General features: G+C 68.2%; 51 protein-coding genes and 1 riboswitch (2 of these 52 cut by a window edge). Of the genes, 29 read left to right on the forward strand and 22 right to left on the reverse strand.

Annotation, left to right across the window (positions count from 1 at the left end; translation table 11 throughout):
• The 5 genes in view from ABZ824_RS10965 to ABZ824_RS10985 are tightly spaced (at most 59 nt apart) and all read right to left on the reverse strand, a layout consistent with a single transcriptional unit that may run on beyond the window.
• Positions 1-655, reverse strand: the 5' portion of a protein-coding gene (locus ABZ824_RS10965; RefSeq protein WP_067808418.1) for an HAD family hydrolase. Its footprint begins 134 nt before the window's first position; only the first 655 of its 789 coding nucleotides appear in the window; it begins with the start codon at positions 653-655; its stop codon lies beyond the left edge, outside the window.
• A 59-nt stretch (positions 656-714) separates the two neighbouring features.
• A complete protein-coding gene (locus ABZ824_RS10970) occupies positions 715-1,854 on the reverse strand; it encodes a cysteine protease StiP family protein (protein ID WP_355071157.1) in 1,140 nt (379 codons plus the stop codon).
• Positions 1,851-3,311: a phosphoribosyltransferase family protein gene (locus ABZ824_RS10975; protein WP_356963113.1), complete on the reverse strand. Its 1,461-nt coding sequence runs from the start codon at positions 3,309-3,311 to the stop codon at positions 1,851-1,853. The genes ABZ824_RS10970 and ABZ824_RS10975 overlap by 4 nt, the downstream gene beginning before the upstream one ends.
• A complete protein-coding gene (locus ABZ824_RS10980) occupies positions 3,308-4,522 on the reverse strand; it encodes an HpcH/HpaI aldolase/citrate lyase family protein (RefSeq protein ID WP_355071153.1) in 1,215 nt (404 codons plus the stop codon). Before ABZ824_RS10980 ends, ABZ824_RS10975 begins: the two co-directional genes overlap by 4 nt.
• Before the next feature lie 13 nt (positions 4,523-4,535).
• Positions 4,536-5,753, reverse strand: a complete 1,218-nt coding sequence (locus ABZ824_RS10985) for a hypothetical protein (RefSeq protein WP_356963115.1) — start codon at positions 5,751-5,753, stop codon at positions 4,536-4,538.
• A gap of 144 nt (positions 5,754-5,897) precedes the next feature.
• Between ABZ824_RS10985 and ABZ824_RS10990 the strand changes: the two genes are divergently transcribed.
• The 3 genes from ABZ824_RS10990 to ABZ824_RS11000 all read left to right on the forward strand — a co-directional run bounded on the left by ABZ824_RS10990 (position 5,898) and on the right by ABZ824_RS11000 (position 8,449).
• A complete protein-coding gene (locus tag ABZ824_RS10990) occupies positions 5,898-6,473 on the forward strand; it encodes a TerD family protein (RefSeq protein ID WP_355071149.1) in 576 nt (191 codons plus the stop codon).
• A gap of 159 nt (positions 6,474-6,632) precedes the next feature.
• Positions 6,633-7,730 carry a DUF475 domain-containing protein gene (locus ABZ824_RS10995; RefSeq protein ID WP_355071148.1) on the forward strand — a complete coding sequence of 366 codons (1,098 nt, stop codon included), beginning with the start codon at positions 6,633-6,635 and terminating at the stop codon, positions 7,728-7,730.
• Between the two features lie 95 nt (positions 7,731-7,825).
• On the forward strand, positions 7,826-8,449 hold the full coding sequence (locus tag ABZ824_RS11000; protein ID WP_356963117.1) for a Tellurium resistance: 624 nt from the start codon (positions 7,826-7,828) through the stop codon (positions 8,447-8,449).
• Between the two features lies 1 nt (position 8,450).
• On the opposite strand, the gene ABZ824_RS11005 is transcribed toward ABZ824_RS11000, so the two are convergent.
• On the reverse strand, positions 8,451-9,347 hold the full coding sequence (locus ABZ824_RS11005; protein ID WP_355071144.1) for a DMT family transporter: 897 nt from the start codon (positions 9,345-9,347) through the stop codon (positions 8,451-8,453).
• A gap of 83 nt (positions 9,348-9,430) precedes the next feature.
• On the opposite strand from ABZ824_RS11005, the gene ABZ824_RS11010 reads away from it, so the two are divergent.
• Positions 9,431-9,964, forward strand: coding sequence for a CGNR zinc finger domain-containing protein (locus ABZ824_RS11010; RefSeq protein ID WP_356963119.1), 534 nt, complete (start codon positions 9,431-9,433; stop codon positions 9,962-9,964).
• On the opposite strand, the gene ABZ824_RS11015 is transcribed toward ABZ824_RS11010, so the two are convergent.
• Complete coding sequence (locus ABZ824_RS11015; protein ID WP_356963121.1) at positions 9,961-11,352, reverse strand: hypothetical protein; 1,392 nt, start codon at positions 11,350-11,352, stop codon at positions 9,961-9,963. The two genes, ABZ824_RS11010 and ABZ824_RS11015, sit on opposite strands and share 4 nt — an antisense overlap.
• Positions 11,353-11,566: 214 nt before the next feature.
• Here ABZ824_RS11015 and rpsF point away from each other — a divergent pair, with 214 nt between their 5' ends.
• The 5 genes from rpsF (at position 11,567) to dnaB (ending at position 16,483) form a co-directional block, all read left to right on the forward strand.
• On the forward strand, positions 11,567-11,854 hold the full coding sequence (rpsF, locus tag ABZ824_RS11020; protein WP_039803204.1) for a 30S ribosomal protein S6: 288 nt from the start codon (positions 11,567-11,569) through the stop codon (positions 11,852-11,854).
• Between the two features lie 88 nt (positions 11,855-11,942).
• Positions 11,943-12,479: a single-stranded DNA-binding protein gene (locus ABZ824_RS11025; protein WP_039803206.1), complete on the forward strand. Its 537-nt coding sequence runs from the start codon at positions 11,943-11,945 to the stop codon at positions 12,477-12,479.
• Between the two features lie 58 nt (positions 12,480-12,537).
• Complete coding sequence (gene rpsR / locus ABZ824_RS11030) at positions 12,538-12,789, forward strand: 30S ribosomal protein S18 (protein ID WP_043700357.1); 252 nt, start codon at positions 12,538-12,540, stop codon at positions 12,787-12,789.
• A gap of 17 nt (positions 12,790-12,806) precedes the next feature.
• On the forward strand, positions 12,807-13,259 hold the full coding sequence (rplI, locus tag ABZ824_RS11035) for a 50S ribosomal protein L9 (protein WP_355071139.1): 453 nt from the start codon (positions 12,807-12,809) through the stop codon (positions 13,257-13,259).
• 629 nt (positions 13,260-13,888) lie between these two features.
• Positions 13,889-16,483 (forward strand): replicative DNA helicase, encoded by a 2,595-nt coding sequence (dnaB, locus tag ABZ824_RS11040; protein WP_356963123.1) that lies wholly within the window; start codon positions 13,889-13,891, stop codon positions 16,481-16,483.
• Positions 16,484-16,501: 18 nt separating this feature from the next.
• Here dnaB and ABZ824_RS11045 read toward each other — a convergent pair whose 3' ends face one another.
• Together ABZ824_RS11045 and ABZ824_RS11050 are read right to left on the reverse strand one after the other, a co-directional pair.
• Positions 16,502-16,915, reverse strand: coding sequence for a MerR family transcriptional regulator (locus ABZ824_RS11045; RefSeq protein WP_355071136.1), 414 nt, complete (start codon positions 16,913-16,915; stop codon positions 16,502-16,504).
• Positions 16,916-16,941: 26 nt separating this feature from the next.
• Positions 16,942-17,958, reverse strand: a complete 1,017-nt coding sequence (locus ABZ824_RS11050) for an NADP-dependent oxidoreductase (protein WP_356963125.1) — start codon at positions 17,956-17,958, stop codon at positions 16,942-16,944.
• Between the two features lie 194 nt (positions 17,959-18,152).
• Here ABZ824_RS11050 and ABZ824_RS11055 point away from each other — a divergent pair, with 194 nt between their 5' ends.
• Positions 18,153-19,826 carry a cutinase family protein gene (locus ABZ824_RS11055; RefSeq protein WP_356963127.1) on the forward strand — a complete coding sequence of 558 codons (1,674 nt, stop codon included), beginning with the start codon at positions 18,153-18,155 and terminating at the stop codon, positions 19,824-19,826.
• Positions 19,827-19,939: 113 nt separating this feature from the next.
• Here the strand turns inward: ABZ824_RS11055 and ABZ824_RS11060 are convergent, their stop codons facing one another.
• Entirely contained in the window at positions 19,940-21,160 is a 1,221-nt protein-coding gene (locus ABZ824_RS11060; RefSeq protein WP_356963128.1) for a hypothetical protein, read from the reverse strand.
• 249 nt (positions 21,161-21,409) lie between these two features.
• On the opposite strand from ABZ824_RS11060, the gene ABZ824_RS11065 reads away from it, so the two are divergent.
• The 4 genes from ABZ824_RS11065 to ABZ824_RS11080 all read left to right on the forward strand — a co-directional run bounded on the left by ABZ824_RS11065 (position 21,410) and on the right by ABZ824_RS11080 (position 25,910).
• Positions 21,410-22,321, forward strand: coding sequence for a DMT family transporter (locus ABZ824_RS11065; protein WP_355071129.1), 912 nt, complete (start codon positions 21,410-21,412; stop codon positions 22,319-22,321).
• Between the two features lie 102 nt (positions 22,322-22,423).
• The gene (locus ABZ824_RS11070) at positions 22,424-23,089 is read left to right on the forward strand and encodes a class I SAM-dependent methyltransferase (protein WP_356963130.1); all 666 of its coding nucleotides are present in this window, start codon (positions 22,424-22,426) and stop codon (positions 23,087-23,089) included.
• A 134-nt stretch (positions 23,090-23,223) separates the two neighbouring features.
• Positions 23,224-24,567, forward strand: coding sequence for a wax ester/triacylglycerol synthase family O-acyltransferase (locus ABZ824_RS11075; protein WP_356963132.1), 1,344 nt, complete (start codon positions 23,224-23,226; stop codon positions 24,565-24,567).
• Between the two features lie 218 nt (positions 24,568-24,785).
• Positions 24,786-25,910 carry a nitronate monooxygenase family protein gene (locus ABZ824_RS11080; RefSeq protein ID WP_356963134.1) on the forward strand — a complete coding sequence of 375 codons (1,125 nt, stop codon included), beginning with the start codon at positions 24,786-24,788 and terminating at the stop codon, positions 25,908-25,910.
• A gap of 113 nt (positions 25,911-26,023) precedes the next feature.
• On the opposite strand, the gene ABZ824_RS11085 is transcribed toward ABZ824_RS11080, so the two are convergent.
• Entirely contained in the window at positions 26,024-26,158 is a 135-nt protein-coding gene (locus ABZ824_RS11085) for a hypothetical protein (protein WP_356963136.1), read from the reverse strand.
• A gap of 127 nt (positions 26,159-26,285) precedes the next feature.
• Positions 26,286-27,062, reverse strand: coding sequence for a GntR family transcriptional regulator (locus ABZ824_RS11090; protein ID WP_356963137.1), 777 nt, complete (start codon positions 27,060-27,062; stop codon positions 26,286-26,288).
• Between the two features lie 105 nt (positions 27,063-27,167).
• Between ABZ824_RS11090 and ABZ824_RS11095 the strand changes: the two genes are divergently transcribed.
• Positions 27,168-28,658, forward strand: coding sequence for an AarF/ABC1/UbiB kinase family protein (locus ABZ824_RS11095; RefSeq protein ID WP_356963139.1), 1,491 nt, complete (start codon positions 27,168-27,170; stop codon positions 28,656-28,658).
• A 119-nt stretch (positions 28,659-28,777) separates the two neighbouring features.
• Here the strand turns inward: ABZ824_RS11095 and ABZ824_RS11100 are convergent, their stop codons facing one another.
• On the reverse strand, positions 28,778-29,377 hold the full coding sequence (locus tag ABZ824_RS11100; protein ID WP_356963141.1) for a GDSL-type esterase/lipase family protein: 600 nt from the start codon (positions 29,375-29,377) through the stop codon (positions 28,778-28,780).
• Positions 29,378-29,462: 85 nt separating this feature from the next.
• Between ABZ824_RS11100 and ABZ824_RS11105 the strand changes: the two genes are divergently transcribed.
• Both ABZ824_RS11105 and ABZ824_RS11110 read left to right on the forward strand, forming a co-directional pair.
• A complete protein-coding gene (locus ABZ824_RS11105) occupies positions 29,463-30,257 on the forward strand; it encodes a 2OG-Fe(II) oxygenase family protein (RefSeq protein ID WP_356963143.1) in 795 nt (264 codons plus the stop codon).
• Positions 30,244-31,008 (forward strand): SDR family oxidoreductase, encoded by a 765-nt coding sequence (locus tag ABZ824_RS11110; RefSeq protein ID WP_356963145.1) that lies wholly within the window; start codon positions 30,244-30,246, stop codon positions 31,006-31,008. Before ABZ824_RS11105 ends, ABZ824_RS11110 begins: the two co-directional genes overlap by 14 nt.
• 8 nt (positions 31,009-31,016) lie before the next feature.
• Here the strand turns inward: ABZ824_RS11110 and ABZ824_RS11115 are convergent, their stop codons facing one another.
• Both ABZ824_RS11115 and ABZ824_RS11120 read right to left on the reverse strand, forming a co-directional pair.
• A complete protein-coding gene (locus tag ABZ824_RS11115; protein ID WP_355071113.1) occupies positions 31,017-31,886 on the reverse strand; it encodes an SDR family NAD(P)-dependent oxidoreductase in 870 nt (289 codons plus the stop codon).
• A gap of 21 nt (positions 31,887-31,907) precedes the next feature.
• The gene (locus ABZ824_RS11120; protein WP_356963146.1) at positions 31,908-32,807 is read right to left on the reverse strand and encodes a polysaccharide deacetylase family protein; all 900 of its coding nucleotides are present in this window, start codon (positions 32,805-32,807) and stop codon (positions 31,908-31,910) included.
• A 279-nt stretch (positions 32,808-33,086) separates the two neighbouring features.
• On the opposite strand from ABZ824_RS11120, the gene ABZ824_RS11125 reads away from it, so the two are divergent.
• Entirely contained in the window at positions 33,087-35,459 is a 2,373-nt protein-coding gene (locus tag ABZ824_RS11125) for a lysylphosphatidylglycerol synthase transmembrane domain-containing protein (protein ID WP_356963148.1), read from the forward strand.
• Here the strand turns inward: ABZ824_RS11125 and ABZ824_RS11130 are convergent.
• Positions 35,456-36,154, reverse strand: coding sequence for a class I SAM-dependent methyltransferase (locus ABZ824_RS11130; RefSeq protein ID WP_356963150.1), 699 nt, complete (start codon positions 36,152-36,154; stop codon positions 35,456-35,458). The genes ABZ824_RS11125 and ABZ824_RS11130 overlap by 4 nt on opposite strands.
• Positions 36,155-36,252: 98 nt before the next feature.
• Between ABZ824_RS11130 and ABZ824_RS11135 the strand changes: the two genes are divergently transcribed.
• Positions 36,253-36,825, forward strand: a complete 573-nt coding sequence (locus ABZ824_RS11135) for a TetR/AcrR family transcriptional regulator (protein ID WP_356963152.1) — start codon at positions 36,253-36,255, stop codon at positions 36,823-36,825.
• Positions 36,826-36,968: 143 nt separating this feature from the next.
• Here ABZ824_RS11135 and ABZ824_RS11140 read toward each other — a convergent pair whose 3' ends face one another.
• Positions 36,969-37,571 carry a cysteine hydrolase gene (locus ABZ824_RS11140; protein WP_355071104.1) on the reverse strand — a complete coding sequence of 201 codons (603 nt, stop codon included), beginning with the start codon at positions 37,569-37,571 and terminating at the stop codon, positions 36,969-36,971.
• A gap of 68 nt (positions 37,572-37,639) precedes the next feature.
• On the reverse strand, positions 37,640-39,211 hold the full coding sequence (gene fadD5, locus ABZ824_RS11145; RefSeq protein WP_356963154.1) for a fatty-acid--CoA ligase FadD5: 1,572 nt from the start codon (positions 39,209-39,211) through the stop codon (positions 37,640-37,642).
• A gap of 342 nt (positions 39,212-39,553) precedes the next feature.
• Between fadD5 and ABZ824_RS11150 the strand changes: the two genes are divergently transcribed.
• Positions 39,554-40,531 carry a nitronate monooxygenase family protein gene (locus tag ABZ824_RS11150; RefSeq protein WP_356963156.1) on the forward strand — a complete coding sequence of 326 codons (978 nt, stop codon included), beginning with the start codon at positions 39,554-39,556 and terminating at the stop codon, positions 40,529-40,531.
• A 6-nt stretch (positions 40,532-40,537) separates the two neighbouring features.
• Here the strand turns inward: ABZ824_RS11150 and ABZ824_RS11155 are convergent, their stop codons facing one another.
• Positions 40,538-41,509 (reverse strand): MBL fold metallo-hydrolase, encoded by a 972-nt coding sequence (locus ABZ824_RS11155; RefSeq protein WP_355071100.1) that lies wholly within the window; start codon positions 41,507-41,509, stop codon positions 40,538-40,540.
• Between the two features lie 114 nt (positions 41,510-41,623).
• On the opposite strand from ABZ824_RS11155, the gene ABZ824_RS11160 reads away from it, so the two are divergent.
• Genes ABZ824_RS11160 through ABZ824_RS11170 form a run of 3 tightly spaced genes read left to right on the forward strand, consistent with a single transcriptional unit; the run spans position 41,624 to position 48,881 of the window.
• Complete coding sequence (locus ABZ824_RS11160; RefSeq protein WP_356963158.1) at positions 41,624-41,956, forward strand: acyl carrier protein; 333 nt, start codon at positions 41,624-41,626, stop codon at positions 41,954-41,956.
• Positions 41,953-47,022: an SDR family NAD(P)-dependent oxidoreductase gene (locus tag ABZ824_RS11165; RefSeq protein WP_356963160.1), complete on the forward strand. Its 5,070-nt coding sequence runs from the start codon at positions 41,953-41,955 to the stop codon at positions 47,020-47,022. The genes ABZ824_RS11160 and ABZ824_RS11165 overlap by 4 nt, the downstream gene beginning before the upstream one ends.
• Positions 47,019-48,881, forward strand: a complete 1,863-nt coding sequence (locus tag ABZ824_RS11170) for a fatty acyl-AMP ligase (RefSeq protein WP_356963162.1) — start codon at positions 47,019-47,021, stop codon at positions 48,879-48,881. Before ABZ824_RS11165 ends, ABZ824_RS11170 begins: the two co-directional genes overlap by 4 nt.
• A 21-nt stretch (positions 48,882-48,902) precedes the next feature.
• On the opposite strand, the gene ABZ824_RS11175 is transcribed toward ABZ824_RS11170, so the two are convergent.
• From ABZ824_RS11175 to ABZ824_RS11185, 3 genes are all read right to left on the reverse strand, one after another.
• On the reverse strand, positions 48,903-49,307 hold the full coding sequence (locus ABZ824_RS11175) for an RNA-binding S4 domain-containing protein (protein ID WP_356963164.1): 405 nt from the start codon (positions 49,305-49,307) through the stop codon (positions 48,903-48,905).
• Between the two features lie 3 nt (positions 49,308-49,310).
• Positions 49,311-49,907, reverse strand: a complete 597-nt coding sequence (locus ABZ824_RS11180; protein WP_355071092.1) for an NlpC/P60 family protein — start codon at positions 49,905-49,907, stop codon at positions 49,311-49,313.
• A gap of 82 nt (positions 49,908-49,989) precedes the next feature.
• Positions 49,990-50,156, reverse strand: a riboswitch (cyclic di-AMP (ydaO/yuaA leader).
• 220 nt (positions 50,157-50,376) lie between these two features.
• A complete protein-coding gene (locus tag ABZ824_RS11185) occupies positions 50,377-50,634 on the reverse strand; it encodes a hypothetical protein (RefSeq protein ID WP_355071090.1) in 258 nt (85 codons plus the stop codon).
• Between the two features lie 168 nt (positions 50,635-50,802).
• On the opposite strand from ABZ824_RS11185, the gene ABZ824_RS11190 reads away from it, so the two are divergent.
• The 6 genes from ABZ824_RS11190 to ABZ824_RS11215 all read left to right on the forward strand — a co-directional run.
• Positions 50,803-51,984: an ATP-binding protein gene (locus ABZ824_RS11190; protein ID WP_356963166.1), complete on the forward strand. Its 1,182-nt coding sequence runs from the start codon at positions 50,803-50,805 to the stop codon at positions 51,982-51,984.
• 161 nt (positions 51,985-52,145) lie between these two features.
• Entirely contained in the window at positions 52,146-54,101 is a 1,956-nt protein-coding gene (locus ABZ824_RS11195) for an acyl-CoA dehydrogenase family protein (protein ID WP_356963168.1), read from the forward strand.
• A gap of 330 nt (positions 54,102-54,431) precedes the next feature.
• Entirely contained in the window at positions 54,432-55,394 is a 963-nt protein-coding gene (locus ABZ824_RS11200; protein ID WP_356963170.1) for an alpha/beta hydrolase, read from the forward strand.
• A 191-nt stretch (positions 55,395-55,585) separates the two neighbouring features.
• Positions 55,586-55,873 (forward strand): hypothetical protein, encoded by a 288-nt coding sequence (locus tag ABZ824_RS11205; RefSeq protein ID WP_355071084.1) that lies wholly within the window; start codon positions 55,586-55,588, stop codon positions 55,871-55,873.
• Between the two features lie 772 nt (positions 55,874-56,645).
• The gene (locus ABZ824_RS11210) at positions 56,646-57,476 is read left to right on the forward strand and encodes a hypothetical protein (protein WP_356963171.1); all 831 of its coding nucleotides are present in this window, start codon (positions 56,646-56,648) and stop codon (positions 57,474-57,476) included.
• A 25-nt stretch (positions 57,477-57,501) separates the two neighbouring features.
• Positions 57,502-57,671, forward strand: partial view of a fumarate reductase/succinate dehydrogenase flavoprotein subunit gene (locus ABZ824_RS11215; RefSeq protein ID WP_356963173.1) — the beginning only. The gene runs 1,771 nt beyond the window's last position; the window shows 170 of its 1,941 coding nt (coding positions 1-170); its start codon is at positions 57,502-57,504; the stop codon falls past the right edge of the window.

Consider the following 57,671-nt stretch of genomic DNA (forward strand, 5'->3'; position numbering starts at 1 on the left):
GGATGGCGGAGTCGGCGGCGCGCAGCATTTCGGCGTCGAGGGCGCCGTCGCCCGCCGCGAGGGTGCGGGCGTCGTCGGCGAGTTCGCCGCTTTCCCAGAGGCGCTTGCGCACCTCGTCCACCGCGCGGCTCTTGCAGACGGCCTGCGGCATGGTGTAAATCTTGCGGCCCTGCTGGGACGCGGACCAGCCGCGCGGACGGCACCAGTCGTCCCACTCCGCCAAGAACCCCTCGGGAACCTCCTTGGGCTTCACCACCAGGTAGCAGAACAGATGATCGGCCACGCGGAACTTGGTGACCCACGAGTCATCGATGCGGGTGTGCAGTTCCTTGCTCACCTCGGACAGGGTGGCGCCCCCCGCGCGAACCTGGGCGTCGATGCCGATGCGCCAGCTCAGGTCGGGCACGCCGTCGACCAGGATGTTCCCGCCGTTGCTGGTGATCGCGTAGCGCCACGGCGCTCCGGGCAGCCGGATGCGGTCGAACTGTTTGATGGTGCGGGTGGTGGTGGGAACGACGGCGGCGGGTTCGGTCAGGGTCTGCATCCGCAGCGCCGCGGTGGTGGTCATGAACGACAGCGGCGCCCCTTCCAGATGCTCCACGCAGACCGTCGGCACGTCGGCGGTGGTGCTGAAGGCGTTACGCGAGTAGATCATCGTCCGGTCCAGGTCGGTCGCGATCAGCGCCCGTCTTCGATGGGTTGCCGGGGATAGGTTCACTGCTGCACGTCCTTGATCAATCCCATACACGAATATGCCAGGTCGGCGACGATTTCGACCGGGACACCCCGGGCCGAGGCGAGCATCCGGATGTGCGCGTGCTCCGGCGCGTCCGCCTCGCGCACCAGCACCCGCCACGGCACCCGCCGCAGCAGCACCCGCGTGGTCTCGCCGACACCGGGCTTCACGAAATTCACGCTGGTGATGCCGTACCGCTCCCGCACCTGCTCCACCGATGCCCAGCCGGTCCAGGTGGGCGTCCGGTCGCTCGCGCGGATCGCGGCCACCTCGGCGGGCACCCGATCGCGGATCGCGTCGAAGGCGCCGCTCACGGTGTCCAGCAGGCGGCCGGACACGTCGTCACCGGCCAGTTCGCGGTAGAACTTGGCGCCGTGGAAATCGCCGGGCCCGATCAGCGTGTCGTTCAGAACCGTGCGCGAAACCAGGCCGGAGACAGTCGAATTCAGGCAGGCCGAGGCGATCAGGAAGTCGTCGCGGGTGCCGTAGGTGCGCACGCAGTGCCCTGGATCGGCCAGCACCGCCAATTCGTCGTCGAACCGCGGGCCACCGGCGGCGTGGTAGGCGTCCAGCGCTTCGGTCAGTTCGCGGGTGATCGCGCCTTTGCCGGTCCATCCGTCCACGAACACGACCGAGGACGGATCGTGCTGCTCGGCCAGATAGTCCAGCGCCACCGCGTCGATGCCGCGATCCCGCACGATCGACACCGCGTAGTGCGGCACCTCCAGGCTCGGACGCCGCGAACGCAGCCACCGGCGCATGAGAATGCCGACCGGCGTGCCCGCGCGGGCCAGCGACACCAGGACGACGTCCTCGCCACGTTCGGCGACGACCAGCTCCGACACGGTCGCCACGGCCAGCGCGAGCCGTTCGGCGCTGGCCGCGAGCACCTCGTCGAAGAGCGCGCGGTACGACGCGTCGGGCTGATATTCGATCGGCAGCGACTCCGCGTAGTGCGCCTTCCCGGCCTGGATCCGCCGTTCCCGCTCGGCGATGTCGGCCTCCAGGTCGACTTCCGACAGATCCTTCAGCAGCCAGGAAACTTCCTCGGCCGCGTAGGAGCCGAATTCCGGTCCGTGCAGCGGGATGGGTAGCGCGCCCACCCTGGTACCGGTCATCTCCGGCTCCCGTTCGACTCCACGCGTTCGGCGTACAGCCGCCGCGGATCCGCCTCCGGCAGCACCGCGAGCAGCACGTCGGCCCCGGAAGCGGTCAGTACATCGATCAGCCCGTGTTCGGCCGTCAGCTCCGCGGTGTCGGCAGGCGAGTCGACCACGACGACGAGCACCGGATCGGCGGCCGGGCCGTCGCCCTCCGCGCCGCTGTCCACACCGTCGTCGGTGATCGTCACGGCGGCATCGCGGTCCGACCGGGCGGCGACCAGCCCCGCCAGATCGGCCTCGAACAGGTCGAGCGAGGTCGCGGGCCACTGCGCGTTGTAGAGATAGCGCGGCGCGGCATCGCCCGGCTCGGGTGCGGTGAAGCGAAACCCTCGCCGCAACGGATATCCCGGCTCATCCAGCACGTACGCGGGCGATCGCGTGGTGGTCTGGAAGCGGGTGGGCGTGCCCGACTCGGCGAGCAGCGCCGCCAATCGCAGGGGCAGGTACATCAGCTCCTCGTGTCCGAGCACGATGACGGGCCTGCCCGCGAAGTCCGCGTCGAGCCGGGCGGTCAAAGCCTGGCCTGCTTCCAGCAACGCCGCCTCGAACGCGCCGATGTCGGAAGCGAGTACGCCGTGCCTGCCACCCTCTGGAACCGCGGTCGGCCAGGGGAGTTCGACGCGTCCGAACGAACCGAGATGCGCGGCGGTCGGGTTGAGCCGCGGTTCGGGAAGGGCGCCGACCGCGTCGACCAGCCCCTCGGGCAGCGACGCGCGACCGATGGCGAGACAGACCGTGTCGATCCGGGCACCGAGTTCGGCCGCGGCCGCGTCGAATTGGGCGCGATCGGCCTCGGTGCGTAGATCGACCAGCGACGCGAGCACGTAGTGCGCACGGGGCGCGAAGGCGTGCAGCGCGCGCACCGCATCGATCGCCGTCGCGCCGGTGGATATCTCGTCATCGACGAGTACCAGCGGCAGATCGTTGACGAAGATGTCGGCAGGCGCCGGTTGCAGCAGGTGGGAAGTGGCGTGCGAGTGCCCTTCCTCGAAACCGGCGAGCGTCGACGCGTGCGGCACCGCGCGCCGGGTCGAATGCAGGTAGCAGCTCGCGCCGATTCGCGCGGCCACACAATGACCGAGACCCGTTGCGGTCTCGGCGAATCCGAGCACGACGGCATCGCGCTCACCGAGCACCGCGCGGACCAGATCGCCCAGCTGATCGCCCGCACCGAGCACCACCCGCGGATCGGTCGGGAGATGCTTGCCCAGCACGGTGGAAACCAGCAGGTGCGCCCGGCGCCGATTGTTGTGGCGCACACCCGGCTGCACCAGGGCCGTGATCGGCAAACGCGCCGTGCGCAGCCGGTCAGAGCCGAGTTCGCGCACCGGATCGTGATGCAGGTCTATACCGAGTACTTTTGTCGCCCAGAATGTTTCGTTGTCGCCGAAATCGGTCGCGGTTCGGCTCATACGGTGACCAACGCCGTCAGCAGATCCACGAACGACACTCCCTTGTTCGCCACGCCGAACACCCGCGCGCGCAACAAGGTCTGTCGCGCCCAACTGCGATGCGGCCGCATCTCGTTCATCTTGTTCCGGTAGCCGGAGGCCGCCACGCCGCCGACGTCGTCGCGCAGGATGTCCAGCGCGTCCGAGTACTCCTCGTGCGTCACCACCGACAACGCGTGCACGGCCGCCACGTGGGACGGGTGGATCACCGTCTTGCCCTGGATGCCGTTGGCCCGGTCCAACGTGATCTCCCGCAGCAAACCGTCCAGATCCCGGCTGACCAGGTACTGCCGGAACGGCACCGCGTCGGACTCCTCGAACGGCGCCGTCCGCAGCAGCGGCCGGAACATCCGTTCGTGATCGGCGAAGTACTCCCACACCGGCCCCGTGATGACGAAACCGGTTCCGTCCGCGCGCCCCAGGTAGTTCACGATGTCGGCGATGACGTCGGCGACCACGCGCACGTCGTAGATGGTCAGGTCGCGGTCGCGCCGGATGCCGAAGGTCGAGCACATGTCGGTCGCGCCGACCCGCACCGCGAGCACCCGGTCCCGGTGCGCGGCCAGCAGCGCCGCGATCTGGGTGAGTTCGTAATCGCGGGTCTCCCGATGCACCAGCCCCGCCGACTCCAGCACCGGCATCCCGTACAGCGGCCGGCCCAGCCGCTGGGCCGCCACGTTCAGCGCGTTGAGGTACTTCGGCCCGGTGACGCTGTCGAACTTCGGGAACACGAACCCGGTCAGCACCTTGGCGCCCGGTCCGAGTTGCTCGATGAGCTCGGTGATCGTGTCCGCGTCGCGCACCCGAACGAACAACAGCGGGTTGGCGTCGTGGCTGCCCGCGAGCAGATCCAGCGCGTCGACGGTCTGCCGCTTGGCGTACTCCACCTCGTGATCGGCCACCGCGTCCTCGAGGTCGATCACCATCGAACACACGCCGTGCCCGGCCCGCCTGCCGATCGTCAGCGCGAGATCGGGCCTGGTCGCGGGCGCGTACAGCGTCGCACCGAGACCGATCGCGAGCAGCTCGCGGTCGGTGTTGTCGTCGCCGAACGGTTCGGGCTGCCGGTGGAAAAGACGCCTCGCCTCCGGTCCGGGCAACTGCCGGAAGTGGCGCAGCGGCATTCGCTTCCGCAGGGAAACCTCCTGCTGGACGGCGATGCCTGCGGTCATCGTTGCCCCATTCTCATTCTCGTCGTGGTCCTGCTTGTCTTCTCATTCGATCCACTACCCCGGCTATGAATTCGGTGACGGCATCCAGTTCCGCCACATAGGCCCAGTAGTCGGGGTGACGCCCCGACAGTGTTTCGCTGATTCGGTCGATTCGTGCCGCTTGCGCGTCGAGGACCGAGCCCCATTCGGCGACCAGCCCGCGGCTCACCGCGAGCATCTGCGCGTCCCGCAGCCGGAATCGTACGGCCTTGGCCTGTTCGTGCGGGTCGGACCGAATCGCACGCAGCAGGCCGAGCCGCTTGGTGACGGCGTCGACTCGCTGCTCGGCCTCGGCGAGGAACCCGCGCGCGGATGTGGTCAGATCAAGTGCAAACTCCGGATTGTTCTCTACCGCCGCCGCACGCGCCCTGCCGAGGGCCGCGTCCGCGGCCTCGATGGCTCGCTGACTTTCCCGCTCATTGTTAGCCAGATCGGCCGAACTCGCAGCATTGAACTCGCGCAGCAGCGCCGAGAACGCCTGCGGAACGCCTTCGGCCCTGGTCCGGACCGCGGCAAGCCGGGTTGTCACGGACGATATCGCGTTGTTCGCGGCCGCCGCCCGAGATGGTGCTTGCGCCAACGCATCCGCCAGCTCGTTGGTGACCGCCTGCAGATGGTTCGCGGCCTCCCGCACGGTGCCCGCGGACCCGCCGGAACCCGCCGCCTCCAGTGTGACCAGCGCCTCATCGACCGCGGCGGCGTGCCTGCGCACCGACGGATAGTCCGCGAACTCCGATTCGGCGGCCCGCCCGCGCACACCGGCCGCGGCGACCTTGACCTGCTGGGCCAACTGCGGCACCGCGCCGAGCACCGCCACCGCCTCCTCCAGCTTGCCCTGGTCGCCGCGATAGAACTCGTCGACCGCGCGCGCCGCGTCGGCCAGTTGCCGTGCCGCCGCGTCGACGCGCTGCCGACCCTGCGGCACCAGCGGGCCGCCCTGCTGCGCGGCCTCCAGCTCGGCGCTCAGCGTCAGATACACCTCCGCGGCGCCATAGCATCTGTGCCGCAACGGTTCCCAGCGCGCGCCCGTGCGCCGCTCGGGGAAGATCTGATCGGCGGCGTGCACCGCCGCCTCGGCCGCGCTCTGGCGCCGATCCATGTCGAGAAAAGCCGTCGCCAGCGTCGTGCGGGCATGCTCGATCCACTCGTCGTTCCCCGACGAACGAAACCATCCACGCCTCCGGCCTGCCACGCCCCGATGGTAGGAGATCTTCCTGTTCGCCGGGGGTTACGCGGGTTCCTACGAAAGTTCGCGGAAACCTACTACTGTCGATGGCGTCCCCGGCGATCCGGACATGCTGGGAACCAATGACGGACTATTGAAAGGGAATCCCGCATGGGTGTCAGTTTGTCCAAGGGCGGCAATGTCTCGCTGACCAAGGCGGCGCCTAACCTCACTGCTGTCTCGGTCGGCCTGGGGTGGGATGTGCGGACCACCACCGGCACCGACTTCGACCTCGACGCCAGCGCCATCGCGACCGGCGGGGACAAGAAGGTCCTGTCCGACCAGCACTTCGTCTTCTTCAACAACCTGCGTTCTCCCGAGGGCTCGATCGAGCACGCGGGCGACAACCGGACCGGCGAAGGCGAGGGCGACGACGAGGTCATCAACGTCGACCTGGCGAACACCCCGCCCACGATCGAGAGCATCTTCTTCCCGGTCTCGATCTACGACGCCGACTCCCGGTCGCAGTCCTTCGGCCAGGTCCGCAACGCCTACATCCGTGTCGTGGACCGCAGCAACGGCGAGGAGCTCGCCCGCTACGACCTCACCGAGGACGCCTCGACCGAGACCGCCATGGTCTTCGGCGAGCTGTACCGCAACGGCGCGGAGTGGAAGTTCCGCGCGATCGGTCAGGGCTACGCCTCCGGTCTGGCGGGCATCGCCCGTGATTACGGCGTGAACGTCTGAGCACCACTTAGCTGTTCACAGGGGGCCCGGCGACGGGCCCCCTCGTCGTGCCACCCAGGCATGCCGGCGCCCTGGGAGCAACGTTGGACAACCGGCGATCCAGCAGCCACGCTGGTAGCAAACGTCGCCGCCTCGTTTTCACTCACGAAAGGTCCCAGCGTGGTCCTGCGCATTTTCGGCATGTCCCTCGTCGTCACGGTGCTCTCGCTCGTCGTCGCGGTCGTGTACGGCGGACCGACCGCCCTCGCGCTCGCCGCGATCCTCGGCATCCTCGAGGTGTCGCTCTCGTTCGACAACGCCGTGATCAACGCCACCGTCCTGGAACGGATGAGCGCGTTCTGGCAGCGGATCTTCCTCACCGTCGGCGTGCTGATCGCCGTGTTCGGCATGCGGCTGGTCTTCCCGCTGGCGATCGTGTGGATCACCGCGGGGCTGGATCCGGTGCGGGCCTTCGACCTGGCCCTCAACCCGCCCCCGGACGGTGCCCTTACCTTCCCGGACGGCAGCCCGAGCTACGAGAAACTGCTCACCGACGCGCATCCGCAGATCGCGGCGTTCGGCGGTATGTTCCTGGCCCTGCTGTTCCTCAACTTCATTTTCGAGGAACGCGAGATCACCTGGCTGAGCTGGCTGGAGCGGCCGCTGGCCAAGGCGGGCAAGCTGGACATGCTCTCCGTGGTGGTCGCGGGTGCGGGCCTGATCCTCACCGCGGAGTTCATCGCCGACGAGGCGCACCGCTCGACCGTGCTGGTCGCGGGCCTGCTCGGCATGATCACCTACATCGCGGTGGACGGGCTCGGCTCCATGTTCCACACCGAGGAGCAGAGCGGAGGGCCGTCGGAGCTGGTCAAGGCCACCGGTAAGGCGGGCTTCTTCCTGTTCCTCTACCTGGAGGTGCTCGACGCGTCGTTCTCCTTCGACGGCGTGATCGGCGCGTTCGCCATCACCTCCGACCCGATCATCATCGCGCTCGGCCTCGGCCTGATCGGCGCCATGTTCGTCCGGTCGATCACGGTGTACCTGGTTCGCAAGGGCACGCTGTCGGAGTACGTCTACCTGGAGCACGGCGCGCACTGGGCGATCGGCGCGCTCGCGGCGATCCTGCTGGTCTCGATCGGAGTGCACATCAACGAGGTCGTCACCGGCCTGGTCGGCGTCGCGTTCATCGGTGCGGCGTTCATCACCAGCATCGTCCGCAACGGCCGAGCGGACGAAGAGGAACTGGACAGCGAACGGGAACCGACGCCGGTAGGCTGATTCCCGGCAAGCAGCCCGAAGACCCGTTGCGGCAGCGGCCCCATCCCGAGGGATGGCCGCTGCCGCTCTCGTTTCCACAGAGGGGGGATCGCGCCATGGCGATCGACGACAACCCCGGCGGCGTCAACCTGTCCAAGGTGACCCTGTCGAAGGCGACACCGAGCATCAACCTGACCAAGCCGGGTGAGCAGCAGGGCACCATGCGGGTCAATCTGAACTGGTCGAGCGGACCGAAGGGATTCTTCCGCCGCGCCAAGCCGATCGATCTCGACCTCGGCTGTCTCTACGAACTGTCCAACGGCGCCAAGGGCGTCGTCCAGGCGATCGGCGGCAATTTCGGCACGCTGGAGGCCGAGCCCTACATCCGGCTCGACGGCGACGATCGCAGCGGCGCGGCCGCGTCGGGCGAGAACCTGCACATCGACCTCGCGCGGCCCGAGCTGTTCCGGCGCATCCTGATCTTCGCCTTCATCTACGAGGGCGTGCCGAACTGGGCCGCCGCCGACGGTGTGGTGACGCTCTACCCCACATCCGGTCCGCAGGTCGAGGTCCGCCTCGATTCTCCGGTGGACGGCGCTCGCTCGTGCGCCATCGCCCTGCTGCAGAACCAGGGGGCCGGGATCACCGTGCACCGGGAAGTGCACTACATCAACGGCGCCCAGCGCGAACTCGACCAGGCATACCGGTGGGGTATGCAGTGGCAGGCCGGGCGCAAGTAGGTCACCGCGGCACGGGCACCGGCTGCCGCGCGACGACCGCCGACGCCGGCTTGCGAGCCGCGAACACCAAGCCCACCAGGCCGATGGCGAGTCCGGCGACGGTCAACGGTCGCAGCGGCTGATCGATCAGCAACCAGGCCAGGATCGCGGTCACGGCGGGCGTCGCGAAGAACAGCTTGCCCACCCTGGTCGCGTCCCACCGGCGCAACATGGCGTTGAGCAGCAGGAACGCGGCCATGGAGTTGACCAGCACCATCCAGATGAGCGACCCGGCGAACCGGCCCACGTCCGACACGTGCACTTGGCCGGACAGCCAGGTCAGCACCCCGGCGATCGGCGCGCTGATCGCCACGTGCAGCGCCGTGGCCGCCCTGGGATCGACGGTGGGCGTGAATCGCTTCTGGTACACGGTGCCGATGCTCAACCCGAGCAGCCCTGCCACGCACAGCAGCAGTCCGGCCAGGGAGAAGTGGGACTGGTCGAACACGGCGAGTGCGACTCCGATGCCGCCGATGCCGAAGCCGAACCACTGCCGCATCGTGACGACTTCGCCGATCAGTCCGGCGCACAGAGCGATGACCACCGGATTCAAGCCCTGCACCAGCGCGATCACCGCCGCCGAAACATGTTCGGCCATCGCCGTGTAGAACGCGCCGAACTGGACCATCTGCATCAGCAGCCCGGCGACGAGCACGTGACGCAATTGGCCTCCCTGCGGCCACGTGACCCGCGCGAGGAGGGCGTAGGCCGTGAGCAGCACTCCCGCGACGGCGAAGCGCACGAACAGCACCAGTAGCGGCGGCGCCGCGCCGACCCCGATCACCCCCGCGATGAACGCACTGCTCCACAACAAGACGAACAGCGGCTGCGCGGCCACCATCGCGAATCGGCTCTGCACGGACCCTCCTCGAGTAACCACCTTGGGTGGTTATCACAGTGGCATCCGGTTCAATAACCTGTCAAGGCGGTTACTATGAGGAGGTGTTCACCTTCGTGAGCGGCAACCTCGCCCTGGACTTCGCCGGTACCGTCATGGGGCGCTCGACCAGGTTCGAGGACGTCCTCTCCACACCCGCGGCGCTGGCCGACTGGATCGTCGCCGCGGGCCTGCTCGACAGCCCGCCAACCGGCGAAGCGGACACCCTCGCGCGGGCGGTGCGCTTGCGTGAGGCGGCCTATCGCATGGCGCTGGCCGCTGCCCGCGAAACCGCCTTCGACGACGGCGATCGCCGGACCGTCAACGAATTCGCCGAGGGCGTCCCGCCCTCGATGAGCCTGCGCGCCGACGGCACGGTCGTCCGTTCCGGCGACGCGGACGCGGCCTTGGCCGCCGTCGCACGTTCCGCGATCGAGTTACTGGGCAGCCGGGCGCTCGTCAAGGAGTGCGGTCGCCCCGTGTGCACGCGGCTGTATGTGGACACTTCCCGTGGCGGCTCGCGCCGATGGTGCGACATGACCCTGTGCGGCAACCGCGCCAAAAGCGCGGCCTTTCGGGCCCGGCACGGTGGGCCTTAGACCACCGGAACCAGATCGCGGGGGTCGGACCGCGCGGCCCGGGGCGTCATCGAACGATTTCCACGCGGCGCCGCCCACAAGAAGACGAAGAAGAACACGATCAGCAGGCTCGCGCGCCCCCACACACCGAATTGGACGATGTGCTCCATCAACTCGACCGACTTTCCCGTACCCATCGAGTAGAAGTAGCGGAACACCCCGATCCCGATGGCCGCGTCGGCGACGAGATAGCTGCCGACCAACCACCAGGGGATCTCGAGCAGCACCAGGAACGGCACCAGCCAGAGGGTGTACTGCGGGGAATGCACCTTGTGGAACAACAGGAACCCACACAGCATCGCGCCGCTCACACCGACCCACGGGAACACGCCGGTCGCCAGGTAGCGCCGCCAGCCGAGCCACATGGCCAGCGCGAACGCCGCGAGCACCAGCAACGGGGAAGCGACCGAGACCAGTTGCTGGAACGCCGCCTCGCTGCGCGGATCGGGACCGAACATCGGCCGAAGTCCCCAGTACCAGATGGAATTCGTGGTGATATCGGCCTGACGCAACTGCTGGAAGGTGATGGACGCGCGCCAGCCTTCGTAACCCACCAGCGCGAACGGCAGATTCACCACTACCACGGTGCCGATCGCCGCGCCCGCGGTGAGCAGAGCGCCACGGACGTCCGGTCCGCGATCGCCCGCTCCCGCGTCGCGCTCGCCACCGCCGGTGAGCACGTACGCCAGCAAGGGCAACACGAAGATCCCCGGGTACAGCTTGAGGCAGAACCCGAGCCCGAGCAGCACCGCGGCCACGATGCCCCTGGTACGCACCGAGTAGCGGGTCAACGCGGTCATCACGTAGACGGCCGCCACCGCCGTGCACACCACCGGAAGCTCCCAGTTGTGGAAGGCATAGAGCACCAGCGGCGGTCCGACCGCCCACAGCAGGGCCGCGCCCCCGGCCAGGCGAGCCAGCATCCACGCGGTCAGCAACGCGAAGGGCGCCAGCAGCAGCGCCGAGTACCGCAGGAAATCGGCGTCATTGTGCGCGCCCACCGCGCCGAACCACATCAGCACGCCGCTGAGCACCGGATATTCCACCGCGCCGCCGACCAATGCCCCGTCGTCGGTGATGCCGCCGGTCACATAGGGAAAGACATGCTCGTTGATGTCTCGGCCGAGCCAGAGGAATTGGATATCGGAATAGCAGACGTCCGAATCCTTGATCACATCGAAAACCGTGCTGCGCCCGTCCCGGTCGAACGGCGCACCCGCGCAACGCGCCTTGTTCGCGTACGCCAGCGCGAGGACGAGACCGCAGAGCAGCACCACCACCACGGCGAACGCCGCGCGGCGTCGCACGCCACCCGCGGGCAGGTCGCTGGCGGCGAGTCCGGTCGGCATGGATCCACCCTAGGCGGACGGTCGGGGCCGTGCCGCCATTCCCCTTCCTAGCGACGCGAACGCGCGAGCCGAACACGTGCGAGCCGGGGCGGCTCGCGGGGCGATTTCACTGCTCAGGTGCCGCTCATGTAGCCTGTTCGGGTTGCTGACGCAACGACCCTCCTGCCACGGACCGTCCGTGGCCGTTTCCTAGTCCACAGGAGGTGATTGGTCCGTGCGTCATTACGAAGTGATGGTCATCCTCGATCCGAGCCTGGACGAGCGCACTGTTGGTCCGTCGCTGGACAACCTGCTCAGTGTCGTTCGCACCGAGGGCGGCAAGATCGACAAGGTCGACATCTGGGGCCGCCGCAGGCTCGCCTACGAGATCGCCAAGCACGCCGAGGGCATCTACGCCGTGGTCGACCTGACCGCCGAGCCCGCCACCGTGAGCGAGCTCGACCGCCAGCTCGGTCTCAACGAGTCGGTGCTGCGCACCAAGGTTCTGCGCCACGACAAGTAGTCCGGCAACCCTCGTTTGCGTCGGAGCCTGTGCCTAGGCTCTAGCGCAACAGCGAGACGCGGACTGCACACCGAGCAGGAGGAACCACATGGCAGGCGACACGGTCATCACCGTCATCGGAAATCTGACGGCCGACCCGGAGCTTCGATTCACACCGGCGGGACAGGCGGTGGCGAATTTCACCGTCGCGTCGACTCCCCGTGTGTTCGACCGTAATTCGAACGAATGGAAAGACGGCGAAGCGCTGTTCCTGCGCTGCAATATCTGGCGCGAGGCCGCAGAGAATGTCGCTGAAAGCCTGACCAGGGGTTCCCGTGTCATCGTGAGCGGACGGCTCAAGCAGCGCTCCTACGAAACCCGCGAGGGTGAGAAGCGCACGGTCGTCGAGCTCGAGGTCGACGAGGTCGGTCCCTCGCTGCGCTACGCCACCGCGAAGGTCAACAAGACCAGCCGCGGCAGCGGTGGCGGCGGCTTCGGGTCCGGGTCCGGCGGCGGTGGCGGCTATGCCTCCTCCGGTGGTGGCGGTGGGCGTTCCGGCGGTGCCGAGGACGACCCTTGGGGCAGTGCGCCCGCGGCAGGCTCCTTCGGGGGCAACAGCCGCATGGATGACGAACCGCCGTTCTGAGAACGGCCACAACGGCCCGCACGAATTCGGGCCATCACTGATTACGGAGTACAAGACCATGCCTAAAGCGCCCGCGCGCGAAAAGGTGCTGAAGAAGAAGGCTTGCTCGTTCTGCAAGGAGAGCAAGACCGGAACCGTCACGATCGATTACAAGGACACGGCGTTGCTGCGCAAGTACGTCAGCGACCGCGGCAAGATCCGCGCCCGCCGCGTCACCGGCAACTGCGTCCAGCACCAGCGTGATGTCGCGGTTGCGGTCAAGAACTCGCGTGAGGTCGCGCTGCTGCCTTACGTGTCGACGGCTCGCTGAGAAAGGGAGGCACGCCAATGAAGTTGATTCTTACCGCTGATGTGGACAACCTCGGTGCCCCCGGCGACACCGTTGAGGTCAAGGACGGCTACGGCCGCAACTACCTGCTGCCGCGCGGCCTGGCGATCGCGGCCAGCCGTGGCGCGCAGAAGCAGGTCGAGGGCATTCGCCGGGCGCAGGAAGCCCGCCGGGTCCGCGACCTGGACCACGCCAACGAGCTGAAGCAGGCCATCGAGAACCTGGAGTCGGTCTCGCTGGCGGTGAAGACCGCGGGCACCGGCAAGCTGTTCGGCTCGGTGACCCAGTCGGACGTCGCGGCGGCCGTCAAGGCGGCGGGTGGCCCCGTCGTCGACAAGCGCAGCATCGAGCTGCCGAAGGCGCACATCAAGTCGACCGGCAAGCACGCCATCCTGGTGCACCTGCACCCGGACGTGGCGGCGAAGTTCGACCTGACGGTCACCGCCGCCTGATACCAGGCATCGCGTCGAGGACCACTCCCGTCCGTTCACGGGAGTGGTCCTCGGTCGTGCTCTGCTGCCGCGAGCCGCTTTGTAGCTAATTATTTGCCGGATGACCGAGCGCGTCATCAGGGACAATCTGGGCCGCACCGCACACCGCAACGACGCCTGGTCTACCCAGCCTGTGGATTACTGGTCGAACCGACCGTCCGCAATGTGATTCAGGCCATATGCAGCTCACGTGCTGTTAACCCAACACGCCCGGCTGTTCAACTTGGCCGACACGCCGGTACTTCATTAATCCACACCTGGAAGAACGCGGAAGTCCATATCTATCTGCGTATTTGACCCCGCCGACCTGGGTTTTCCCCAAGTTGTACACAGGGGGTGCACACGGTTGAGTGAACTCTCCCCAAGTTATCCACAGCTGTGTGCACAGTGCGGTTTGGTGCACAGCCAGCGGGTCGCCTAGGTTCGTCGCATCGCTGCGCGCGGGCCGCTCCCGAGCGCGCGCACGGACCGGTGCCGCGGCGGTAGCTGGAGCCCTGGTCAAAGGCTTTTTCGAACGTGTCGGTGCCCGGGAGTAAAACGAGTCGACAGGGTGCATCCCGGTCGTGGGGTAGAGAGGACGGTCGAGTCTGGTGACAACCACCGATGACCGCGGGCACACGGACTTCCCGCCCGAACCTCCCGGCGAGGACTTCGGCCGCCAGCCTCCGCACGACATGGCGGCCGAGCAGTCGGTGCTCGGCGGCATGCTGTTGAGCAAGGACGCCATCGCCGACGTCGTCGAGGCGATTCGGCCCGGCGATTTCTACCGTCCCGCCCATCAGGCCATCTACGACACGATCCTGGATCTCTACGGGCGCGGCGAACCCGCCGACCCGGTGACCGTCGCCGCGGGCCTGGACCGCCGTGGCGAGCTCAAGCGCATCGGCGGCGCGCCCTATCTGGTCACGCTCACCCAAACCGTGCCGACCGCGGCCAACGCGGGCTACTACGCCGAAATCGTGGCCGAGAAGGCCATTTTGCGCCGCCTGGTCGAGGCGGGCACCCGCATCGTCCAGTACGGCTACGCGGGCGCCGACGGCCAGGACGTCGCCGAGGTCGTCGACCGCGCCCAAGCCGAGGTCTACGAGGTCACCGAACGCCGCACCAGCGAAGACTTCCTCCCCCTGGAAGAACTGCTCCAGCCGACGATGGACGAAATCGACTCCATCGCCAGCCGCGGCGGCATCTCCCTCGGCGTCCCCACCGGTTTCACCGAACTCGACGAAATCACCAATGGCCTGCACCCCGGTCAGATGATCATCGTCGCGGCCAGGCCTGGTGTGGGCAAGGCGCTGGCCCTGGATACCCCCCTTCCGACACCCACCGGATGGACCACCATGGGCGAGGTCCACGTCGGCGACGAATTGTTGGACGCGAAAGGTCGTCCCACCCGCGTCGTAGCGGCGACCGAGGTTTTGTCCGGGCGTCCCTGCTACGAGGTGGAGTTCTCCGACGGCTCCGTGCTCGTCGCGGATGAACAACATCAATGGCTCACGGAGACCAGGGCATCCAGACGGTCGAAACGGGCAGCTGCCGAGGTGCGTACGACCGCCGAGATCGCGAGAACGCTTCGGTGCGACACCGCGGATCGCAGACTGAACCACTCGGTCAGCAATTCCGGCCCGCTACAACTGCCTGCGCGCGCCCTGACGGTGCCGCCCTACACGCTGGGCGCCTGGCTCGGCGACGGAACGTCCGCCGCCGCACAGCTCACCTGCGCCGATCCAGAGATCATCGCGCGAATCGAGGCCGAGGGGATCGTCGCGGTGCCCTCGCGGTCGGCTCGGCTGCGTTATCAGCTGAGATTGCCGGCCGACGAGCCGATCGCCGCACGCGAGTGCCTGGTCTGCGGCAAGGAATTCGTTCCTTTCACCAGCGAGGTCCGCACCTGTGAGCGGTCCTGCGGCGGAAAGGCTCGGTTCCATTCGGCTCCCGTGCCTGCACCGCGCTGCCCGAATTGCGGCGAGCGGTCGATCGGTCTGCGCCTGTGCCAGAAGTGCCGGAACACCGTCGGGAGCGTGCAGGCGCGCCTGCGGTCGCTCGGTGTCCTCGGTGACAAGCACATTCCCATCGACTACCTGCGCGCGTCCGAGCAACAGCGACGGTCCCTACTGGCCGGTTTGCTGGACACCGACGGCACCGTCACCAACGGCGGCTCCGTACAGTTCGGTGTCACGAACCCCCGGCTCGCCGCAGACGTGCACGAGCTGATCGTCGGCCTCGGTTACCGCTGCCATATCTCCACCAAGCGAGTCCGAGGTCGTTCCGAGGAATCCTCCACCGCCTACATCCTCACCTTCGCTACCGACGACGAGGTGTTCGGTCTGTATCGGAAGGCTCTGCTGCACAAGGAACGGCGCGCCAGCCGCAGCACGGTGCGATCGAACTCGCGATTCGTCGTCGATGTGCGCCGGATCGACAGCGTGCCGGTGCGCTGCGTCGAAGTGGACAACGCCGATCATCTGTATCTGGCCGGACGCTCGATGATTCCCACGCACAACTCGACGCTGGGAATGGATTTCATGCGCAGTTGCTCGATCAAGCATGGCTTGGCGAGCGTCATCTTCTCCTTGGAGATGAGTCGTACCGAGATCGTCATGCGGTTGTTGTCGGCGGAGGCGAAGATCAAGCTCGGGGATATGCGGTCCGGGCGGATGAGCGACGACGACTGGACCAAGTTGGCGCGGCGGATGAGTGAGATCAGCGAGGCGCCGCTGTTCGTGGACGATTCGCCGAACCTGACGATGATGGAGATCCGCGCCAAAGCGCGGCGGCTCAAGCAGCGCCATGATTTGAAACTCGTGGTCGTGGATTACCTCCAGCTGATGACGTCCGGCAAAAAGGTCGAATCCCGTCAGCAGGAAGTCTCGGACTTCTCCCGTAATCTGAAACTGCTGGCCAAGGAACTCGAAGTGCCGGTGGTCGCGATCAGCCAGCTCAACCGCGGTCCCGAACAACGAACCGACAAGCGCCCCATGGTGTCCGATCTCCGCGAGTCGGGATCTTTGGAACAAGACGCGGATATGGTCATCCTGCTGCACCGTCCCGACGCTTTCGAGCGCGACGACCCGCGCGGCGGTGAGGCCGACCTGATTCTCGGCAAACACCGCAACGGCCCCACCGCGACGATCACCGTCGCCCACCAATTGCATTTGTCGCGGTTCGTGGATATGGCGCGCGGCTGAGTTCGGGGGAGGCTGGGCTCAAGTACCGCACGGCTGTTGGTCTTCGCCAGTCGGCTCGCTCGGGCTGTCCTGTGCCAGCCACGGCATCCGGTCGATCAGGCGATCACGTAGTTCGATCAGATTCGCGATGCGCCGATTGAGCTCGGCGAACCGTGGTGGGCCGACGGATGCGTACCCGTTGGGGCACCGCGGCTCGAACGGGAAAGTTTGGGGCAGGTCGCGGTCGAGGTAGGGCACGAACGCGCGGACATCGTCGATGGTGAATCCGGCATCGAGCAGTTCCCGGATGTTGTGTACCCGCTTCACCGCCTCTTCGTCGTAGCGGCGGTAGCCCGAAGTGGTGCGTTCACAGGTGAGCAGACCTCGTTCCTCATAGAAGCGCAGAGCGCGCGTGGTCGTTCCGGTCCGCTCCGCCAGTTCACCGATCAGCATTGTCGTGTCCTTCCCGTGGTGACTGTTCAACGCGTGAGCCGCACAACTACTTTCCCGGTGTAGCGACCTCGCACCAGGTCGAGCAGTGCCTGTGGAGCGTTTTCCAGCCCATCGACGACATTCTCGGCGTGCCGCAGCGAACCCTCGGCGAGCCACTGGCGTAACCGCCGTCCGAATTCCGGCGCCAGATCCAGGTGATCGAGGGCGGTGAATCCGCGCAGTGTGATTCGCTTCGCGATCACCGGCAGCAGGTCTCCGGGCCCACCATCGGGCGTCCCACCCGCGCGCTGCCGGGCGAGCGCGCCGCACAGGGCGATTCGTCCGCCGACGTTCATCGTCTCGATCGCGGCGCGCAGTTGCGCGCCGCCGACGTTGTCGAAATACACGTCGACCCCTTCCGGCGCGGCTGCCCGGAACTGGTCGGACAACGGCTGGTCGTGATAGTCGAACGCCGCGTCGAAGCCGAGCTCGTCGATGACGTAGCGGGCCTTCCGCGGTGATCCCACGCTCCCGACGACTCGCCCGGCGCCGAGCAGTCGCGCGAGCTGGCCGGCCAGGCTTCCGGTAGCTCCGGCGGCGCTGGAGACCAGAACGGTCTCACCCTCGCGTAACCCCGCGACCACGGTCAGCCCCACATACGCGACCAATCCGAAACCGAGGTACGTCGACGGCGACGGATACGCCTGTGCGTCGACGACCCGAACGCTGTCGGCGTCCGCGATGGCGTACTCGCGCCAGCCGTGTTGGTGCAGCACCAATGCTCCCTCCGGCACATACTGGTCAGCGGACGCGACGACCTCACCGATCGCGCCACCGGACATCACTTCGCCGACAGCGAAGGCGGGCATCGGGATTTCGGGATATCCGCCGATTTGCATCAGCATCCCCGGATCGAGCGACAGGTACAGGTTGCGGATCAGCACTTGTCCCGGTGCGGGATCGGGTACCGCCTCTTCGATCAGCCGGAAGTCCGGCAATGCCGGCAATCCGTTCGGTCGCGCGGCCAGCTGAATCGCTCGGGAGGTTCGCGTCACAGTCTTCATGCCCCGACGCTAAGGATTGACGCATACGTGAAGGTCAAGCAGCAATCAGGCGCGAGGGGACGCTTCGCGGTTCGAACCCTTCCATCCGGCACTAAGTAACGCTCAGGGCCCCTACCACGACGTCCTCGGTGACGTATGGCCCGTCGGGGGGCTTGTCCGTCCACTTTGTCGGTGTATGGAATGGAAATCAGGACATGGCTCTTCGCGAGTTCTTCGCGCGGCATCGCATCGCTTCGGCGGTTGCCGCTCCGGCGGTGCTGGGCGTGGCGGCGGTGGTCGCCACCTCGTTGGCGTTGACGTCGACGCCGGAAACCAGGGAAACCCAGCTCACGACCTCTGTCACGGAATGCCGCGACATGGTCACCATCTCGGTGGCCGGTCGCAACGACACTCCGGTGGAGGGGACCACCAGGATGCTGGTGGATGCCAACGGCAACCCGTTGCCCGCCGCGCTGTCGGGTGATCACAGCAGTGAGTGGGTCGATCCGGTCGTCAACGCACCGGCCGACGACGTCGATCCGGACGCGTACGCCGCGGTCTACATCGCCTATCCGGCGAATATGTCCACCTACGAGGACGCTGTCAACGCCGGTGTCGCGAACACCGAGCGGGTGATGCGGGAGATCGCCCAGGCGTGCCCCGACACCAAGTTCTCGATCGTCGGCTACAGCGAGGGCGCCGACGTCGTCCGCCGCGTCGCGATGCAGATCGGCCATCAGGAACCCGGCCAGGACGGCGCGTACGGGATCGTGGATCCGGACGACGTCGTCGGCGTCGTCATCCTCGCCGACTCGGGTCGCTCGGCGGGCGACGGGCCGTTCCCGGGATCGAAGGACCCGTTCAGCAACCCGGACGGCTTCGACCAGCAATATCAGAACGGCACGAACGCGGTTCCCGGGCAGGGCGCGGTGCGCGGCACCAGCGGTGACTTCGGCGCGCTGAACGGCAAGATCGCGTCGTTCTGCTCCGACGGCGATCTCACCTGCTCGGCGCCGCAGAACATCTCCCTGCTGCAATTGGTGGTCAATGTCGGCAGGCAGTTGAACGTGGACGCGCTCGAGCGCGACGGGCTCACGCCGGCGACCGGGCAGGACGTCGCCGTGGTCCTCGGCCGGATCGCGATGGCGGCGTTCGCGGACATCCAGTCGCAGCCGAACTGGATGCAGAGCGACGAGACCTTCCTGCAGGTGCTGCTGCGGGTGTCGGACCCGGCGTACAAGCCGGGTGAGAAGAAAGCGCCGGTGCAGGCGGACTCCATTGCCACGAACGACATGTCGCCGCTGGCCTACCTGCCGCAGAAGGTGCTCAACGAGATCGTCGGGCTCATCGTGACGAACCAGAACACGATCCCGGTCATCCTCAGCGACCCGTACAACCTCACCCTGGGCCCGAATCACACCGGTCACCACTTCGACTACTGGGACGACGCGGACCCCGCCGCGGGCAAGCCGCTGACCTCGGCGGAGTACGCGGCCGCGTGGCTCACCCATCTGGCGAAGCAGGCGCAGGCCGGTAAGCAGGTCGACCCGACATCCAAGCCGCAGGAGGCGGACCTGGCCGCCGTGTACAAGGCGGCGGAGACCACCTCGGCGGCTCCGACGACCGAACCCGCCAAGAGCTCGACCACGGCACCGAAGCCGACCGGCGCCGCCCCTACGACGACCGGCACCACGGACCGGCCGACGACGACGGCGCCGACCTCGACCACCACCTCGGCGCCGGTGGTCACCACCACCACGCCCGCGCCTGCTCCGGTCGCGGCGCCGGTCGAGACGACGAAGCCGACCACCACCACCACCGAATCGACCACGACGACAACGCACTCCGCGGCGCCGACCACCACCGCGACCGCGAAGGCGTCGAACTGATCGACCCGCGGGCCGCGATCACAGCCGTTCGGCGTGATCGCGGGCCGCGGCGTATTCGCCCGCCAACGCGCGAGCGGTGACGTGTAACCGGGTGCGCTCGGTGTCGGGCGGAATCAGTCGTGCACGGCGCGAAGGTTGCGGGCCAGCACTTCGACGCGATGGCGTTGGAGCTGGGTGAATTCCTCAGGATGATGGATTTCCACACTCAGCCGTCCGGCGAAAGTGCTGATGACGCAGGTGCCGCCGCCCGGTTGCTGCGGACGGCGGCCGGTCAGGTCCGGCTTCGCGAGCATGGTGGAGTGGAAGTCGTCGATGCGCAGCTCGTCCTGCTCGGGCAGCGGCGGGATAGTGCCCCAGTTGGTCGCGATGACCACGCCGGGCAGAGCCGGTCGCGGCGCCGCCGCCATGTCGGGGATGCTCAACGGCGTGCGTTGCACGATGCCGGCGGCCAGGCCCGCGTGCAGCGCCGCGCCGATGCCGCGGGCCGATTCCACCAGCGTGACGGCGGATTCGGGGGAGAGGTAATTGGCGAAACCGAGGACGTTCGTCCCTTCGGTGGCGGAGATTTCGGGGCTCACCCTGGTCCGCAGGTCGACGGAGTACAGGTAGAGCAGCCCGGTGAGCGGTAGCTCGCGGATCTCGGCTTCGGTCCGCAACAGCGCCGCCGACACCAGACCGTGCACCGTGACGTTCTCGCGATGTCCGAGGGCGACCAGCGCCGCGGTCTCCTCTCGGGAGAGCCGGCATCGGGTGGTGTGCAGCGTCGGATAGTCGTCGTCGCGCGGCTGCGGTACCTGTGGCGCGGTAGCAGCGGCCCCGGCTCCGGGCAGCGCCATCTTCTCGATGCCTCGCGCCGCGAGCAGATGCTCGATCGATTCGGGGAACGCGTGCACCGGCGACTCGGGGATCTTTCCGCCGACCGCGTCTCGATACCCGGCCCAGAACTCGGTGACGATGGCGAACGCGTGGAACGCGTCCGCGATGCTGTGATGGATCACGAGGGTGACGCTCGCGGTGTCGCCGTCGCGTACCACGCACAGCCCACAGACGCCGGTGCGCTGGTCGAATTTCGCTCCGCTGAAGGCGAATTCGGTATCGCCGTCGGCGACGAAGACCTGGGGTGCCGCGTCCGTCACGGTGAAGACTCGACCGCCGTCGGCGGACGACTCGATGCGGGCGCGCAGAATGGGATGCGCCCGGGCGACTGCCTCGAAGGCGGCTGTCAACGCGGGCAGGTCCAACCGACCGGATACCCGTGCCGCATAACCGATGAAGACCTCGCCCGCGGCGAACATCTCCTCGCTCGGGGCCAGTCGGCGGATGACGTCGACCACGATGATGCCTTCCCTTCGCTCCGGGCGAAGACTAGCCCGAACAACGTTGCACTCGCGCATCATTCGCTCAAATGGGACGAACGGGACATGGAACCGGAGCGAACCGGCCTTGCCGGAGCGGGGAAGTGGATCTGTCGGATGATCGGATCACCTGGATAAGCTCCCAGTGGTCGAAAGCGAGCGGAGCATGTTCTCAACCCCCGGCACCGAATCGGTCGCCGTCCGTCCGCACCGCGCGGTGGTCGTGCGATGACCCGCCGCGGGTGGGCCCTCTTCCTGGCGATGGGCGTGATCTGGGGCGTGCCGTACGCCATGATCCGCATCGCGGTGGAGGATCTCGACCCGATCGTGGTCGCGTTCGGCCGCACGCTGATCGGTGGCTTGCTGCTCCTGCCGGTCGCGCTCTACGCCGACGCGCTGGCGCCGGTGTTCCGGCGATGGCGGCCTCTGCTGCTCTACACCCTGGTGGAGATCACCGGGCCGTGGTTCCTGATCGGATACGCCGAGACCACGCTGCACAGTTCGACGGTCGGCTTGCTGATCGCGGCGGTGCCGCTGATCGCCGTGGTGATCGTGACCGTGCTCGGCCACGACCGGTTCGACGCGAGCCGGGTGGTCGGCCTGCTCGTCGGGTTCGCGGGCGTCGCCGCGCTCGTCGGCTTGGATGTCGATTCGGGGAATCCGGCGGCGATCGCGGCGATCGGGCTCACCACGGTCGGCTACGCGGTCGGTCCGATCGTCATCAATCGCGCACTGGCCGATCTGCCCCCGCTCGGTGTGGTGACCGCATCGCTGCTGCTGGCGGCGGTGATCTACGCGCCGTTCGCGGGGTGGCTGCGCCCGTCGCGCATCACCGCCGACGCGGCCTGGTCGGTGCTCGGCCTCGCGGTGATCTGCACGGCCGTAGCGTTCCTGTTCTTCTTCGCGCTGATCGCCGAGGTCGGCCCGGCCCGTGCGACGGTGATCACCTACATCAATCCCGCGGTGGCGATCCTGCTCGGCGTCACGGCGCTCGGCGAGCCGCTGACCGCGGGCATGGCGATCGGCTTCCCGCTGGTCATCCTCGGTTCCGTGCTGGGAACCGCGCGCGGTCGCGACACAGCGGCACGAGCGGACGCGCCCGCCGCGCCGGAGGCTGCCGCCCAATTACCCGAGAGGTGATCGCCACGGCGCCTGATCACCCGGCACCGCGTCTACGAGGACGGCCTCGCCGTCGCCCTGGCATTCGATTCGGGGGAGTGAGCACGTAATACGCTGCTCCGGGTGCTGGATTCGACCGAAGACTTCGCAGACGAACACCCTGACGTGGCCGTCACCCGAGCCGCCTACGACGACGTCGCCGAGCTCTACACCGAGCTTTTCCGCCACCACCTCGCCGGTGCGGTGCTCGATCGGGCGATGCTCGGCGCCTTCGTGGAATCGGTGGCGGGCAACGGCTCCGGCCCCATAGCCGATGTCGGCTGCGGCCCGGGACGGATCACCGGACACCTCGCTGCGTTGGGTGCGCAGGTATTCGGAATCGATCTCTCGCCGCGAATGGTGGAGCTGGCCCGCGTGGAACATCCGCAGCTACTTTTCGCGCAAGGTTCCGTAGAGCAGCTACCGATAGGCAACGAGGCGCTCGGCGGCATAGTCGCGTGGTATTCGTTGATTCACCTCCCACCGGATCGCGTGCCGCACGTGTTGAGCGAGTTCCATCGGGTACTCGCAAGCAAAGGGCACGTGTTGCTGGCTTTCCAGACGGCCGACCAGCCCGACGCGGTGGAAGCCTTCGACCACAAGGTGACTCGCGCCTACCGGTGGGCGCCGAAGCGTCTCGTGCGTCTGCTCGGTGACGCCGGGTTCGCCATGATCGCTCGCATGGTGCGCGAGCCGGGTCCCGACGAGCGGTTCGGGCAGGCCTACCTGCTGGCCTCGAAGGTTCGGTGATTCACCGAACGCGGTCCGTCGCGCCCGGGTAAGTTTGTCGTGTCGCGGCGGTTTCATGGCTGCGCGGGCCCGCCGACAACGTGGTCGATTCGTACTCCGAACATCCTCACCATGTCGTCAGGGGGCGACTCATCATGGAATTCATCGCGCCGGTCGATGCCGTCTTCTTGCTCGCCGAATCCCGCGAACAGCCGATGCACGTGGGAGCGTTGCAGCTGTTCGAGCCGCCGGAGGACGCCGGAGCGGACTTCGCCGCACAAGTGCACGACAAGCTATTACGCAGCACCGACATCGATCCGGCCTTTCGCAAGCATCCCGCGACGATCTTCGGGTCTCCGCAGATGGCGTGGACGCGCGCCGAGGACGTGGAACTCGACTATCACGTGCGGCGGCTGGCCGTGCCCGGGCCGGGACGCATGGACCAGCTCGTCGAGCTGGTCTCCGGCCTGCACGGCAGTCTGCTCGACCGGCACCGCCCGCTGTGGGAGTTCCACCTGATCGAGGGCCTCGCCGACGGCAGGTTCGCACTGTATTCGAAGATGCATCACGCGTTGATCGACGGCGTTTCCGCCCAGCGTCTGCTCCGGCGCACGCTGACCGGCGATCCGTCCTCGAGTGTCACGCGCGTGCCGTGGCACCTGCCTCGGGGCAGGCGTAGGACGCCGTCCGGTACGGATGGTGTGGCGCGAAACCTGTTCTCCGCCGCGACATCCGGCGCATCGGTGCTGCGTGCCGCGCGCACCGCGCTGTCGCGGCAGCAGCTGACCCTGCCGTTCGCGGCGCCGCGCACCATGTTCAACGTCCCGATCGGCGGCGCGCGCCGTGCGGTGGTGCGGTCCTGGCCGTTGGAACGGTTGCAGCAAGTGAAGAAGGCGACCGGCTCGACGCTCAACGACGTGGTGCTCACCATGTCGGCGGGCGCGCTGCGACGCTACCTGCTCGAACGAGACGCTCTGCCGGACAAGCCGTTGGTCGCGATGGTGCCGATGTCGCTGCGCGCCGAGGACGACGACGAGACCAACGGGGTCAAGGTCGGCGCGGTGCTGTGCAACCTCGGCACCGACATCGCCGATGCGCTGGAGCGCCTGCAGGTGGTCGCCGCGTCGATGCGCGACGGCAAGGACGTCTATCGCACGCTGTCGTGCAATCAGACGATGGCGTTGTCGGCACTGATGCTCAGCCCGCTCGCCCTCAACCTCGTGCCCGCGCTGATCCCGTGGACCAGTCCGACCTTCAACATCGTCATCTCGAACGTGCCCGGGCCGCGAGAGCCGATGTACTGGAACGGCGCGCGTCTCGACGCGAGTTACCCGCTGTCGATCCCGTTCGACGGTCAGGCGGTGAACATCACGCTCACCTCCAACGCGGGCAATCTCGACTTCGGCCTGGTCGGCTGCCGTCGCAGTGTGCCGCAGCTGCCCCGTCTGCTCGACCACCTGGAGGAGTCGCTCGCCGAACTGGAGCGCGCCACCGCCTGATCCGGCATCGCATTCCGCAGAAAACTAGAACGTGTTACTGTCGAGGCATGGTGCGAAGGCCAGTCGAGGATGCCGCAGCCGCTTCATGGCGATATCAGCGGCTCGCGGTGGACTCGACGTGCGGCGACCAGGCCGAACCGAGCGCCACTTATGCAACTCGTTCTAGTACATCTGCGCCGCGCCGTTCGCGGCGGAGCAGTTAGGGAGACCAGCACGCCATGCGTACCGAAATCTGCGAACGGCTCGGGATCGAATTCCCTATCTTCGCCTTCACCCACTGCCGCGACGTGGCGGCCGCGGTCAGCAATGCGGGCGGACTCGGCGTGCTCGGCGCCGTCGGCTTCACCGCCGAGCAGCTCGAGGTCGAGTTGGCTTGGCTGGATGAGCACGTACAGGGCGTGTACGGCGTCGATCTGGTGATTCCCTCCAAGTACGAGGGCAAGGGCATCGATGGACTGAGCCCGGAGGAACTCGAAGCCAAGCTGGCCGAACTGGTCCCGCAGGGGCACCGCGACTTCGCCGAGAAGATCCTCGCCGACCACGGCGTGCCCAAACTGCCCGAAGGCGAGCACCACAACCAACTGCTCGGCTGGACCGCCACCACAGCGGGCCCGCAGGTGGAGGTGATTCTGCGGCACCCGAAGGCGAAGCTGGTCGCCAACGCCCTCGGCACCCCGCCCGAGGACGTGATCAAGCAGGTGCAGGATTCCGGCCGGTTGATCGGCGCGCTGTGCGGTTCGGTCAAGCACGCGCTCAACCACAAGCGCGCCGGCCTCGACTTCGTGGTCTGCCAGGGCACCGAGGGCGGCGGCCACTGCGGCGAGGTCTCCTCGATGGTGCTGTGGCCGCAGGTCGTCGATGCCGTCGGCGATCTGCCCGTGCTGGCCGCGGGCGGCATCGGCAACGGCCGCCAGGTGGCCGCCGCGATGGCGATGGGCGCGGCGGGCGCGTGGACCGGCTCGGTGTGGCTCACCGTCGAGGAAGCCAACGTGCCGCCCGCCCAGATGCAGACCTACATCGACGCGACCAGCCACGACACCGTACGTTCGCGCGCATGGACCGGCAAGCCCGCCCGCATGCTGCGCAACGACTGGACCGAGGCGTGGGAGCGGGCCGATACCCCCGACCCGCTGCCGATGCCGCTGCAGATGATGGTCGCGTTGGAAGGCGTGAAGCGCGGGCACCGTTATCCGGAGGCCGCCAAGGACGTCAACTTCAATCCGGTCGGCCAGATCGTCGGCATGATGAATCGGGTGGAGCGTTCCGCGGATGTGGTCAACCGCCTGATCCAGGAGTACGTCGAGGCGTGCGAGCGCCTCAACAAGCTCAACGGCGGGGCCTGAGTCCGGGCGTCGATTCCGGGACGGCGATGCCGTGCGGCATCCGTCCGGTCGAAAGTCCGGGACGATCGCACCGGCGTAGCGGCGGCCACCCCTACGCCGGTGCGATCTCCGGTTCACGACTTCGGGCCGAACTCGACCCCGCTGCCCAGAAGCACTCGGTCGCTGAGACCCTGTGCCGGAGACGATTTCGTCGTGGTCAGCGCGGTGCGCAGCGGCCCGAACACCCACGCGAGCCGCGGCCGATTCATCCCATTCGACCTATTAGCGTCTGGGACAGATGCCCTCAGAGAACGCAGTGGCCCAGCTGACTTCGGCGCAACGAGCGGATGGTCGGCACAAATCGTCCCAGACGCACTGTGCAGCGTACGAAAACGACTAGGCGCTGGCGGCCTGCTTCACGCCGGCGCTTTCCTCGATGCCGACCACCAATTCCTCGAAGCGCGCGATCACCTTCTCGTGGTACATGCCGAACAGATCCTCGAACAGCGCCAGCTGAGCCTCGCTCGGCCCCGAGCCGGAATCCCACACCGCGGCCAGCGCTCGCCAGACCAGAACGTGCAGATCCGGCGCGCCCGCGAAATACGCTTCGACCGCCTCCGGCACCTCGAGCACCGTCTCACCGATCGAGTTCAAGATCGCCCGCTGCATGGTGAGACCGAGCGTGGTCAGCAGTCTGCGCACCAGCGCGACCTCGAGCGCCAGCATCTGCCGCAGATCCGGAACCTGCTGACGCGCCAGGGATTCGAGCTCGTCGATGGTGGATTTCAGTTCGGCCGAATCGATCCGCTGTTCGCCACCGGTGTAGGCGAGCAGCGTCTCGAGCACGAGATTGCGCTCGACGTCCACGATGTCGCGGAACATCTCCATCGCGATGTCCGGCATGGGAATCGAGAATCGGAACAGCTGGCGGTACACGTCCACCCCGCCCGCCTCTCGGACGTCACGGATCGTGAATCCCTTGCCGCGCCGGGCTTCGACGAAACCGTACGACTCCAGCCTGCCCAGCGTCAGCTGCGCGGTCGCGCGGTTCATATCGAATTCCTCGGCGACCTGACGCACCGACGGCATGAGATCCCCCGGCTGATATTCCCCCGCGGCAACCCGGCGCGCCAGCTCGTCGGCAACGTCGGCGACCACCGTCTGGGATCCCATCGAAGTCACCTTTCGACTACTTTCGAACACGTCCCAGACAGTCTAAGCCCTACTGTCGGGTACTGCACCTGTGTCACACTTGTGCCCGCGACTGTGAGGTGAGTCATGACCATCCGGCCCATCGGAGAGCGCCCCGAGCCGGGGGCCGCGGGCAAACGATCCCGGCTCTTCGCGTCGCGTTCCCACGATAAACCGCCTGTTCGCGGCGCTGTTCGCGGCGCGAAACTGGCCGTGCTGCCGATGGCCTTCGCGGGACGGCAGGCCGCGGGCATCGGCAAGCGGGCGCTCGGCAGATCGGCCGAAGAAGTCAATCGGGACATTCAGCTCCGCACCGCGCAGCACATCTTCGAGGTGCTCGGCGAGCTGAAAGGCTGCGCCGCGAAGCTGGGGCAACTGCTGGCCATCTACGAGTTGGCGCTGCCGCGGGAGGTGGCCGAGCCGTACCGGATCGCGCTCAGCAGGTTGCAGGACGCCGCGCCCGCGATGCTGCCGCACACCGTCCGCGCTGCCATAGCCGAAAGCATGGGGACGGAATGGCATTCGCACTTCCGCGAATTCGATGATCGACGCGCCGCCGCGGCCTCGCTAGGGCAGGTGCACCGGGCGATCTGGCACGACGGCAGACCGGTCGCGGTCAAGGTGATGTATCCCGGCGGCAGGCAGGCGGTGGCCCGCGATTTGGACCACCTGCGCCGGATCTCCTATCTCGCCACGGTTTTCCTGCCGGGCGCGGACGTGAAGGCGGTGACCGAAGCGATCTGCGCGTCGGTCGCCGGGGAACTCGACTATGCGGCGGAAGCCGAGCATCAGCGCGCCTTCGCCGCGGCCTACGCGGATGATCCCGACTTCTATGTGCCGAATGTGGTTGCGCAACATGGCGACGTACTGATCAGCGAATGGATCGATGGCACACCCGTACCGCGCGTCCTCGCCGCGGGCACGCAGGCCGAGCGTGACCGGGTGGGCATGCTCATGGTCCGCTTCGTGACCTCCGGCTGGGCTCGCCACGGCCTGCTGTACGCCGATCCGCATCCGGGCAACTTCCGCGTGCTGCCGGACGGCCGGCTCGGCGTCATGGACTTCGGCGCGTGCAGCCCGTGGCCTCCTGCGGGTTTCGGCGAACTGACGCTCGACTGCTGTAAAGCGATATTCCGGGGCGGGCCAGGAGATCTGGCCGACGCCACGCGCCGACACGGCTTCGTGGCGAACGGACTCGCTCTCGACAGCGACGCGCTCTACGCCGCCATCACTCCCTGCGGTGAACCCTTCCGGCACGAGACCTACCGGCTGACCACCCGGTGGTTGCGGCGACAAGTGTTGCGCACCACCAATCCTCGATTGACCAATGTGGTCCGGCAGCTGACCATGCCCGCCTACTTCACGCCGTTCGCCCGCTCGTTCCTCACGCTCGTGGGCGTGCTCGGTCAGCTGGAGACCGAAGGTCCTTATCGCGACGAGATCGTCCGTTGGGTACCGGAATTGAGCGAGGCGTTCGTCTCGGACGAGGCGCCGAAGGCCGGTTCGCCGACACTGGATCTGGAGCCCGCGCGGAGACGTCGGGCAGAGGCGGCCAAGCGGGGGATGTCGATCGGGTAATTCCGGTCACTATGGGGCGCAGCGGATTTCGGTGCAACGCCGGGTCGGTGACGCCGAATTCGAAATAGTAGCCTGTTCTGTCTGAGACAGATTAGACTATACGATCCGAAATCGACGTGTCACCGCGACAGCCACGCGCGCCACTGCGGAGCGATGAGCGCGGCCATCTCCTCGTAACCCGCGGCCCCTGGGTGCGCCCCGTCACCCGCGCGCACGTCGGCGGCCCACACCGCGCTGTCGCGCAGTAGCTGGTGCACTCGCACGTACGGCACCTCCGCCGCGGCGCAGACCTGCGCGAATCGCTCGTCCAGCGCGGCGGTGCGGGCATTGTGCTCGTCGTCGGCGATCGGCGGCGGAGCGACCATCAGCACCTGCCACCCTCGCTCGCCCGCCTGCGCGAGCAACTCGCCGAGGTTGGCCGCCGACTCCTCGGGCGCGACCCGCGAACCGCCGTTCTCGTGCATGGCGTCGTTCACGCCGAAGGAGAGCACGACCCGCGCGTCTACGCCCTCCGGCAGGCGGGGCGCGCATTCGGCGCGGAAGCGCCGCAGGATCTCGGCCGAGGTCTGTCTGCGCACCCCGAGGTTGTAGGCCGTCAGCGGAATCCCTTCCGCATGTGCCGCGGACGCGAGCCTGCCCACCCACCCCCGGAAATCCGGGTCGCCGACACCGGCGACGAACGAATCCCCGACGAAACACACACGCAGATCCCGGTTCATTCGCGTGATCCTCGCAGGGCCGCGACCGGCCCGCGTGTTCCGGGTACGGGCAATATGATCACGGAGGTTCGACCGGGAGGGAGTAATGGTGACAACCGAGCCGGAGCTCGCGACACCGCCGGTTCCGCAGTGGTTCGCAGAGTTGTTCGCCCACCGACGCTGGATCCGGCGCAGCAGGCCCTTTCCGCACGTGTACGCCCGCGATGTCTTCGTTCCCGAGTTCTATCAGCGGTTGACCGAGCAACTGGAGCGGGTTCGCGGCGAGCGCCCCGACCTGGTCGCCCCGGTCGCCGACGGCTACAGCGCCGACGGAATTCGGCTGGGGGACCTGCGCGACGGCCCGCTCGCGGTGTTCACCTCACGCGAGTGGCATGACCTGGTCGCCCGGCTCGGGGGCGTCGAACCGACCGGCGACGTCGAAGGATCGGTGCACCACCACGGGCCGGGCAGCCCGTTCGGCTGGCCGCACAACGATCTCAACCCGGCCTGGTTCCCCGGCCCGCCGCCCGGTCCCGGCGAAGTACGCCTGCCCGACGCCACCGTGCACACCAAAACCGGGGCACGCGCGCCCGGCGTCGTCGCGCGCGAGACCGTGCGCGGCGTCGCGGTGCTGTTCTATCTGAGCAATCCGGGATGGCAGCCGGGCGACGGCGGCGAGACCGCGCTGTACGACCACGTCGCCCAGGGAGCCGCGCTGCCGTCGGTGTCCCTCGTCCCGCCGCTGGACAATTCGCTGCTGCTGTTCGAGGTCACCCCGCGCACCTGGCACACGTTCGCGGGCAACAACGTCAACGACCGCAACAGCGTGGTGATGTGGGTGCACCGCACCAAGGCGGACGCCGAACGGCGCTGGGGAGGAGACAAGATTGTCCACTGGTGAACGCCGCGTCTGCCTGCTCACCGGTGCGAGCGGCACGCTGGGCGACGCGTTCTGCCAGGCCTACTACCGCGACTACGACATCGTCGCCGTGTGCCGCACGCGCACGCCCGCGGTGCCGTCGCAGCTGGAGTGGTACATCGATCCGCTGGCGCCGAACGCGACCGTGCCCGAGAACGATTCCCGTGTGTTCGTAGTGCGGTCGGATCTGACCGAGCCGGGTGAAGTGGAACGGGTGGTCGATCTGGCGCTGGCCCGGTTCGGCGGAGTCGACCTGCTGGTGAACAACGCGGCGCACGTCCGGCTGCATCCGGGCGGCATCGTCGACGGCGACGCAGCGCTGGACGACTTCGATCCGCACTTCGCGCTGAACGTAGCGGTACCCCTGCGTCTTTCGGCGCGGCTGGCACAACGATGCTGGTTGCACGCGGGCCCCGAGAATCACGCGCGCAACCGCAACATCGTCAATGTCTCGAGCATCTCCGGCTCGGAGGTCTACCCGGGACAGACGCTGTACTCCGCGTCGAAAGCCGCGCTCAACCAGCTGACCCGCAATATCGCCGCCGAGTTCGCCGAGTTCGGGGTGCGCGCGAACGCGGTCGCCCCGACCACTTTTCCGGCCCTGGTCCCCACCGAGCAAGTCGCGCGGGCGATCGTCGAGCTGGACGCGAGCGCGGTGTCCGGTGGGGTGTACGGGGTCGGTGTCGAGCCGGAGCGGGCAGCGGGCTCCTCACTCCGGCTCGCAGAACCGTGACCGCCTGACTATTCGGTCGACGTGAGCCCGGTGGCCCGCTCGGACAGCGTCCAGAGCCGTCCCGCGAGATCGGCGTCGACCGCCTGCTTGTTGCGCGGCGGCTCCAGTCGGAAACGATGGAAGTACTGGCCGTTGATCGCCGCACCGTCGGCGGTCGTGGCCAAATGCACCAGCGGCTCGGCGCCCTTGTCCGGCTGGATGAAGAACGGGCGCGCCAGCGGAGACCGGACGAACCAGCCGAAGCCGAGCGGCGCGTTGTCGTAGACATGGGTCGCGACCACACCGGGGTGGAAGGCCGCGGTGGTGATGCCGGTGCCCTCGGTGCGGCGGGCCAGTTCCCTGGTGAACAAGATGTTCGCCAGTTTGGACGCGCCGTACGCGCCGAGCTGGTTGAACGAGCCGGTCGGCGCGTTGGCCGTGTCCAAGTCCAGCTTCGCCATCCGGTAGGTCGTGCTCGCGGTGTTCACCACCCGGGCCCGCGAACGGGTCAAACGCTCCAGCAGCAGGTTGGTCAGCAGGAACGGGGACAGGTGATTGACCTGGAAGGTGAGTTCGTTGCCGTCGTCGGTGACCGTCCGCTTGGGCCACGCGCCGCCCGCGTTGTTGGCCAGCACGTCGATCGTCGGGTACCGGTCGAGCAGTTGGTCGGCCAGCTTGCGCACGTCGTCGAGCCGGGCGAAGTCGGCGACGAACGGCTGCGCGCCCGCCTTCGCCGCCACCTCGGCGGTGCGCTCCGGTGATCGGCCGACGACGGCGACGGTGGCGCCGCGAGCCGCGAGCCGCTGCGCCGCTGCGGCGCCGATGCCCGAGCTCGCGCCGGTCACCACCACCGTCTTTCCGGTGAGGTCCTGGTCCTGTGTCTGTTCCTGCGCTGCCATCGCTGCCTCTCGCAGATCGGTTTACCTGACCCGATCGTCATCGGCTCGCGCGGGTTCGGCAAGCACCGACGCGCTCGAGTAGTGGGCGGCGATCTCGTCGCTGGTGGTCAGCCACACTCCCGGGTGGCCCGACACGTATGCGAGTGCTTCGTCCAGGTATCTGATCCGGAAAGCCTGCCCGATCACGAAGGGGTGCAGGGCCAGCGCCATGACCCGCCCGCTGTCGGCCGACTCGGCGTAGAGCTGGTCGAACTGATCGCGGACCATGCGCACGAAATCCGGTCCGCTGGTGGCTTTGCCGAGGAACAGTGTGTTGTCGTTGAGTTCCACCGAGTAAGGGACACTGAGCACGCCGGGTACCGACAGGGGATAGGGCTGGTCGTCGTTGGTCCAGTCGAGGACGTAGCCGAGGCCGAGTTCGGCCAGCAGCGACGGGGTGCGGAAGGACTCGGTGAGCGCGGGCCCCATCCAGCCGCGCGGCCTCCGTCCGGTCGCGCGCTCGATGGTCGCGACCACATCGGCGAGGTAGGCGCCCTCCTCCTCCGCCGGAACGTCCGGCTGGAAGATCGAGTTGTTCTTCCCGTGCGCGAGCCACGCCCAGTCCCGCCGTACACCCGCCGCGATGATCTGCGGATACCGCTCGGCGACATCGGAATTCAGCAACGCGCTGGCCCGGATACCGTGCCGGTCGAGCACCTCGATCACCCGCCAGATGCCCACCCGCGGTCCGTAATCACGCCAGCCGTAGTTCAGCGGATCCGGCGCGAGCCCGGCAGTACCGGGAAAGATGCTCGTGGACGGCCGGTCCACCCGATAGTGCTCGACATTGAGTCCGACATAGAACGCCACCCTGGCACCGCCGGGCCACCGCAACGGCGGACGATCGACGATCGGGCTGTACTCGAAGAGTTCGTTGTCCATGCCCTCATGCTGAAACTTGACACTGATGTGAAGATCAACCTCGAGCGTGAGTGATGTCCGGCACACTGCACAACCGAGCGGAGACAGCGGCGGGGTTCCGCGAGCCGGATCGTCCACACCAGCCGGTATCGTGCAGCGAACGTAACAACAGACTTCGTACGCACATGGGTAACTCACCGGGTACGCCCAGAAAAGGGGAGCGGCACTCGACGCAGGACCTGAACGCGGGTCTCGCGGCTCCAACCAGTACGGCCTGAATACCCGGAGAGGCGGGCGAGCATGCGAGTGGACGGGCGGGAGATCCCGGTCACGGGGAGCCTGCTACAGCCGCTGATCCGGCGCACGAGCGACATCATCCGGGTCGTCCTCGCAACACTGTGGGTGGCGGTCGTGATCGCGGCCTCACTGATCACCCGCCCGGAATGGCTGGCCCTGGAACGCTCGGTCTCCAACATCGTCGGTTTCCTCAACCCGGACCAGTCGAACCTGGTGTACCTGGTCTACGGCATGGCGATTCTCGCGCTGCCGTTCGCGATCCTGATCGAGCTGATCATCGGCAGGCAGTGGAAGCTGCTCGCCGGCTACGCCGCTGCCGGGGCGGTAGCGGGATTGCTGTTGTCCATCACCGGCACCGGCCTCTCCGCGCCGAAATGGCATCTGCAAGTGCCGGACCGGTTGGACACCTTCCTGTCCCAGTTCCTCGACGATCCGCGCTGGATCGCGATGATCGCCGCCATGCTCACCGTCGCCAGTCCGTGGCTGCCCACCCGCCCGCGGCGCTGGTTGTGGTTCCTGCTGCTGGCGTTCGCGCCGATCCACCTCGCGGTCAGCACCGTGGTGCCCGCCCGGGCGATGTTCGGGCTCGCGGTCGGCTGGCTGGTCGGCGCGGTGATCGTGCTCGTGGTGGGCACGCCCGCGCTGGAGGTCCCGCTCGACGCGGCCGTGCGGGTGCTCGCCAAACGTGGTCACACGGTCACCGGGTTCACCGTGGTGCATCCGGCGGGCCGCGGTCCGTTGGTGCTCGCCGCCGCCATCGAAGGGCCGGAACGCGAGCTGCTCGTCGAGATGTTCGGCAAGAACCAGCGCAGTTTCGGCGCGCTGCGCCAGCTGTGGCGCTGGCTGACCTTCCGCTCCAGCGAAACCGCGGCCATCCACGGTTCCATGCACCGTGCGGTCGAGCATCGCGCGCTCATGGCGATCGCCGTCGCCGACCTGGGGCTCGGCAGCGGCACCCCCGTCGCGGTCGCCGCGCTGTCGCGTGGCTGGATGCTGTACGCGCACACGCAGCCGTGCGGCACGGCGATCACCGAACAGTCCGCCGAAGTGCTGCCCGGAGTGTGGCGAGCGCTGGACACTCTGCAACAGAAGCAGATCTCACACGGCGACCTGCGGCCGGTCGACATCCGTGTGGCCGACGGCGTCACGCTGTTCGGCGGCTTCGGCAACGCCGAATACGGAGCGTCGGACGCGCAACTGCAATCCGACATCGCCCAGTTGCTGGTGACGACCACCGCGACGTTCGGCAAGGAGCCCGCCGTGCGCGCGGCGATCGAAACCCTGGGTGAGGCGCGGGTACTCGCCGCGGCGGGCCGGTTGACCAAGTCGGCCATACCGACCGGCATCCGCAAAGCGGTCCCGGAATGGAAGACCGCGCTGTCCGACGCCCGCGACGAGGTGCGCAAACAGACCGGTCAGGACCGGATCGAAGCCGAGCAGATCACCCGGTTCTCCCGCAACCAGATCATCCAGTTGGTCCTGCTGATCGGGCTGGTGTACGTCGCCTACCCGTTCATCAGCGCAGTGCCGACCTTCTTCACCCAGCTGCGCACGGCGAACTGGTGGTGGGCGCTGCTCGGGCTGCTCGTCTCCGCCCTGACCTACGTCGGCGCGGCGGCGGCGCTGTGGGCCTGTGCGTTCGGCGCGGTGAACATCCGGAATCTGCTCATCATGCAGGTCGCCAATACTTTCGCCGCGACCACCACCCCCGCAGGCGTCGGCGGACTCGCGTTGAGCGTGCGGTTTCTGCAGAAGTCAGGTATCGGCACGGTGCGCGCCACCGCCGCGGTCGCGCTGCAACAGGCGGTGCAGGTGATCACGCATGTCGGCCTGCTGCTCGCGTTCAGCATCCTGGCGGGCACCTCGACGGACCTGTCGCATTTCGTCCCGCACGCCACGGTGCTGTATCTGCTCGCCGGCGTGGGCGTCGGGATCGTCGGCGCGTTCATGTTCGTGCCGAAACTGCGCCGCTGGTTGAACGACGCGGTGCGGCCGCAGTTGCAGGAGGTCATCGGCGAACTCGCCGACCTGGCCCGCGATCCCAAACGTTCCGCGGTGATCATCGGCGGATGCGCGGCGCTCACCGTCGGTATGGCGGGCGCGCTGTGGGCCAGCGTGCAGGCGTTCGGCGGCGGCACCACCTTCATCACCGTCACGATCGTCACCATGATCGGCGGCACGCTGGCCGCGGCCGCGCCGACCCCGGGCGGTGTCGGCGCGGTCGAGGCGGCGCTGATCGGTGGTCTGGCCGCCTTCGGCCTGCCCGCGAACATCGCGGTGCCCTCGGTGCTGCTCTACCGCGTACTCACCTGCTGGCTTCCGGTGTTCTGCGGCTGGGGCGCCATGCGCTGGCTGGCGAAGAAGGACCTGATCTAAGCGGCGGTCTCGCCTGGCTTGTTCGCCAGCAGCACGGCGGTCGCGGGGCGGACGACGACGAATTCGACACTTTCGAAACCGTTCGCGCGCAAATCGTCTCGATACCGGCGGATATCGATGCCCGCCAGTGGATCACCGTGGTCGTGATCGGCATCGTGGGTGCGGTGCGCCGCGAATCTCGCCATGACGCGCACCACGGTGGAGAGCAACGGATCGGTCGGCAGCGTGTCGGCGAGCAGCAGCCGGCCGCCCGGGCGCAATACCCGGAACATCTGCGCGATGGCGTCGGCACGGTGCGACGCGGGGATGTGATGCATCGCGAAGGTCGAGGTCACGAGATCGGCGGACGCGTCGGGCAGCGGAAGATCCTGTGCCGTCCCGACTTCGAACCGGCAATTGGCCAGGTCATGTGAGCGCGCGGTCGCGTAGTCGATCATCTGCGGCGACGGATCGACGCCGGTGACCCGGCCGGCGCGGCGAGCGAGCACGCGAGCGAGGTCGCCCGGACCGCAACCGACATCGACGACCTCGGCGCCGGCGGCGGGACGAGCCAACTCGGCGAGCCGGGCGTTCAGGCGGTTCGCCCGGCCGAGTAGAAGCGCGGCTTTGAGGGCACGGTAGCGGCGCGGTTGGGTGAGCAGCACGCCGACGTCGGGGTGGCTATCGGTGGCAGACTGGTGTTCGTTTCCGGACATGAGTTCAGGATCTGCCGATATGGCCGTGCCGACCAGGATCAATGCCACGGAAACCGTCCGTAATCGGACGCGTACGAGACATTTGTCCGGGAGGCACCGTGCAGGAAGAACAGGACAGCGCCGATCGCCGGGTCCGGCGCACCAGGGCCTCGCTGCACCGAGCGCTGATCGAACTCATGGTCGAAGGCGCCTACGACCGGATCACCGTCCGCGACATCCTCGAGCGCGCGGACGTCGGGCGGTCGACGTTCTACACCCACTACCGGGACAAAGACGATCTGCTGCTGCGCAGCAGCACCGACTACCTGCGCGCGGCCATGACCGCGGCCGAGACCGACGCGGACGCTCCCGAACCGCTCGCGCCGGTGCGCACGCTGTTCGAGCTGGCCGCCGGTCACCCGGAGATCTACCGGCCGCTGCTCGGCCGCAAGAGCGGCACCGTGCTATTGCGCACCACGCGGGTGATGGTCGCGCAGATCCTCGCCGAGCGGCTGCGCGACCGGCTGACGATGCCGGAAGACGAGTTCGCGACCACCGTGACGTTCCTGTCCTGGGGTGTCGTCGGCCTGCTCGGCGCGATCGCGGAAGGACACCCACCGCTCTCGGCCGAGGAGGCGTACCAGCAGGTGGTCCGCCTCATCGGCCCCGGATTGGCCGGACGGAGTGCGTGACCGGCCCTCCCTGCCAACCAGCTCGTCGGTGTGCGCCATCGGCCACTCCTCGAGAGGCCGAGCTATCCCATATTCGTGAGGAAGTTCCGATGTGGTCGATTCCTGTGTGGGCGGGAAGGCATTTCCTCCGTGAGAAGCGATGCTCAGCCGCTGATCAGTTCCAGTGCATCCGCGGCGCGCACACTGCCCGCGGTGACGAGTTCGAGGTTGGCCAAAGCGGCTTCGTGCGCTTCCGGGGTGGCGGCGGCCACGCAGTCGGCTACCGGGTGCACGGTAAAGCCGAGATCGGTGCCGTGCCGTGCGGTCTGCTCGACGGTCAGGTTGGTGGCGACGCCAGTGACGAAGAGCGTCTCGATCCCTTGATCGGCCAACCATTCCGGCAGTTTGCTGCCCGCCAGGCCGGAGAGTTTCTGGTTGTCGAAGACTTCCGTCGGCTGCGCCGCCATCTCCGGAATGATCGCGGCGCCCGGTGATTCCGGCCGGAACTCGGTCTGCGCCGCGCCGACCGAGCGCATGAATCCGGTGTTGCGCACCAGTTCTCCTTCGCCGATCGGAATGGTGAACCGGGTGAAGACCACCGGCAGCCGCGCCGCGAGCGCCGCGGCGTGGAAGTCCGTCGCCCGCGCCACGACGCCAGAAGCCGCCACGGGCGCGGCCAGCATGGGACCGAAGAAACCCTCCGGCCGAATGACATTCACCTGCCAGTGCAGCGCCAGCACGGCGGCGCGGATGCGTCGGATCGCCATGTGACGACCTTACGCATCCGCGCCCGCGTGCATTGTCCGATTCACGTGAAACCGAACGCACCGCACGCTCAGGACGAATAGTCCTTGCGCAACTGGACTTTGACCACCTTGCCGCTCGCATTGCGCGGCAGCTCGGCAAGCAGCACCAGCTCCTTGGGGTGCTTGTAGCGCGCGAGGTTCTCGTTGAGGAACGGCTCCAACTCGGCCAAGGTCAGCTCGTCGTCCGGGTTGTGCAGGGCGACCACCGCGACCGGCACCTCACCCCACTTCTCGTGCGTGCGGCCCACCACCGCGGCCTCCCGGATCTTCGGGTGCGCGAACAGGACGTTCTCCACCTCGGCGCAGTAGATGTTCTCGCCACCGGAGATGATCATGTCCTTCTTGCGGTCCACCACGTAGACGAAGCCCTCTTCGTCCTGGCGGACCAGGTCGCCGGAGTGGAACCAGCCGCCCGCGAAGGCCTCGGCGGTGGCTTCCGGCTTGTTCCAGTAGCCCTGCATGAGCGTGGGACCGCGATACACGATCTCGCCCACTTCGCCGGGCGCGACGTCGTTCATCTCGTCGTCGACGATGCGCGCCTGGATGGTGGGGATCACCTTGCCGACCGAGCCGAGCTTGCGGATGGCGTCCTTGCCCTCCAGCACGCAGGTGATCGGCGACATCTCCGTCTGGCCGAACACCGCGACGTTGAACGAGTTCGGGAAGCACTCGGCCATCGCGCGCAGCACGGTGTCGGAGGCGGGCGCGGCGCCCCAGCTGAGCACCTCGAGCGCGAGCTTGCGATCCTTCACCGTCGGATGGTCGCAGACCAGCTGCCACTGCGCGGGCACGCAGAACGCGGAGGTGGCCTGCTCGCGCTCCAGCGCGTCCAGGAACTCACCGGCGTCGAAGGCGCCGAGCGGATGCAGCACCGTCTTCGAGCCCAGCAGGAAGGCGGGCGCGAGGCTACCGAGACCGGCGATGTGGAACAGCGGCGAGGTGCACAGCCCGATCGAGTCCGGTTCCAGCGCCAGCGCTCGGATGCAGGTCAGCGCCTGCGCGTTCATATTCGCGTGGGTCAGCACCGCGCCCTTCGGGCTGCCGGTGGTGCCCGAGGTGTACATGATGAGGCTGGGGGTGTCCTCGGGGAGGTCCAGTGGGGTGTGCGACTCACCCGATTCGGCGATCAGGTCGTCGTAGCCGATCACGCCGTCCTCGGACGCGCCGCCGATCACCACGAGGGTCTCCAGGGCGGGCGCCTGCGCTCGCACGGCGGCGGCCAGCGGCCGCAGCACGGTATCGGTGACGACCGCCTTGGCCCCGCTGTCGCCGACGATATAGGCGACCTCCGGCGGCGTGAGCCGGAAGTTGACCGGGACCGCGATCGCGCCCAGCGCGTTGATGCCGAACACGGCCTCGAGGTATTCCGGGTAATTCAGCGCCAGGATCAGCACCCGGTCGCCGAACCCGACGCCCCGGCGCGCCAGTCCGTCGGCGAACTTCAGCGACCGCTCGTGCAACTGCCGCCAGGTCGTGTCCACGCCACGGAACCGGATCGCGACCGCGTCCGGGCGCATCTGCGCGTGCACGGCGATCTGGTTGTTCCAGTGATTACGCCGCGACCTGATCGGCTCGTCGAGCGCTGCTGCCCCGGTGGTCATTGCCACGAACTCCTCTCGGACCGTCATCGGCCCGCCGGGTGGTCCGACGGCGGCGACGGGCTGAATCGCGTGCAGAATAGCAACTAACTTAAACGCCCGGCAAGAGATTGCGGAATGAATCCGGGTTAATCATCCCGGATCTGGGACCCGGTCCGTCTTGAACTCTTCTAGCAGGCTGTTTGATATCCCACCGACCAGTTGCGAAGCGGAATCAGCAGCGATGAAGATCATCAAATATGCGAACCACGGCTCACTTGTGAGTTGAAGGCGGGCCGATTCTCGTGTCACCATCGACCAGAACGGGCGAACCGGCACGCCCGCGCGAGACATAGGAGAAGCGCAATGCTGCGGACCAGGTTCACCGAGAAGTTCGGGGTGGAACACCCGATCGTGCAGGGCGGCATGATGTGGGTCGGGCGGGCCGAACTCGTCGCGGCCGTCGCCGACGCGGGCGGGCTCGGCTTCATCACGGCGCTGACCCAGCCGACCCCGGACGACCTGCGCCGCGAGATCGAGCGCACCAGAGAACTCACCGACAAGCCGTTCGGCGTGAACGTCACCATCCTGCCGTCGATCAATCCGCCGCCGTACGCGGAATACGTGCGGGCGATCATCGACAGCGGCGTCGGGATCGTCGAAACGGCAGGCAGCAACCCCGAACCGTTCCTGCCGTACTACAAGGACGCGGGTATCAAGGTGCTGCACAAGTGCACCAGCGTGCGGCACGCGCTGAAGGCCGAGCGGATCGGCGTGGACGGAGTGAGCATCGATGGCTTCGAATGCGCGGGCCACCCCGGTGAGGACGACGTCCCCGGCCTGGTGCTCATCCCGGCCGCCGCACGGGAGCTGAGCATCCCGATGATCGCCTCCGGCGGCATCGCCGACGCCCGCGGCCTGGTCGCCGCGCTCGCCCTCGGCGCGGACGGCGTCAACATGGGCACCCGGTTCCTGTGCACGCAGGAGTCCTCGATCGATCAGAAGGTCAAGGAGAAGATCGTCGCGAACTCCGAGCGCGACACCCAGCTCATCTTCCGCACCATGCGCAACACGGCGCGGGTGGCGGACAACGAGATCAGCCGCAAGGTCGTCGAGATCGAGAAGTCCGGCGGCACCTTCGACGACGTGCGGGACCTGGTGGCGGGTGCGCGCGGCCGCCGGGTGTTCGAGGAGGGCGACCTGGACGCGGGCATCTGGTCGGTCGGCCTGTGCCAGGGCCTGATCCACGACATCCCGACCTGCGCCGAGCTGATCGGCCGGATGGTCACCGAGGCCGAGGAGCTGATCACGGCCCGTCTGGCCGAAACCGTGGTGGTCGGCTGACCGCGGTTACTTGGCCGCGCGGGCGGTGACGGCCGCGTAGTCGTGGCTCGCGACGAGTTCGATGCCGTCGGGCAGCGCGTGCAGGCGATGGATCGTGGTGAAGGCGGCGTCCCGGTCGGCGTCGAACAGCTTGCCCGGCATGGGCGCCTTCTCCCGCAGCAGATCGACCTGCAACTTGCTCCAGACGGCGTCGCCGGCGAACAGCACGCGGCTGCCGTCGTCCACCGCGAGCAATACGCCGATGCTGCCCGGCGTGTGGCCCGCGAGATCGACCAGCAGCACGGAGCCGTCGCCGAACAGGTCCTTGCTGCGCGGGAAGGTCAGCACAGGCGGTCCGTCCAGCTCGAAGCGGTCGAAACTGCGCCCACGCAGCGGTCCGCGCGCCACACCGGCCGGTGCGTGCGGGCCGCCCATCGCCCAGTCGTACTCGACTCCGGGCAATCGGATCTCGACCGAGGCGGGCAGCTCCAGCAGGCCGGAGACATGATCCCAGTGCAGATGGGTCGGCACCACGAAATCGATGTCCTCGCCCGCGACATCGTGCGCGGCGAGCGCGTCGGACAGCCCGAGCACCGGCTTGTCCGGCGCGACGAGCAGCGGCACCGGGAACGGCAATTCGGGCAGCACGCGCTCGTGCACGCCCGCACACAGGGCCGGGTCGACCAGGAACCGCGCCTTCGGATGCTCGACCAGGAACGCCGCCATCGACAGCCGCATCTCCCGCAGGCTGCGCACGCCCTCGGCCACGATCGTGGTCGGCGCCGACATGGTGGCCTGGGTGAGCACGGTCAGCCGGACCGTGGCGCTCGCGGCGGGCGGCGGCAGCGCTTCGAGGTTCGCCAGCAGGGCGGTGTCGGGGCGGCGCGGCCGCAACAACCGGCCCGGCGTGGCCGCCAGCGCGGCGCAGCAGCGCAGCAGGGTGGGCAGAGTCGGCGTGCGCTCGGCACGGGTGGCGGCACCGCTGTCCGGTTCGGTCACGGTGCCACGGTATGTGATCACGCCGGTTCGCGAAAGAGCCGGGCAGGCAGCGGATATGCGACGTTGCTCCGGGCGGTTTCTGCGGCATAATCGCGGGGGTACCGTTCTCGAGCGGTGACAGCAGCCGGGGAGACGGGGAGGGAGGACGCGATGCGGCCCGGTCTTCCGGACGGGCACAGTGGTGCACCGGAACACGACGGTTCGCTCGGCAATAGCCGACGCACCGCACTCACTTGTGCCGCCGTCCTTGCCGTAGCGGATCTACTAGGTGTCGACGCCGCCTCGGTGTCGACCAGCTCGCCATTCACCGATCTCGGCCTCGGTTCCACTCAGCTCGCGAGGCTGACCGCCTATCTCGAGGACGCCATGGGAGTCGAAGTTCCGCTGACCGCGCTCTACGACCATCCGGACATCGAACAGCTTGTCGAGTATCTCGCGATGCGATGAGCAGCGCGGCCACTGATTCCGTCGGCTCGCATCCACCCGTCTCCATCATCGGCATCGGCTGCCGACTGCCCGGGGCGGCGAGCGTCGCCGAGTTCTGGCAGCTGTTGCTCGAGGGCCGGGACGCCACGTCCGCCCCGCCCGCCGGGCGGCTGGGCTCGCGGCGCGGCGGGTACCTCGCGGATGTCGAGTCCTTCGACAACGACTGGTTCGCCATCTCCGACCGCGAGGCCGCGCTGATGGATCCGCAGCAGCGGCTCGCGCTGGAAGTGGCGGTCGAGGCGCTCGACGACGCCGGGATCGGCTATCGCACGCGGGGTTCCGGCGCGGCCGTCGTCTTCGGCGCGTCGGGGTACGACCACGGCATCGCGGTGCTCGGCCGCGCGGGTCACGACGCGCCCTACGCGGTGACCGGATCGGCGCTCAGCATCATCGCCAACCGGTTGTCGTACGTGCTCGACCTGCACGGGCCGAGTCTGGTACTCGACAGCGCGTGCTCGTCCTCGCTCGCCGCGGTCGACCTCGCGGTCCGGCTGCTCGCCGACGGCGCCGTCCCATTCGCCATCGTGGGCGGCGTCAATCTCGTCTTGCTGGAACACACCTCGAACTACCTGGCCGAGGGCGGCTTCCTGTCGCCCGGCGGACGCTCGACGCCGTTCGACGTCGCCGCGGACGGTTACACCCGCGGCGACGGCTGCGCCGTGGTGATTCTGCAGCGCAGCGCGGACGCGGTACGCGAGGGCAACCGGGTGTACGCGGAGATCGTCGGAACCGCCGTCGGATCGGACGGCCGCTCCAATGGCCTGTACGCGCCGAACGGCCGCGCACAGCAGGAGACGTTGCGGGCCGCGTGGTCGCGAGCCGGGCGCCCGCCCAGCAGCGCGGGGTACATCGAATGCCACGGCACCGGAACGCCTTTGGGTGACGCGGTGGAGGTCGGCGCGCTCGCCGCCGCGCTCGGGCCCGGCGCGGACGACCCGATCTGGATCGGTTCGGTGAAGTCCAACATCGGGCATCTGGAGGCCGCCGCCGGAGTCACCGGGATGGTGAAGACCGCGCTGTCCATCCACCACGGGGTGATCGCCCCGACGATCAACGTGCACACCGAGCATCCGCTGCTGCACTTGGCCGAGCGCGGCCTGCGCGTGCCCACCGAGCCGGTGGACTGGAGCGGGGTGGACGCGACGGAACGCGTGGCGGGCATCAGCTCGTTCGGATTCGGCGGCACGATCGCGCATCTCGTGCTCCGCGGCGCCACGCGAGCGCGGGCCGAACACGATGCGCACTTCCCGATACTGCTGCCGCTCACCGCACGTGACGAGGAGGAACTGCGCGACCGCGCGCTGCGGCTGGCCGATGAATTCGACCGAACAGCGCCCTCCTTGCCCGAATCGGTCGCAGCGGCGGCGCGAGCGGTGCCGGAGCCGACCCGGGCCGCGATCCTCGCGCACGATCACGCCGACGCGGTGCACCGATTGCGCACGCTCGGCCACGGCGACGCCGACGCGGCGCTGGGCCCCGTGGCGAACCGCCGCCGTGGCGGGCTGTTGTTCCTGTTCTCCGGGCAAGGCGGCCAGCATCCGCAGATGGGCCGTGCGCTGGCGGCGCGATATCCGGTCTTCGCTGCCGCACTCGCCGAGGCGACCGACGCGATCGTGACGGCGGGCGGGCCGCGGGTCTGGACGCCGCGTCAAGGTTTCACCTCCGCGGGTGCGGCGCAAGCCACCGATCTGGTGCAGCCCGCGTTGTTCGCCTTCCAGGTGGCGCTGGTGAAATTGCTGGCGGCATGGGGGATCCGCCCTGATGCGGTGGCAGGCCACAGTCTCGGCGAGATCGCGGCGGCGGCGGTGAGCGGCGCGCTGACCCTCGCGGACGCGGCGCGCGTGGTGGTGCTGCGCAGCGCGACGCTGGCGCATCTGGACGGGCGCGGCGCGATGGCAGTGCTGGAGGCGGCCCCGGGCGAGGCGGCCAAACTCGTGGAGCCGATGCGATCGGAAGTGGCCGTCGCCGCGATCAACGGCCCGAGGTCGGTAGTCGTGTCCGGCACCCCGCGCTATATCGACACGCTGGTGCGGCGAGCCACCCGCCGCAACATGTTCGCGCGCAGGCTCGCGGTCGACTTCGCCGCGCACAGCCCGCAGGTCACCACCGTGCTCGCGCCTTTCGTCGCGGCGTTGACCGAGATCACGCCCCTGACGCCGCGCCTGCCGGTGTATTCGACGGCGCGGCGCGGCGCGAAAATCACCACCGCCGCCATGGACCGCGACTACTGGACGGAGAATGCCGCGGGCACGGTGGAATTGGCGGCCGCGCTCGAGCGCGCGGCCGAAGACGGCATCGCCACCGTGGTGGAGATCGGCCCGCAGCCGGTGTTGCTCGCGGCGGTGCGGGAGTACCCGGACTTCCGCGACGGCACGCATGCCGTGGCGCTGCGCGATGACGAGGCGAGCGGCTTCCTCACCGGCGTGGCCGGGCTGTACCTGGAGGGGCGGCCGGTCGACTGGTCCGCACTCGGCCCCTTCGGCACACCCGTACCGCGGCAGTGGCGCAAGCGGAAATTCCCGCTGCTGGTGGCCGGACCCGCGAGCGCGCACGTCCCCGAATCCGCCTTCGCCGCCGAGGATCTGACCCATCACGTAGTACAGGGCGACAACATCGTGCCCGCCGTCTTCTGGCTGCGGCGGCTGCTGCGGCTCGCCAAGGACACGGCGGGGGCGGCCGCACTGGCCGACTTCGCCGTACATGAGAGGACCGATCGCAGCGCCCTGCCCGAGGTCGTCTATCGCGGGCCGGGAGCGGAGGAAAGCGTACGGGCGGAGGTCACGGGCACCGGAACGCTGGCTTCGGCCCGGCCCGCCGGTGACCCCACACCCGCGGATATCGTCGCATGGATGCGGGTGGTCGACGCAAACCGGGCCGCAAGACATCACATGCGCGTCATCACCACCGGCGTCTTCTACCAGGAATTGCGCCGCAGACGGCTGGAGTACGGTCCGCGATTCCGCACGCTGCGCGGCATCGCCGCGGGCACCGGACGGGCGCTGGGCCTGTTCGACGCCGCCGAATTGCATCGCACCGCAACGCTGGACGGCTGCCTGCACGTGCTCGCCGCGGCGGTGTTCGACGAATTGCCCGGCACGTCGATTCCGCTGCCGATCGGCATCGACTCGGCCTGGCTGTCACATGAACCGAATCGCCACGTGCTCGAGGTGCACGCGCTGGTCCGCGAGCGCGCCGACACCGGATTGATCGGCGACGTCATCGCGACCGACCAGCACGGGGTGCCCTGTCTCGCCTTCTCCGGTGTACACATTCGCTATGCCGACCCCACCGACGAGGAGGGGCTCGGCAGGCTTCGCACGGCGCACGCCGAACACGAAACGCGGAACGCGCCCTTCCGTCAGGAGTCCTGGGAGTCGCGCGATCCCGGTTCACTCGGGCTCGGTGACGCACCCGCGACCCTCGTGCGGCGCGCGGTGGTGGTCGGCGCCTCCGACCTCGCCGTCCGGCTCGCTCGCGCGCTGGACGCCGAGCTGCCCACCGAACGGGTCGCGCGGGAACCGGACGACGCGAGCTCGCTCGTCAGCGCGGTAATGGCCAGGCGCAGCGGTGACCACGCCGTAGTGGCCGTCTGGCCCACCGGTTTCGGCGTGAGCGCGGGCAAGAGCGCCGCGGCGGCCGGTCGTGTCCTCGAACTGCTGCAACTGATCTCCGCTCACGACGCCACCGCGTCCGTGACGGTGGTACTGCCGCACGAGGATCCGGCCCGCCCGCTCCCGCGGCCCGATGAGCCCGCCGCGGCGGCCTCGGTCGTCCCCGCGGCGATCGCCGGGCTGGTGCGCTCGCTGCAACTGGAGACGGGTCGTACGGTGCGCCTGGTCTGGGCCGATTCCGACCCCAGGAACCTGCCGCTGCTCACCCGCCTGGTGGCGACCACCGACAGCGCCGTTCCCGACGAGCTGCGCCTGTCGGCGGGCGAGACCGCGGTGCGTCGCTTCACGCCCGCGCGACCACGCGCCGTGCCTGCCGTCGGCGTCGACGCGAACGGAACATACGTCGTCACCGGCGGACTGGGCACGCTCGGCTCGGTCGCCGTGCGCTGGTTGCTCGACGCGGGCGCGCGCGACGTGGTGGTGCTGACCAGGGCGCCTCGCCCGGTGCCCGCGCTGCTCGACGGCTTGGAGGACCGCATCGTCGTGGTGCGCTGCGACGCCGCCGACCGGGACGACCTGGCCAACGCGCTCAGCGACATCCGGGCCTCCGACTCGATGATCCGCGGTGTCGTGCACGCAGCGGGCGTGCTGGAGGACGCCGGGTTCGACGCGATTACCGCGGGCCAGCTGACCAGGACGTTCCTGCCCAAATCCACCGCGGCGGGCAATCTGATCGAGCTCACCGCCACCGACGCCACCGACTTCGTATTGCTGTTCTCCTCGGCCACCGGCGCCCTCGGTGCGCCGGGGCAGGCCGCGTACGCTGCCGCCAACGCCGCGATGGACGCACTCGCGCAGCGCGTTCCGGGCAGACGGATCCTGAGCGTCGGCTGGGGGCTGTGGGATTCCGGCCTCGCCGCGGCGGCGGGCGGCGCGAGCCATTTGCGTCGAGCGGGCATCGGCGCGTTCGACTTGCCGGGCGGAAGTGCCGTACTGTCCCAGGTCCTGCGCTACGACGGCCCATACCTCCTCGCGCTGGAGCACACGCCGACGACCGACACTTCCCCGATCGCGATCCGTTTGACGAATCTGCTCGTGCCCGTCGGCCGTCCCGACCCGGCGCCCGCCCGCGCCGAGGCGAGTGAGCGCACGCCCGAGCCCGCCGAACCGCTGACCACGACCATCCGCCGCGTTCTGGCGAGCACGCTCGATCTGCCCGCCGAGCACATCGACGCCGGGGCCGACTTCAACGACCTCGGACTCAGTTCGTTGCTCGCGATCGAGATGCGCCGAAACCTGGAAGCGCGGCTACGCGTCCGGATCGCGACGGCGGAGTTGTTCAAACACCCCACCATCACCGCCCTCGGCGCCGCCCTGCTGGATCGGGTCGCCGCGAACACCGGAGAGACCTCGTGAGCCGCGGCGACCACCCGGCGGGGAATGGTCTCGCGACTTCGGTGGCCGCGTGGGCCGCCACCCGCCCGGACGAGCCCGCCTTCACCGAGCTGCGGTTCCGCGTCCAGGAACGCAAGCCCGTCACGCTGACCTACGCGCGCCTGCATGCCGCGTCGGGCGCGCTGGCCGCACGACTGCGGCAGGAAAGCGCCCCCGGCGACCGCGTGGGCATCCTCTGCGCCCACGGCATCGACTACGCGGTGGCGTTTCTCGCCTGCCTGTACAGCAATCGAGTCGCGGTGCCGCTGTTCCCGGCCGCGGGCGCACGCAACCGCGAACGCCTGCACGCCGTCTTGGCCGATGCCAGGCCCTCGCTCAGCCTGCTCTCCGCTCACGACGAGATCACCGCGCCGATCCTGGGCACCGCACTGGGACGAGCACTCGCCTTGCCCGCGAATCCCGGTGTGCCGGACTGGGGTTCAGCCGAGGGAATCAGGTCCGGCGCGCCTACCGCGATGGCGTCGGCGAGCGTGGCCGACCCGACGGCACGCCGCGCGGGGTCACTCGAGACACGCTTCGTCGCACCCGGCATTCGTCCCGCCACGCCGCCGGCCGCACCGGTGATCGATCCGGTGTGCGACGAGCTGGCCTATTTGCAGTACACCTCCGGATCGACGAGGTCTCCCGCGGGCGTCCGGGTCACGCACGACAATCTCGCCACGGCGTTGACGCAACTCGGGCACGCCGTGTCGGTCGCGGACGATCGGCCCGTCGTGACCTGGCTGCCGTTCTTCCACGACATGGGTCTGATCCTCGGCCTTTCGCTGCCACTCTTCCTGGGCGTGCACGGCATCACGCTGGCGCCCGCCGAGTTCGTGAAGCGCCCCGTCCGCTGGCTGCGCGCGATCGCCGACTACCGCGCCGGTACCACGGGGTGTCCCAATTTCGGCCTGAAACTCGCGGTGTCCGGCACCACCCCCGCCGAGCGGGCCGGGCTGGACCTGTCCGGACTGGACATCGTGCTCAACGGCTCGGAGCCGGTCCGCGCCGACGCCTTGCAGGAGTTCACCGAGACCTTCGCCCCTTACGGTTTTCGCCATCACGCGCACACTCCCGGCTTCGGCTTGGCCGAGGCCACCCTGACGGTCACCGTCTGCGACCAGCGCGAGAACCCGGTATGGCACCGTTTCGACCGCGCCGCACTGTCCGAAGGCCGCGCGGTCGCGCTGTCCGAGGACGCGGCGGGATCCGTGGACGGTGTGCCGCTGGTCGGGTGCGGCGCACCCGCTGGACAACAGCTGCGGATCGTCGATCCGGTGCTCGGAACCGCGCTGCCCGCTGGACGCGTCGGCGAGATCTGGGTGGCCGGAGACAATGTGTGCGACGGATATTTCGGGAGACCGGATGCCACGGCGGAGATATTCTGCGCCACCCTGCCGGGAAGCACTGCCCGCTGGCTGCGCACCGGCGATCTCGGCTTCCAGCACGAGGGCCAGCTCTACATCGCGGGCCGCCGCAAGGACGTCATCGTGGTCGACGGACGCAATCACTATCCCGCCGACATCGAGGCGACGGTGCAGGCATGCGCGCCAGAGGTCAGGCCGGGTCACGTGACGGCGTTCGGGCACGACGACGGGCTGCGCGAAGACCTGGTCGTCGCCGCCGAACTCGGCACGGTCGACGGACGCGAGCCGATCGAACTGTTCGCCCTGGCCCGGCGCATCCGCACCGCGGTCGCGTCCACCCACGAGGTGATGCCCGGTGCGGTACTGCTCCTCGAACCGGGGCGAATCCCCAAGACCAGCAGCGGAAAGCTCCGCCGCGGCGAGTGCAGGGCACGCTATCTGGCGGGCCAACTCAGCCCGGTGGCCATGATCTGACCAGCGGTCGCCGGCTTTCGTTCAGTGCTCGTCTCGGCCCATGAGACGGTCGGTCTCGCGACGCTCGCGCTTGGTGGGCCGCCCTGCGCCGCGGTCACGGCGGGGCATGCTCGCCAGGATTTCGCGCGGGGGAGGAGGCGGACTGCGATCGATCAAGCACTGCGCGGCGATCGGAGCGCCGACGCGCTTGGTGACGATCCGCTCCACGATGACAATGCGTTCGATACCGCCCGCGCGGACGCGGACCTCGTCACCGGGACGCACGGGCTGCGCGGGCTTGACTGTCGCGCCGTTCACCCGGACGTGCCCGCCACGACATGCCTCCGCAGCGGCGGATCTGGTCTTGAACAGACGCACCGCCCAGGTCCACGAATCAACGCGGGCCTGGGTGGCGGTGTTCTGGATGCCGGATTCGGCGCGGGCCACTCGTTAGACGATACGGCGTGCGGTGACCACCATGTCGGGGCGCAGCGGCGTGTAGGACACCGGCGTACCCGTCTGCACCGCGTTCAGGAGCTTGTTGTCGCCCGCGTAGATGCCGACGTGACCGCCGCCGTTGGTGATGACGATGTCACCCGGCTTCAGCTCGTTGTAAGCGACCGGAGCGCCGACGTGCGACTGCTCGAAGCTGGTGCGGGGAAGCTCGATGCCCGCCTGACGGAATGCCCACTGGACGAGACCGGAGCAGTCGAAGGAGCGGGGACCCGCCGCGCCCCAGGAGTACTGGGCGCCGACCTTGGTCCTGGCGGCGTCGAGGGCGATGTCACCCGGGGAGTTGCTCTGCTGCTGGCCGAACAGGCCCGGCAGCATGGGCGCGAAATTGGGAGCCTGAGGAGCGACCTCTTGCGGCGCCTGGGCAGGGGCGGCGGGAACGGCCGCGAGCGCCTGCTGGATCTGCTGATTGAGCTGCTGGACCGGCTGTTCCCATTCCTGCGGAACATCGAAATTGCCGACACCGGGAACGTTGATGGTCGCGGCCATGGCCGGAATCGCGGGCATGGCGCCGGTCGCGGCCACCGCACCCATGACAATCGCACCCTTGACGGAATTCGGAACCCGAGAATCCCGTTGCAAGCTGTGTTTACCCACCGAGCTACGTCTCCGATCTTGCTGCTCTCCCGCCGACCGGGTTAGCTGACGGGCTCGGGCCGGGAGAGCGGCCCTACCTCGCGACCGAAATCGGCCTCGAGGATTCACCCCAGACGAACCTGTGGGTCCCCGGTACGACAAGCCGAGACCGGTTGGGCCCCGACAGCCGTTAAGGCGGTAACTAGTGGCGCCGTTTCTCTTACGAAGCGACTGGTTCCACTAAGTCACGAAGAGATTACGGTGCCGACGCGATGTTGTCCACCCCACAGAGCTGCGTCTTTTCCATCACGACCGGAGCCCGCTTGGATCGGCGGAAAATGGCCGCCCAAGCGAAGGTCACGGACTGATCTCGCCGGGCGGCGCGAGGTCACCGAAGGACATCGCCGGCCCGTCCGACCACTCGGGTTCAGGGGCGCGTTCCGTGCACCGCGCGCTCGAGTTCGTCGATCCTGCGGCGCGCCTCGGCCAGCTCGACCTCGAGCTTGCCGAGCGCCATGACCAGCGGGCCGACCGCGAGATCGGCGACCAGCTGTGGATCGTCGTAGCCCCGCTCGATCGCGACGAGGATGTTGGACCGGATGCGCTGGGCCACCGTGGCGCCCGCTGGCACGTTCCAAGACCCGACTACCTCGGCGAGGCCGGCGAGAGGTGGTTCGTCGGACATGCCCCTCCGTTCCCGCGCTGCCGTGCCGCGCGACCGTTCTGGCGAACCGCAACCAGCCTAGAGAGCCGGCGGCGAGAGCAATAGTGCAATACGAAACGCTAAGGCTTTCTAGAACACGCCATAGATGTGCCCAGATTATCCGGACGAAACGCGCTACGGTGTCGGGGCATGGACCCCGTGCGGAATCCGTATGCCCCTGGGGCGGGACAGCGCCCGCCCGAATTGGCCGGGCGCGACAAGCAACTCACGGCTTTCGACGTCGTGCTCGAACGCGTCGCGCGCGGCAGGCCGGAACGCAGCGTCATGCTCACCGGCTTGCGCGGCGTCGGAAAGACGGTGTTGCTCAACCAGCTTCGCTCGGCCGCCATCTCGCGCGGCTGGGGCACCGGCAAGATCGAGGCGCGCCCGGACCAGGAATTGCGCCGCCCGCTGTCCTCGGCGCTGCACATGGCGGCGCGGGCGATCGCGACGGCGCACCGCAATCCGGAACGGGTGGACGACTTCCTCGGCATCCTCAAGGCTTTCGCGCTGCGGTCCACCGCGGACAAGGGCATGCGGGAACGCTGGCAGCCCGGCATCGACGTGCCCGCGGTGAGCGGCCGGGCCGATTCCGGCGACATCGAGATCGATCTGGTGGAGCTGCTGGTCGAGGCGGCGGCGCTGGCCGGTGACATCGGCGTCGGCATCGCGATCTTCATCGACGAGATGCAGGATCTGGGGCCCGCCGACATCTCCGCGATCTGCGGCGCGTGCCACGAACTGAGCCAGGACGCCGCACCGCTGATCGTGGTCGGCGCGGGCCTGCCGCACCTGCCCGCGGTGCTGTCCGCATCGAAGAGCTACTCGGAACGACTATTCAGCTATCACCGCATCGACCGCCTGGATCGGGAGTCCGCCGACCAAGCGCTGATCGCGCCCGCCCAGCGCGAGGACGTGAAGTTCACCGACGAGGCATTGGACTCGTTGTACAGCAGGGCCGATGGTTACCCGTATTTCGTGCAGGCGTACGGCAAGGCCGCATGGGATCAGGCGCCGGAGAGCCCGATCACGGCCGAGGATGTGGAGGTGGCCTCGCCCGCCGCCGAGGAAGAGTTGGCGGTCGGATTCTTCGGTTCCCGTTATGAGCGGGCTACCCCCGCTGAGCGGGAATACATGCGCGCCATGGCCGACCTGTCCGGCGACGACGGCCCGGTGGCGACCGCGGCGGTGGCCAACGAACTCGGCCGCAAACCGGCTTCCCTCTCGCCCGCCCGGGACGGCCTGATCAAGAAAGGCCTCATCTACTCCGCCGAGCGCGGCACCATCGGATTCACGGTGCCGCACTTCGGCCGCTATCTGCGCTCGGTCTGAGCGCCCGCCGGCCGCCCGCGCAGCGATTGATTGCCAACTATTCGCCCGTCTTTCAAGATCAATAGATATTCGTAGATTTATCTCGACCAGCAGGCCTACCGATGAGTAACAAACCCTCCTACACTCGGATGTGATCCTGATCACGTCCGAGGGAGGACATCATGGCGACAGCCGCGAAAGTCGACGCCACCGAAGAACAGGCCCGCGCACTGGTCGAGGAATCCCGCGAAACGAGCTGGGCCAAGCCGTCCTTCGCCAAGGAAATGTTCCTGGGGCGGTTCCGGCTCGACCTGATCCACCCGTATCCGGAGCCCGGCCCCGAGGACGCCGAGCGGACCGAGGCGTTCCTGTCCCGGCTGCGGACGCTGTGCGAGTCCATCGACGGATCGGTGATCGAAGCGGAGAGCCGGATCCCGGACGAATACGTCAAGGGCCTGGCCGAACTCGGTTGCTTCGGCCTGAAGATCCCACAATCGTTCGGCGGCCAGGGACTCTCCCAGTTCGGCTACAACCGAGCGTTGATGCTGGTCGGCTCGGCGCACCCGAGCCTCGGCGTGCTGCTGTCCGCACATCAGTCGATCGGGGTGCCCGAACCGCTGAAACTGGCGGGCACCGACGAGCAGAAGGCCGAGTTCCTGCCCCGCTGCGCGGCCGGGGCGGTCAGCGCGTTCCTGCTCACCGAGCCCGATGTCGGCTCCGATCCGGCCAGGATGGCCAGTACCGCGACGCCGACCGAGGACGGCGAGGCCTACCTGCTCAACGGCGTGAAGCTGTGGACGACCAACGGCGTGGTCGCCGAGTTGCTGGTGGTGATGGCACGCGTACCCAAGAGCGAAGGGCACCGCGGTGGCATCTCGGCGTTCGTGGTCGAAGCCGACTCACCGGGCATCACCGTCGAGCGGCGCAACTCGTTCATGGGCTTGCGCGGCATCGAGAACGGCCTGACCCGGATGCACGACGTCCGGGTGCCCAAGCGCAACCTGATCGGCCGGGAGGGCGACGGCCTCAAGATCGCGCTCACCACCCTGAACGCGGGCAGGCTCGCCATCCCCGCGTTGTGCACCGCCGCCGCCAAGTGGTCGCTGAAGATCGCGCGGGAGTGGAGCACCCAGCGGGTGCAGTGGGGCAGGCCGGTCGGCGAGCACGCGGCCGTCGGTCAGAAGATCGCGTTCATCGCGGCGACGACGTTCGCGCTGGAGGCGGCGCTCGATCTGTCGGCCACCATGTCCGACGAGGGCCGCAACGACATCCGGATCGAAGCGGCGCTGGCCAAGCTGTGGGCCAGTGAGATGAGCTGCCGGATCGCCGACGAACTCGTGCAGATCCGCGGCGGCCGCGGCTACGAGACGGCGGCCTCGCTCGCCGCGCGGGGCGAGCGGGCCGTCCCCGCCGAGCAGCTGGTGCGCGATCTGCGGATCAACCGCATCTTCGAAGGCTCCAGCGAGATCATGCGGTTGCTGATCGCCAGGGAGATGGCCGACGCGCACATGGCGGCCGCAGGCGCGCTGGTCGACCGCAAAGCGGAGTTCAAGGACAAGGCGAAGGCCGCGGTCGGCGCGACGGGTTTCTACGCCAAGTGGTTCCCGCAGCTCGCGGTCGGCGCGGGGACGGTACCCGCGGCGTACACCGAATTCGGCGTGCTCGCCCGGCATTTGCGCTTCGTCGAGCGCAGTGCGCGCAAGCAGGCCAGGTCCCTGATGTACGCGATGGGCCGGTGGCAGGCGGGCCTGGAGTACCGGCAGAACTTCCTCGGCCGGATCGTCGACATCGGCGCCGAGCTGTTCGCGATGTCGGCGGCCTGCGTGCGAGCCCACGCGTTGCGCGCCGCCGACGCGCCGGAGGGCAAGGCGGCCGAAGAACTGGCGGACACCTTCTGCAGGCAGTCGCGGCTGCGCGTGCGCGAGTTGTTCGACGCGCTGTGGGACAACACCGACGACGACGACCGCACCCTCACCCGCGGCGTGCTCGACGGCCGCTACGAATGGCTGGAGGGCGGCGTGCTCGACCCGAGCGAGGGGACCGGCCCGTGGATCGCGGAGTGGCAGATGGGCCCGTCCACCGAGGAGAACCTCCTGCATCCATTCCTGCCGTCCACGCGTCCCCACGCGGAAGCCTGAGCGGTAGCGGACCCGCCGCACGCCCGCCCGAGCGTGCGGCGGGCGGTCGCTCGCGAACTATTCGCCGATATCGGAATTCTCCTAGAGAACCGCAGATATTTCTCGCGAGCGCGCCGCACAAAGCGATCAGGGCAATCTAAAGCTATCTAGTTCTCCAACTACTATTTCGTAGATTTTTCTGTGCGAGCGAAGCCAGCTGCTCGATCGACCGGCAGCGTCGGTTGGACAACGTGTACGTAACGGCAGGTGTAGGGGGTTAACGGGGCGGAAATCCAGTGCGACATCTGGGCAAGAGGCGCCGAACATGCGCCGCGCCCACAGGAGGGTGCCATGTCCACGACCATCGCCCGCCGCGCCGTAGATCACGACGGCCACCACGTCACAGTGTCGGCCGAAGACGGCGTTCCCCTCGCGGTCCGCGTCTTCGGCGGCGACGACGCCCTCGCGACCGTCGTCTTCGTGCACGGACACTGCCTGCGCACCGACTCCTGGATCTACCTGCGCGAGCACCTCCTGCGGCAGTGGGGAGACGACACCAGGATGGTGTTCTACGATCACCGCGGCCACGGCGAATCCGGGGTGGCGCATCCGTCGACCTACACCATCGAACAGCTCGGGCACGACCTGGACACCGTGTTGCGGACGGTCGCGCCGGTCGGTCCGGTGATCTTGGTCGGCCACTCGATGGGCGCGATGGTCGTGCTCGCCTATGCCCGGCTCTACCCGCAGGCCATCGGCACGCGGATCGCAGGCGTCGGGTTGCTCGCGGCCGCTGCCGCCGGGATCACCGAGGTGGGGCTGGCGCGCCTGTTGAACCGGCGGGCAGTGAACTCGCTGCAAGCCGCCGTCACGCACGCCCCGAAGGTGATGCAGGCGTCCAGGCACCTGACCCGCCGCCTGTTCACGCCGATCCTGCGCGAGGCCGAATTCGGCACCAGGAAGGTGAACCCGCGGATCGCCGCGCTGGCCACGGCCATGCTGAACGACACGCCGCTGCTGACCATGGCCGGATTCCTGCACTCGCTGATCACCTTCGACGAGACGGCGACTCTGCACCGGCTCGGCGCGATTCCCACGCTGGTGCTGGCGGGCTCGGCGGACCTCATCTTCCCGTTCGCGCACTCGGTGGCACTGGCCTCCCAGCTGGCCGGTTCCGAACTGGTCCGGCTCGAAGGCGCCGGGCACAGCGTGCTGCTCGAGCGGGCCGAAGAAGTCGCGCTGTCCATCGCCGGACTCGCCGAGCGCGCGTTCGCCGCGGCGCCGTCGGGTGCCGGGTACGCCGCAGCGGGCTGAGCTCGGCAATCGAGCGGCAACCGTCGGATTTCGGCCGCACGCGAGCCAGGATCGAATTCTTTCGGTACTGTGTTGTAGATCACGTTGTGTGGTGGGTCACACGGCTCGGTACAGCGCGGCCCAAGGCGAACGGGCAACCGCGCGTCACGGCACCGAGTTCGCATGTCCGCCAGGGAATCCAGGAGGTATCGATGACTCGCAGCGAATTCGCGGAACTACGCTACGCGGTCGGCCAACTCCGGCAATCCATCGGCGTACTCCGCACCCAGTACGGCGACGCCAGCACGGTGCGGCGGTTGGAGAACGACCTCGAGCGCCTCGCCATCGACGCCGACGAACTCGAGCAGTCACCGCCGCCGGAGGTGCGGCGGACCGCCCAAGACGTCATCTACGTGCCGGACAGCAAGTCCGACGAGGCCGCTTGGATGGGCGCACAGGACGAGGGGCTCGGCTTCCACTCCCGTCCGCGGACGAAGTAGTTCCGGGGTGGGCGGCACGCGCCGCCCATCGCGGTACTCCCTGCCCGATGCCTGCCGTGGCGGCCGCACCCGTGCCACCGGGCCGCCCGCGGTCCCGGCGACTTGGCGCACGGCGCCGCCGTGATCGCACAGCGCGCGCTGGACGTCTGAGCCGTATCGGCCCCCCGCACGACACAGTTCGTGCAGCGACCCGCCATGGTGCGCAAGCCGCTCACCCCGGCCGGACACCGAGCGCGATCAAGATGTTCACCTTGCCCGGCGCGACGATCGAGTCGTTCTCCCGCGCACCGGCGCCGAGACCGCCACCCGTGTCGGTTCCCGCACCGAGCGTTCGGTCACCGCGGCGGGCACACCATCGAGACCGACATCCGGCGAGGCCGCGCGGCGCGTGCCGCTGCCTGCACAGGCGCTCCGGTCGCACCCTCCCGTTGCCGGGGCGCATCCGAGCAGGTCAACAGGTTGATTCCGGTCGGGTATGGCCGACGATCGATGTCTTCACCCGGCGGTTGAAGAGACAATTCCGGCATTCCGTTTTTGCCTGCTCGAATCTTGTTTCGCGGAACGTGACTTCGAAAAGTCCGGTTGGCCCGGAACCCGCGTAGACAAGCATGAGGCATGCCTGATGTGGCGCAAATCATACGGTTGACGGCGGGGCATGTTTGTCGAGACCCCGTTCGATCAATAGCGCACGTGTCGTATGGTGCTCAGCATCACATTCGATTGCGGAGGTAACGATGACCACCCGCACACAAGATCAGCGAGGCATCCGCCTGTGAGTGCCGCACCGACCGCCGCCCCCGAAGCGGGCACCGGCGTATTCAGCAGAACAAGGGCCCGAATCTCGGATCGCACGTTGCGCACCGACCGATGGTGGATCCCCCCACTCGTCACGGTGCTCGGGCTAGCCGCGTTCGTCATCTACGCGACGATCAGATCGTATGTGCGCACGGCATATTGGGTCCCGGACTATCACTATCTGACCCCGTTCTATTCACCGTGCCTGAGCACTTCCTGCGTCGAGGGCTCCAGCCATTTCGGCACCCCTTTCGGCGATCTGCCCGCGATCCTGCCGCTGGGCTTCGTGGTGCTGCCCTTCCTGCTCGGTTTCCGCCTGACCTGCTACTACTACCGCAAGGCCTACTACCGGGCGGTGTGGTTCTCCCCGCCCGCCTGCGCCGTGGCCGAGCCGCACGCCAAGTACACCGGTGAGACCAGGCTGCCGCTGATCGTCCAGAACGCGCATCGCTACTTCTTCTATGTGGCCCTGGTGGTTTCGGTGATCAACACCTACGACGCCATCGTCGCCTTCCACGGCAAGACCGGTGGCTTCGGTTTCGGCCTCGGCAATATCGTGCTGCTGGTCAACGTGATCCTGCTGTGGGCCTACACGCTGTCGTGCCACTCGTGCAGGCACATCGCGGGTGGACGGCTCAAGAACTTCTCCGCGCATCCGGCGCGCTACTGGTTCTGGACCCAGGTCTCCAAGCTGAACACCCGGCACATGGCGCTGGCCTGGACCACTCTCGGCACGCTCGTGCTGACCGACTTCTACGTCATGTTGGTTGCCAGCCAAACGATTTCGGACCTGCGGTTCATCGACTGACCGCCTCATCGAGGAGTTTCTCTGCATGGCAGAAGTGGAACGGCACAAGTACGACGTCGTCGTGATCGGAGCGGGCGGCGCCGGATTGCGGGCGGTCATCGAAGCCAGGGAGCACGGCCTGTCCGTCGCGGTGGTGTGCAAGTCGCTGTTCGGCAAAGCGCACACCGTGATGGCCGAAGGCGGCTGCGCGGCGTC

The organism is Nocardia sp. NPDC047038, from assembly GCF_040644075.1.
GTDB lineage: Bacteria > Actinomycetota > Actinomycetes > Mycobacteriales > Mycobacteriaceae > Nocardia > Nocardia sichangensis.

Coding starts and splice junctions, on each gene's coding strand:
- ABZ824_RS11120 (WP_356963146.1), bottom strand. CDS start 32,807: ATGGACAACGAACTCTTCGAGTACAGCCCGATCGTCGATCGTCCGCCG.
- ABZ824_RS11165 (WP_356963160.1), top strand. CDS start 41,953: ATGAGCAGCGCGGCCACTGATTCCGTCGGCTCGCATCCACCCGTCTCC.
- ABZ824_RS10975 (WP_356963113.1), bottom strand. CDS start 3,311: ATGAGCCGAACCGCGACCGATTTCGGCGACAACGAAACATTCTGGGCG.
- ABZ824_RS11090 (WP_356963137.1), bottom strand. CDS start 27,062: ATGGGATCCCAGACGGTGGTCGCCGACGTTGCCGACGAGCTGGCGCGC.
- ABZ824_RS11140 (WP_355071104.1), bottom strand. CDS start 37,571: ATGGCGATCCGACGCATCCGCGCCGCCGTGCTGGCGCTGCACTGGCAG.
- ABZ824_RS11065 (WP_355071129.1), top strand. CDS start 21,410: ATGACCCGCCGCGGGTGGGCCCTCTTCCTGGCGATGGGCGTGATCTGG.
- ABZ824_RS11105 (WP_356963143.1), top strand. CDS start 29,463: ATGGTGACAACCGAGCCGGAGCTCGCGACACCGCCGGTTCCGCAGTGG.
- ABZ824_RS11095 (WP_356963139.1), top strand. CDS start 27,168: ATGACCATCCGGCCCATCGGAGAGCGCCCCGAGCCGGGGGCCGCGGGC.
- ABZ824_RS11075 (WP_356963132.1), top strand. CDS start 23,224: ATGGAATTCATCGCGCCGGTCGATGCCGTCTTCTTGCTCGCCGAATCC.
- ABZ824_RS11015 (WP_356963121.1), bottom strand. CDS start 11,352: ATGCCGACCGGACTCGCCGCCAGCGACCTGCCCGCGGGTGGCGTGCGA.
- ABZ824_RS10980 (WP_355071153.1), bottom strand. CDS start 4,522: ATGACCGCAGGCATCGCCGTCCAGCAGGAGGTTTCCCTGCGGAAGCGA.
- rplI (WP_355071139.1), top strand. CDS start 12,807: ATGAAGTTGATTCTTACCGCTGATGTGGACAACCTCGGTGCCCCCGGC.
- ABZ824_RS11150 (WP_356963156.1), top strand. CDS start 39,554: ATGCTGCGGACCAGGTTCACCGAGAAGTTCGGGGTGGAACACCCGATC.
- ABZ824_RS11000 (WP_356963117.1), top strand. CDS start 7,826: ATGGCGATCGACGACAACCCCGGCGGCGTCAACCTGTCCAAGGTGACC.
- ABZ824_RS11080 (WP_356963134.1), top strand. CDS start 24,786: ATGCGTACCGAAATCTGCGAACGGCTCGGGATCGAATTCCCTATCTTC.
- ABZ824_RS11130 (WP_356963150.1), bottom strand. CDS start 36,154: ATGTCCGGAAACGAACACCAGTCTGCCACCGATAGCCACCCCGACGTC.
- ABZ824_RS11190 (WP_356963166.1), top strand. CDS start 50,803: ATGGACCCCGTGCGGAATCCGTATGCCCCTGGGGCGGGACAGCGCCCG.
- ABZ824_RS11205 (WP_355071084.1), top strand. CDS start 55,586: ATGACTCGCAGCGAATTCGCGGAACTACGCTACGCGGTCGGCCAACTC.
- ABZ824_RS11100 (WP_356963141.1), bottom strand. CDS start 29,377: ATGAACCGGGATCTGCGTGTGTGTTTCGTCGGGGATTCGTTCGTCGCC.
- ABZ824_RS11085 (WP_356963136.1), bottom strand. CDS start 26,158: ATGAATCGGCCGCGGCTCGCGTGGGTGTTCGGGCCGCTGCGCACCGCG.
- ABZ824_RS11055 (WP_356963127.1), top strand. CDS start 18,153: ATGGCTCTTCGCGAGTTCTTCGCGCGGCATCGCATCGCTTCGGCGGTT.
- rpsR (WP_043700357.1), top strand. CDS start 12,538: ATGCCTAAAGCGCCCGCGCGCGAAAAGGTGCTGAAGAAGAAGGCTTGC.
- ABZ824_RS10990 (WP_355071149.1), top strand. CDS start 5,898: ATGGGTGTCAGTTTGTCCAAGGGCGGCAATGTCTCGCTGACCAAGGCG.
- ABZ824_RS11115 (WP_355071113.1), bottom strand. CDS start 31,886: ATGGCAGCGCAGGAACAGACACAGGACCAGGACCTCACCGGAAAGACG.
- fadD5 (WP_356963154.1), bottom strand. CDS start 39,211: ATGACCACCGGGGCAGCAGCGCTCGACGAGCCGATCAGGTCGCGGCGT.
- ABZ824_RS10970 (WP_355071157.1), bottom strand. CDS start 1,854: ATGACCGGTACCAGGGTGGGCGCGCTACCCATCCCGCTGCACGGACCG.
- ABZ824_RS11195 (WP_356963168.1), top strand. CDS start 52,146: ATGGCGACAGCCGCGAAAGTCGACGCCACCGAAGAACAGGCCCGCGCA.
- ABZ824_RS11185 (WP_355071090.1), bottom strand. CDS start 50,634: ATGTCCGACGAACCACCTCTCGCCGGCCTCGCCGAGGTAGTCGGGTCT.
- ABZ824_RS11200 (WP_356963170.1), top strand. CDS start 54,432: ATGTCCACGACCATCGCCCGCCGCGCCGTAGATCACGACGGCCACCAC.
- ABZ824_RS11050 (WP_356963125.1), bottom strand. CDS start 17,958: ATGAAGACTGTGACGCGAACCTCCCGAGCGATTCAGCTGGCCGCGCGA.
- ABZ824_RS11025 (WP_039803206.1), top strand. CDS start 11,943: ATGGCAGGCGACACGGTCATCACCGTCATCGGAAATCTGACGGCCGAC.
- ABZ824_RS11180 (WP_355071092.1), bottom strand. CDS start 49,907: ATGGGTGCGGTGGCCGCGACCGGCGCCATGCCCGCGATTCCGGCCATG.
- ABZ824_RS11045 (WP_355071136.1), bottom strand. CDS start 16,915: ATGCTGATCGGTGAACTGGCGGAGCGGACCGGAACGACCACGCGCGCT.
- ABZ824_RS11125 (WP_356963148.1), top strand. CDS start 33,087: ATGCGAGTGGACGGGCGGGAGATCCCGGTCACGGGGAGCCTGCTACAG.